The following is a 54,565-nucleotide window of genomic DNA, read 5'->3' as shown; positions in this document are numbered from 1 at the left end:
CAGCCCGTACGAGGCCGCGATCACCGGGCGCACCGCGCCCTCGCGCGCCAGGTCCATGAGAAGCGCGAAGTGCGTGCGCGTGTGCATCGACGAGCCGACGACCTGCGCGTTGTGCAGGTACAGGCGGCGTACGTCGAGCGTGACGGCCCAGCCCGCGAGGGCCCCGGCGACGACCCAGCGGCCGCCTTCGCGCAGCAGCGGCAGGCCCTCGCCGAGCAGTTCGCCCGCGACGACGTCGAGCGCCACGTCGAAGCCGTCGGGCGCCGCCTCGCGCAGCCGCGCGACCACGTCCCCCGCGCGGTCCACGACGACGTCCGCCCCCGCCTCCCGTACCGCGGCGAGCTTCGCGCCGCTGCTCAGCGCGACCACCCGCGCGCCGCGCGCCCGCGCGAGCTGCACCGCCGCGAGGCCGACACCGCCCGATGCGCCCGTGACGAAGACCGTCCCGCCCCTGCCGAGCCGCCCGCGCTCGATCATGCCGAGCGCCGTGCCGTACGCGGTCGGCAGGCTCGCGAGCTGCGCGTCGTCGAGCGGCGAGTCCGTCACGTCGTGCACCTGAGCGGCCGGAGCCGTCACGTACTCGGCGTAACCGCCGTCCCGCTCGCTCCCCATGAGCCCCACCGGATGCGCGTCGGGCCCGTCGCCGTCGTAGAGCGCCGGGTCGACGACGACGCGCCGCCCGAGGAACCCCGCGTCCACGCCCGCGCCGAGCGCGGCGACCCGGCCGGCGACATCGGCGCCCTGGACGCGCGGGAAGTCGAGCGGCCCGCGCCAGCCCGAGAGCGCCTCGGGGTCGCCGGGCGTGCCGTACGCACCCTGGCGCGTCCACAGGTCGGTGTTGTTGAGCGCCACCGCGCTCACCTCCACGAGCACCTCGCCCGCCCCCGGCTCGGGCACGGGCACCTCGGCGAGCCGCATGACCTCAGGTCCGCCGTGCCCGGTGATCCGTACCGCGCGCATGGTCCTCGCCGCAGCCATCGTGCCGCCCTCCTCATAGATATACTGTTCTGTGTACTCACCTGTACCCGCGCCACCGTACACCGATCTGTGAAGGAGCGCCCGTGCCGCAGAACCGGCAGCACCCGGACCCCTCGCACACCCCGCGCGCCGCGCGCACCCCGGGCACCCCGCGCGCCGCGCGCACCCCCGGCACTCACGCGGACCCGGAGCGACCCCTCTCCCCCGCCGGGCGCCGCGTCGTCGAGACCGCCGAGGAGCTGTTCTACGCGCACGGCATCACGGCCGTCGGCGTGGACCTCATAGCCGAGCGCTCCGGCGTCACCAAGCGCACGCTGTACAACCAGTTCGGCTCGAAGGACCGCCTCGTCGCCGCGTACCTCTCCGCCCGCGACACCCGCTGGCGCGCGCTCGTACGCGCCGAGGTCGACGCCGTACGCGATACGGACCCCGTCGCCGCCGTCACCGCGCCCTTCACCGCGCTGCGCGAGTGGTGCGAGGCCGAAGCGGCCCGAGGCTGTGCCTTCATCAACGCCCTCGCCGAACTCCCGGACCCGGCGCACCCCGCGCACCGCGTCGCCGCCGCGCAGAAGCTGTGGCTGCGCGACCTCTTCGAGGAACTCGCCACCGCGGCCGGCCGCCGCACCCCCGCCGGCCTCGCGACCCGCCTCCTCGTCCTCCACGAGGGCGCCCTCGCCACCCGCCCCCTCCCCCTCGACGCCCTCACGGAGACGGCGGAACTCGCGAGGGAGCTGGTGCGGGCGGCGGGGGACTGAGGGGGACCGGGGGCACAGGGCACCCGGCGCGGCCGGACCTGGGGCCCGAGGGCGGCGGGCCGCAGGGGGGCGGGGACCGACCGGAGCGGCGGGGACCGACCGGAGGAGACGTGCGGCGGCCGGGGGCCGAGGGCGTTCGCGACCGACGTCGTGAGCACGGTGCCCGCGCCGTCGGCGAGCAGCGGAACGAGCTTCCGCACGGTGAGGCAGGGGCCGCGCGCGCTGATGGTGAGCAGCTTGTCGAACAGCTCCTCGCTCGACGCCTCGAACGGGGCGAAACCGTTGACGCCCGCGCTCACGTACCGCGCGTCCACGGTGCCGGACTCGGCCTTCACGCGGTCGGCGAGTGCCTCGACGCCGACGCGCGGGGACGCGTCGCCGCGCACGGCGACCGCCCGCCCTCTCCAGCTCCGCGCGCGCCGCGTCCAGCGCGGCCCGCGCGCCCGCTGATGAGCACGCGCGCCCCTCCGGCGACCAGCTCCCTCACCGTCGCCCCGCCCCTCCCCCGCCCCTCGCCCGCCCGTCCCCCGCCCGACCCCGGCAAACTCCGCGCCACGTGCACGTAACCCCTCATTCAGCAAACCTTGCGACGCTCGCCGAATGCAGCCGCCCGCCCCGGAGCCCGGCTCCTCCGGCACGCCCCCCACACCGCGACCCGCGCCGTCCGCGCCCGCCCCGGCCGAGAGCAACGAGGCCCGCGCGGGCACCGACGGCGCCCCCGGCACCCCCGGCCTCACCTCCCCCTCCGGCACCCCCGGCCTCACCGCCGTCCCCGGCCCCGGCGGCGCCCCCGCCACCCCCCGTACCCCCGCCGTCAACGGCCACGACGCGCGCCCCGGCCCAGAACCGGGCCCAGAACCGGGCCGGGAACCCGGCCCCGGCCCCCGCCGCCCCGCGCCCCCGCCCGCTCCCGGCGCACCCTCTTCCCCCGGAACATCCCCGCTCAACGCGCCACAACCGCCCTTCAGGCGGAAGAATGACCCCATGACGCAGCCGAGCAGCAGCAGTCCCAGCTCCCCGGTCCCCGGCCGGCCCGGTTCCGCCCCCTCCTCCACGCCGTCCCCCGCCACCGGCCGCGCCGAAACGGGCCGCCCCGCCGTCGCCTCGCTGCCCGGCCACCGCGCCCCCGCGGGGCAGTCCCGCCCCGGCGGCGCGCACGGCACTCCGCACGGCGGCACCGCCGGGGCGGGTTCCGCGCTCGAACCCGACCTCGACGCCGATCTCGACGCCTACGAGGACCCCGAGGGCGTGGAGCTTCCGGCCGACCGCTTCCTCGACCGTGAGCGCTCCTGGCTCGCCTTCAACGAGCGCGTGCTCGAACTCGCCGAGGACCCGCGCACACCGCTGCTCGAACGTGCCAACTTCCTGGCGATCTTCGCGAGCAATCTGGACGAGTTCTTCATGGTCCGGGTCGCGGGCCTGAAGCGGCGTATCGCGACGGGGGTCGCGACACGTTCGGCGTCCGGGCTGCTTCCGCGCGAGGTCCTGGAGCTGATCTGGACGCGCTCGCGCGAGTTGATGGCACGCCACGCGGCCTGCTTCCAGCAGGACGTACTGCCCGCGCTCGCCGACGAGGGCGTGCAGCTCGTGCGCTGGGCAGAGCTGAGCGAGACCGAGCAGGCGCGGCTCTTCACGCTCTTCCGGCAGCAGATCTTCCCCGTCCTCACCCCCCTCGCGGTGGACCCCGCGCACCCCTTCCCGTACATCTCGGGGCTGAGTCTCAATCTCGCGGTGGTGGTACGGAACCCGGTGAGCGGCCACCGGCACTTCGCGCGCGTCAAGGTCCCGCCGCTCCTGAGCCGCTTCCTGGAGGCGGCGCCCGACCGGTACGTGCCCATCGAGGACGTCATCGCGGCGCACCTGGAGGAGCTGTTCCCGGGCATGGAGGTGCTCGCGCACCACTCCTTCCGGCTCACCCGCAATGAGGACCTGGAGGTCGAGGAGGACGACGCGGAGAACCTGCTCAAGGCGCTGGAGAAGGAGCTGATGCGCCGCAGGTTCGGGCCGCCCGTCCGTCTTGAGGTGGAGGAGTCGATCGACCCGTACATCCTCGACCTGCTCGTGCGCGAGCTGAAGATCTCGGATGTCGAGGTGTACCCGCTGCCGGGGCCGCTCGACCTGACGGGCCTCTTCGGGATCGCCTCGCTCGACCGCCCCGAGCTGAAGTTCCCGAAGTTCATCGCGGGCACGCACCGCGATCTCGCCGAGGTCGAGTCCGCGTCCGCGCCGGACATCTTCGCCGCCGTGCGCGAGCGGGACGTGCTCCTGCACCACCCGTACGACTCCTTCTCGACCTCCGTGCAGGCCTTCCTCGAACAGGCCGCCGCCGACCCGGACGTGCTCGCCATCAAGCAGACGCTGTACCGGACTTCGGGCGATTCGCCGATAGTCGACGCGCTCATCGACGCGGCCGAGTCGGGCAAGCAGGTGCTCGTCCTCGTCGAGATCAAGGCGCGCTTCGACGAGCAGGCCAACATCAAGTGGGCGCGGAAGCTGGAGGAGGCCGGCTGCCACGTGGTCTACGGGCTCGTCGGTCTCAAGACCCACTGCAAGCTCTCGCTCGTCGTCCGTCAGGAGGGCGAGACGCTGCGCCGCTACTCCCATGTGGGGACGGGCAATTACCACCCGAAGACGGCCCGGCTCTACGAGGATCTCGGCCTCCTCACCGCCGATCCGCAGGTCGGCGCGGACCTCTCGGACCTCTTCAACCGGCTCTCGGGCTACTCGCGGCGCGAGACGTACCGGCGTCTCCTCGTCGCCCCGCGCTCGTTGCGCGACGGCCTCATCGAGCGCATCGAGAACGAGGTGCGCCACCACCGCGCGGGCCGCCCCGCGCACGTGCATTTCAAGGTCAACTCGATGGTGGACGAGGCGATCATCGACGCGTGCTACCGCGCCTCGATGGCGGGCGTGCCCGTCGACGTGTGGGTACGGGGCATCTGCGCGATCCGCCCGGGGGTGCCCGGGCTCTCCGAGAACATCCGCGTCCGCTCGGTGCTCGGCAGGTTCCTGGAGCACTCGCGGGTCTTCGCCTTCGGCAACGGCGGCGAGCCCGAGGTGTGGTTCGGCAGCGCGGACATGATGCACCGCAACCTGGACCGCCGCATCGAGGCCCTGGTCCGGGTCTCCGACCCGGCCCACCGCGCGGCGCTCGCGCGGGTCCTGGAGACCGGCATGTCGGACTCGACGGCCTCGTGGCACCTCGGCCCCGACGGCGAGTGGACCCGGCGGTCGACCGACCAGGACGGGCAGCAACTCCCCAATGTGCAAGAACTGTTGATCGACGCGCGGAGGCGGAGGCGTGGCACCTCGACCCCCTGAGCAGGCCCGGCCCCAGGCCCCGCCTCCGGCCGTACCCGTCCCGGCCCCCGAGACCCCGGGCAGTCCTGTCACCGCCTACCTCCAGGAGCAGGCGGCCGCCTTCCTGCGCGCCCTGCGCGCCCGTCGCGAATCGGGTACGTCGGCGGCCCAGACGGAGGAGGCCGTCCGCGCGCTGCGCGGTGCCGCGCACCGCGTGGAGGCGACCCTGCACACCTTCCGCCCGCTGCTCGACGCCGAGTGGGCGGAGCATCTGCAAGCCGAACTCAATTGGCTCTCCGTGGTGTTGGGGAACGAGTACGCGTGCGCGCACCGGCTCGGACGGCTTCTCGGCGCGCTGCGGAGGCTGCGGGACGACGAGGGGGTACGGGGCTCGGCCGTGCCCTCGCAGGGGCACCCGGAGGGTCCGCTCGCCACGGGCGCGGCACGCGCGGGGGCCCTTCTCGACCGGCAGTTGACGCTCGCCCGCAACCGCGCGCACTCGGCGGCGCTCGACGCCCTCGGCTCGGCGCGGTTCCACGCGGTCGCCGACGCGGTGGCCGTCCTGGCGAGCGAGGTCCCGTACCGGCGGGGCGCGGCCCCGCACGACCCCGAAGTCCTCGGCGCTCTCGCCTCGTTGACCTCGCATCGGCTCGCCGAAGCGGTCGCCGCGCTCCCGCTCGACCGCGCGGGCGCCCCGTACAACGCGGATGCCTCGGCGCTCGGCAGCGCGGCCCCCGGCGGGGAGCCGCAGGACGCGCCGTGGCACCGGGTGCGGGGCCTGCTGCGGGTGCGGGTGTACGCGGCGGAGGCACTCGGCGTCGTGCCGGAGGCCCGTACCGCCCCCGGCGCGCGCGCTCTGGACCGGCACCGGGAGGCGGCGGACGCGGCGACGGCGGCAGCGGCGGCGGCGCGCACGCCGCGCATCGCCCCGCCGACCGCGTACGCGCTCGGCGTCCTGCACGCGGTCCAGCGCCAGGAGGTGGAAGCCGCGCGCCACACCTTCCAGCGCGTGTGGCGGGAGGCGGTACGCGTATGAGCACCCCGGTCCGCGCGGCGGGCTGCGTCCTGTGGCGCCGCTCGCCCGCGCACGGCGTCGAGTTCTGCCTCGTACACCGGCCGAAGTGGAGCGACTGGTCCTGGCCGAAGGGCAAACTCAAGCACGGCGAGACGGAGTTGGCGGCGGCCCTGCGCGAGGTCGAGGAGGAGACGGGCCGTACGTGCCGCCCCGCGACCCGCCTCCCGCGCGTCCACTACCGGACCCACGACGGACGCCGCAAGACGGTCGACTACTGGCTCGCGGAGGAGACGGGAGGCGCGTTCGCGCCGAGCACGGAGATCGACGAGATCCGCTGGCTCCCGCGGGAGGCGGCGGCGGAACAGCTGACGGAGGAGCGGGACCGGGCCCTGTTGGCACAGGCGGTACGGGAGCTGGCGCAGGGCGGGCGCTGAAGATCCGGGAGCGCGTGCGCCGGTCCGTACCGGCACGGCAGACTGGCCGTGTACCACCCGGCGCGCGCCCTCCAGGAGACCCATGCCCCCGCTGACGTACGACGAGATCAGGACGGCGCGCGACAGGATCGCCGGGCACGTGCGACGGGCCGCCGTGGCACCCTTCGCGCCCGGGGTGTGGAACGCCCTGGAGTTCACGCAGCACACGGGGAGCTTCAAGGCGCGCGGGGCGTGGAACTTCGTCGCGGCGCACCGCGAGGCGGGCACGCTCCCGGAGGCCGGGGTGACGATCGCTTCGGGCGGGAACGCGGGGCTCGCGTGCGCGTGGGCGGCGCGCGAGGCGGGCGTACCGGCGACGGTGTTCCTGCCGCAGAACGCGCCGCGGGTGAAGGTGGACAGGCTCGCGGAGTACGGGGCGCGGGTGCGGCTCGTGGGCAGGGAGTACGCGGAGGCGGCGGCGTCCTGCGCGGAGTTCGCCGCCGGCTCCGGCGCGCTGCTCTCGCACGCGTACGACGACGCGCTGATCGCGGCGGGCGCGGGCACGCTGCTGGAGGAGATCCTGGAGCAGGTCCCCGGCCTGGACACGGTCGTGGTGGCGGTCGGCGGCGGCGGCCTGTTCGCTGGGGTCGCGACGGCGGCCCACCACCACGGCATCCGCACGGTGGGCGTGGAACCGACGCACTGCGCGGCGCTGTGGGAGGCGGCGCGGGTCGGCGAAGTGATCGACGTGGTGCCGGACTCGGTGGCGGCGGACTCCCTGGGAGCGCGCCGAGCGACGGAGTTGGCGCTGACGGCCGCCCAGCACCCGCTGTCCACGCTCCTGACCGTCCCGGACGAGGCGATCGTCCGCACCCGCCGCGACCTCTGGGACCACCACCGCCTGGCAGTGGAACACGCGGCGGCAACGGCCCTGTCGGCCCTGACGACCTCCGCCTTCATCCCCGCCCCGGAGGAACGCGTGGCAGTCATCCTCTGCGGAGCCAACACCGACCCGGCCACCCTCTCGGACAACCGCTGACGCGGAACCTGCCCCCGAGGGGCCCCGGGCCCATCACCCCTCCGGCAACCGCGCGGGCACCTCGCACTCGGCGTCCCTGTGCACCTGCCGGGCGAAGTCGACGGCGAGTTCCTTGAGCACCGACGTGGACTTGGCGTCGCTCGCTTCGAGCGGCGTCTGCGCGATGACGGTCACCACCATGCGATTCATTTCCGGCTTCGTCGTCACCTTCTTCCGACAAGTCGTCCCGACAAAAGCCATTCTCGGCCCCGCCCACGCCTTGTCCCCGGCTTCGAACGGCTCCAGCCCCACCCCGTACTCCCGATGGACGACCTCACCATCCCGCGCTTCGGTCCAGCCGAGCGCCGTCCGGTGCGCATAGAAGTTCAGCAGGTATTGCCGGTCCCTCAACTTGCCACCATAGACGTCACATCCGCTCGCGAAGATATCATCACCATGTTTCATCAGCGGCGCGAAAGAGTAAGAAGTATTCTCGGGCAACACGGATCGAAAAATTTCCGCCGCACGTTCCCGATGCGGAACGTTCGAGCAAACATCCCCGGCAGCGATATGGCCCCGCCCGTCAGCAAGGGCTCCTTGCCACGCCGCTATCCCCAATCCTCCGGCGAAAAACACAGCCGCGAGGGCCATGCTCAGTATAATTTTCGTTTTGGCGGTCATTGTCAGAAACCTCGCCACTCCCGCACTCCATCCCGGTCAGGAATTCTCCTCCAGAGAGGCGTTCTCGAACCCACTCACCAGAGTCTTCGCGTCAGCGAGCCCTTCTCCCGCCCTCGTACCTGCCCTCGACGCGGCTCCCGGGTCATGTGACGCAGCTTTAGCAGCCTCCTGCACAGTCGTGAGGACGGAGAAGTGCACTTTTGAATCCTTGGAAAAATCCTCGTACACTTGCGCCTTCTCCTTTCCGTCTTTCCCGAACCCATCAACAATCCCGTTGAACACTTCGTCTGCGGCGGTGCCTGCGAGGTCTCCGGCGAGATCACTCCCCGGACCGGTGAATCGAGAGGTCACGAGGCCGGTCGCAGTGCCCACGAGCGTCCCACCCCACGTGCTCACCCCCTCCTTCCAGCCGTCGCTTCTGGCCTGCTCCTCGGCATGCCCGTGCGCGATCTCGGCGTTCTTCCCCCCGATGATGATTCCTTGGAAGTATCCGGAGTCCCAGGCCAGTTGATCGATAGTTTGCTCGCGGTTTCTCGGATAGTGCCCCAAATCGGCCCCGCCGTCAAACGCCTGCATAAGCTGTGCTGAGTAGGCATGCTCGCCTATGTTCAGCCGGTCGAACCCCTCCTTATTTTTCCCCACCGTGTACAGAAAGAGGGCGGCATCGGGTTCATCCTGCTTGAGCGGAGCCCGCACGCCCGTCACGGCATAGAGTTCCTTGGCGAACTGCCGGTCGTGACTGATCGCTTCCTTGAGGTCCGGCATGTACTCAGCCGACATGTTTGCCATGCTGTCCGACAGGAAACCGCGTTTCAGCAGACGGTCTCGGTCGTACGCGACCGAGTGCACGATGTCCCGAAACAACTCCGCCTGTGCCTTCGAGTGCTTCAAGTCGTCCGCCGTTGCGACGTCACCCAGCCGATGCCCCGTCGTCGCCGCCTCCAGCGCGTGCCCCAGGGAGTTCAGGCCCGTCACGCTTTCCTTGCCGGGGGCGCTGTCGTCGGGCCATTTTCTGGTCTCGAAGAGGTACGTGAAATGGGACTGCTTCTTGCCCTTGGCGTCCTTGCCCTCTGCCGCGAAGAATGTCGTGGCCGCGTCGGGGCTGTTGGCAAGCGCCTTCATGAAGCCCGTCATGGGGTCGTTGCCCAGGTCGTTGCCGGCGTGGTGGGAGATGCCGCCGTCCATCGCGTCGCCGTGGTAGCCGACTCCCCGGCTGAACTGGTTCTCGCGGTCCTTCGTCACGAGCGCCGTTCCGTAGTCCGTCAGAAAGGCGTCGTCGAAATCCCCGTACCGCATGAGGTTGCTCATGACGACGAAGCCGTCCGGACCGGAGCCGGCCGCCGTGTCGCCCTCGCGTATCCGCTTGCCGCCCAGCGCGATCATGTCCCTTTTCCACGCCTTCATCGCAAGCGTGTCGGAGTTCGTGGCGGCGGCGAGGGTGAGGCTCAGGTTCCGCTGGAAGTCCCCCCACTGCTCCTGTCTCGCCGCGATCCCGCCGCCCCCGCCGCGTGGGGGCGACCCCGCAAGGGACAGCCCGTCCCAGAACAGCAGCGTCCCCTTCGCCCCCAGTGCCGCCGCGAATGTCTCCGCGAAGGGGTATTCGTCGCGGTTGTCCGCCAGCAGGGTGTTCAGTTCGTCGAATTCGGACGCGCTCAGGTCCTTCGGGTCCTTCTTCGCGAGGGCGACGGCGCGCTTGGCCGCCCGTCTTGCCTCCTTCACCGCCGCCGGGTTCACCAGCGCCTCGTTGATCCGCACCATGCCCTCGTGCCCCGCGAATCCGGGGGCGCCCTCCGCCAGGGAGAGGTGGTATCTCCGTTTCAGCATGGGCAGTTCGTCCCTCGCCCATGAGGCGCTGTGCACGATCCCCTGGAGTTCGCTCTGCCCGATTCCGTAGCTCGCGAGCTGGTTCTTGAAGTACAGGGCCCGGTCGCGAAGGGTCTCGTGACCGTGCTCGACCGAAGCGATGACCTTCTTGAACCTGTCCGGGTCGATCCCGGAGAAATTCCCCGAGGTGGCGTCCGGGTCCATGCGCTTTCCCTTCCCTCTCAGCGCCTCTTCAGAGCATCCGCCGGTTGCGGCTCATCGCCGCCGCCTCTTCCGGAGTCACCTGCGCGGGCATGGAGTTGATACGGCGCCGTACGTCTTCGAGTACGGCGTCGATGCGTTCGCGCACCTTCGTGCGGTGCCCCGCCACCTCGCCGTGCCACCGCTCGGCCGTATCGCCCACCCAGGCCAGCGCGGCGGTCGCGCTCCCCTTGCCGACCTCCGTCTCGGCCGGCTCGAAGGCGAGGACGAGGTCCGTCCGCTCGTTCACCAACGCCTGGCGCAGGCCCTCAAGCCGTGCGCGATCCGGATTGTCGACCTTGGGCTTCGCTTCCTCGGCGGCCATCGTTCCCCCCGGACTCCGACGTTCCTGGCACGCACCGAAACTAGTCCGGTACACCGCGTGCCCACCAGGGCCGGGGGCCCGCAGGCCCACACAACTCCCGTGCAATCGCCGGGAATCACGTCCGGAGCGCCTCCGCCACCGCTCGCGCGAATCCCTCCGGGCTGTCCAGCATGTTGTGGTGCCCGCACTCCGGTACGGCCCTCACCCGCACGCCCGCCGCGCGCAACGCCTCCGCCCCGGGGACCGAGCCGTCCACCTCGGGGTGGAGGTACGCACGGGGGACGGCGTGCCGCTCCCGTACGCCCCGTACCTCCGTACCGGCCGCCGCCACCTCGCTCCGCTGGAGCGCCACCCGCCCCACGAGGTGCGCGTACCGCGCGGCGAGGAGGACGGCGATGGCCCCGCCCATGCTGTGCCCGATGACGTCGGCACCCGCGTACGCCCGCCGACTCCGTCGCGAGGGCGAGGAAATCGGCGGCGTCCGCACCCGCCGCCTTCGGACCTCGACGGCGCCACCGCGTGACGGGGCGCGTGACGGGCCCGCGCACCGGCCCGTAAATCGGCTGGCCCCGCCCTTCCCTTCCCCTTACGGTGCTCCGGTGCCCGCGATCCGTGAAATCCAAGTGACCGTCGACTGTGCCGATCCCGTCCGCCTCGCCGCCTTCTGGTGCGAGGTCCTCGGCTACGTCCTTCCCGAAGCGTCCGAGGAGTACGGGAGTTGGGCGGAGTACGGACGCGCCGTCCCGCGCGAGGAGCAGCCGGGCTACTTCGCCTGCTCCGACCCGACGGGCGCGGGTCCGCGCCTGCTCTTCCAGCGCGTGCCCGAGGGCAAGACGGTCAAGAACCGCGTCCACATCGACGTACGGGCGGGCAAGGGCCTCGTCGGGGACGAGCGCCTCGCGACGCTCCAAGCGGAACAGGCCCGTCTCGAAGCCCTCGGCGCGGTCCACCTGTACACCCAACTCGCAGACGAGGAGAACGAGTCGTGCGTCACGATGCAGGACATCGAGGGCAACGAGTTCTGCCTGGACTGAGTCCCGGCCCCCGACCGCTCACCACCTGTCGGCGGCAGAGCCCCGCTCCGCCTGACAATCCCGGCACCGCCCCGGCCCGTCCCGCAAGGCCCGCTCGCAGACGTCGCAGCTGTGCCACCAGCGGGAGAGCCGTACGTCGGGAAGGTTCGCGGGCTCGACGGGCGCTGAATCGGCCCTGAAGGTGGTCGGCAGCTTCGCGGGCCGCGCGGGGAGGTCGCTGACGAGGCGGTGCGCGAGGAAGGCGGCGGGCCGGTGGATGTGCTGCGGCAGTTGCGCGAGCAGCGCGGCGCGCAACACGTCCCGGTCCAGGTCCCGCTCCAGCCACGCGGCGGCGAGCGGCGTGAGCCGCGCGAGGTCCCTCTCGGGGAGGACGAGCCGGGGGTCCTCCCGGTGAAGGGTCGAGAGGACGTGGGCGGCGACGACGTGCGTACGGGGCGGCGGGGCCGGGGCGGCAGGCGCCGCGACGGCGGACGCGGTGTCGCGTACGGGCGCGGGCACCCTCTCCGGCGCAGCACGCGCCTCCTCGCGTACGGGCGCCTCCTCCCGTACGGGCGCCTCCTCCCGTACGGGCGCCGGGTGCGTCTCCCGTACGGACGCGGAACGCTCCTCCCGTACGGCCGGGCGCGCCTCCTCCCGTACGGCCCCTGCGGGCTCCGCCACGACGGGCTCGACCAAGACCGCCTCCGGTCCGTCGTCCCGGACCGGGACGGTGTGGATGAAGGTGCGCGTGATGATCCTGCCGGTGGGAAGCCGGGAGGTCTCGCGGCGCAGGAAGCCGACCGCTTCGAGCCGCCGGAGGGCGCCGGAGATGGCGTGCTCGCCGTGGTGCGGATCGCGTTCCGTCAACGCCTTGATCGAGACCTTCGTCCCTTCGGGGACGGAAAGCATGTACGTGGCGATGCCGATCGCGAGGTAGTCGAGGTTCCTGTGCTGGGCCAATGCGTTGGAGACGACGCAGAACTCGCGGTCGAGGCGAGTCCGGACGTGCGTAACGCCCCGCGAGGCACGCCGACGGCGGATAAGCTGTGAGGCATCCATAGGGAAGGTCTGTTTCCTTGTGGTCATCCACGGGGAAGGTCTTCAGGCTTCCTTCGTGGTCGGCCCCCGCCTCGGGATCGCGACTCCCGACGGGGGCCATTTACATGGCCGTTGGCCGGAGCATATGCCCGCCAAACCCCAGTTCTCCCCGATATCCCGATCTATCACCCAACAGAGTGAAGCCTCCGCGCCCGCGCGGCTCCTCGCGCACCGGCGCACACGCGCACGCGAATCCCGGAGCCACAGGACGACGGCCGGAAGGCAGGTTGGTTCTTTCTGCCAGTTCTTTGGAAGAAGGCGCGAGCCGATCGAGGTCCCGGCTTCCCCGGCCCGTACGGCCGTACCGGGTCCCGACTTTCACGGCTGGTCCCACCTGCGGAAACACGGAAGAGCCCGGCCGTGCACATCCCGCAGGGACCAGGGCTCGCCGCCGCGTTCCGGCTCGCCGAAGCTCGTGCAGCCGAGGGGGACGGCCGGAAACGTCCAGTCCGGTCTTCCCGCGCTCGATGTATCGGCTGGTCCCGAAGCCAGGCGGCGGAGCGCACTCCCCCGCAAGCGCTGAGGCGGGTCCCTCCGGGCGGCGACCGCACCGGCCCCTGAGACCGGCCCCCGGCCACCCGCCGAGTCGTTCTCTCCTCAGAAGGTACGGTCCCAAGCCACGCCCACCGCAACTCCGCCCCGCCTCCGGCCCGATCCAGCCGGCCGGTGGGGCGCTGGGGCCGAAGACAAAGCGAGGCGAGTGGACCCGCCCACGCGGGCCGGTGGCTCAGAGCACGTCGGCGGCGAGAGCGGCGCAGAAGTCGGCCCACTGCGGGGCGGGGTAGCGGAGCGGGGTGAGCGCGGTGTCTTTCGAGTCGCGGATGGCGATGGCGTCGGGCAACGGCGCCGCTTCGACGCAGTTCTCCGCCCCGGTGCTGTAGGAGGACGTGAACCAGGCCGCCTCAATGCAGTTGTTGGCGGCGTTGCTGTACGAGGACTTGAACCAGGCGAGGTGTGGAGCGGGATCGGTCATGATGCGTCCCTCCTACTGAACGGGGCAGTCGAGCGCCGGTGGTGGCGACTGAGCCGTAGCGCCATGACAGCACCCGAACCGACCACCGGCAACAGTGCCTCGCATACGTGGGGCCGGGGCATGACAGCGGGCCCTCCCCGCTTGCTCCGAGGAGGGCCCCATCGTGAGGTGGTGCGGTGATCAGAGGGCGCCGGAGACGACCCCGTCGCAGAACGCGGTCCACTGGGCGGAGGTGTAGCGGAGAGGGGTGAGGGAGGTGTCCTTCGAGTCGCGGAGGGCGATGCCGCCGGGGAGCCGTGCTGCCTCGACACAGTTGTTGGCGCCAGCGCTGTAGGAGGACTTGAACCAGCCCGCCCCCATGAGATCGCGTGTGCGCAGGCCAGACGCCAGAAGAGTTGTCACGTGTCCATTCCGTTCATGATGTTTCTGATCTTCATGCGTGAAGCATCCACAGACAGGGCTGTGGCGACCACGCGAGCGAAGGCGTCCTCGAACACCTTCACGTCCTCGGCGCCTTCAACAAAGTGGCTGCCCTGGAGATTCTCCAGGTTGACCACTGTCGGCCACGGGTCCGGGAAGTGCACGATCTCGATCGGTCCGATCATGCTGGGGTGGGCCGTCCCCCGTAGATCAAGCACCTGAATGGTGACATTCGGCAGATCGGACATGTCGAGCAGGTGCCGCAACTGCTCGCGCATCATGTGGGGCTGCTCGGCCGAGGTCATGTGAAGCACTGCTTCGTGGATCACGGCCCACAGTTTGAGCGGGGCACGACCGCCCGGACGCGTAGTGAGTATGGCTTGCCGCGCCCGACGAAGTTCCGCGAGAGCGTGCACTTCCTCTTGGGTCTGGGTAATCCCCGTGGCCGCGATGATCTCGCGGGCGTAGGCGCTGGTTTGAAGCAGGCCAGGCATTACGGGGCCGGTCACCTGTTCGGCGTCAGCGTCCGCCTCCAGGTCGAGAAAGTCCCGGTACGAGTCGACCAGCACATCCCCGTACGGCCGCCACCACCCTCGCTTACCCGCATCCTTGGCCAGGTTCGTCAGCGCTGTCACGACCTGCGGGTCCTCCGCGCCGAAGAGCTTGAGCAGCGACTCGACCTCCTGGGGAGTCACCCTCCCCTTCGCGTTCTCGACGCGCGAGTACTTGCTCTCGGCCCAGCCCATCGCCTCGGCCGCCGCGCGGCTCTCCAGGCCGGCAGCGGTGCGACGCCTTCGCAGCTCATTGCCCAGTCGCCTGCGGCGCAGGGTGGGGACGGCCCTCTGGTTCGGCATGTGGTGCTGACACCTCCGGTGGGTGAGCGGGCACAGGTGAAGTCTGGCAGCTACGGGGTGTGTTGACGAACCGATAGGTGGCTCCGCACCCCCGCTGGTGCTGAATGTACCGCGCCGGGTGCCGCAATCGAGCAACCGAATATTCCATCGATTTTGAATTTAGGTGACTCACTTGCCGGTTACGGGTGCGGCACGTCACACTCTTCTTGCGGATTCCGTGACGGAGCGATCGCGCTCAGTGAGGGGATTCCGAGCGTCTCGGCCTTCTCACCTGTAAGTCGAGGTCCTCACATGCACCTGAACCCCATCCCCAGCACTCCGGCCGCCGGAGGCGGGCCCCCCGCCCGCCCACGCCCCTTCGTCCCGCTACCTCACCCGAACGGCGTACGGCTGACCGCCGAGGAGCGGAACGACGTGAACGAGTACGACGACCTCGCCCCCTGCGCGGACCGCGCCCCCGGCGCCTTCGCCTCCGGCGTCGGCGTGCCCGCTTACAACGAAGTGCTGCCCCGTATCGGCGAGTCGGCGGCTCCGGCGCGGCGGCTGGTCCGCCTGGCGCTCGCGGTGTGGGGGCTCGACGCGCTCGCGGACGCCGCCACGCTCGTCGTGTCGGAACTCGTCGCGAACGCGGTCACGCACGCGCGGGGCGAGACGATCCGGGTCGTGGTGGCGCGACTCGACGGGCGAGGCGCGGAGATCGCGGTCTCGGACTCCTCGCGCGCCCGCCCCGTGCTGCGCCCGGCAGGGCCCGAAGCCCTCCGTGGGCGGGGGCTGTTGCTCGTGGAGACGTACGCGACGCAATGGGGGACGGAGTCGAAGCCGTGGGGGAAGCGGGTCTGGGCGGAGGTACGGGGGTGAGTGCCGCCCCGGAGGAAGTGTGTGCGCGATGCGCCGAGTTGAGGCGCCAGGAGGTGGCCGCCGAGGCGGTCGGGGACTACTCCCGTGCCACCGACTGCCGCGTCCTCATCAAGCGGCACCCGCACGAAGGGGGTGGGCGAGCGCGGCCAGCAGGCCGCAGGTGACCAGGCGCATGCCTCCGGTCTGGTTCCGCTCGGAGAAGTCCGCGGACACCACGTGCCGGGTGAGGAGCCGGTGCAGGCGACACGAGACGGATGGTCGGCCCGGCGGGGGGATCAGCATCGAGCGGGAAAGGCTTACGAGGACCTTCTGCCGGTAGCTCCACAGGGCGGACTCATTGATCGCCCTGCCCGCGAACGCCATCGCGTCCAGCACCGTCGTCTTCCCGGAAGCGTTCGCCCCGAAGAGCCCCGCCACCCGGTTGGTGACCGCCCCCCCCAGTCGCCGTCCTTCGGGCGCACCGCGGCGAAGCCGGACTTCGTCAGCACGAGTTCCGTGGTGTCCCGGAGGGACTTGTGGTTCGTCGAGCGGAATCCCAGCAGCACCGGTGCACGCTCCTGGCTGTCGTTTCGGTCCGCTATCGGGCGATACTCGCCCTCTGCCCTGATCACATCGCGCATTGTCCGCCGCTTCACCGCCGGCGTTTCCCGACGCGCAAGGGCCCCGTTCCCCGCCGTCACGCGGCAGGTACGGGGCCCCGGTGGGGGTGGGATCAGGTGCTCACTTGAGGACCGTGATGCGGTCCGCCTTCGGTGGGGGCAGGGGGCTCGATGCCGAGGAGTTGGCCGTCAGGTAGTCGTTGAAGGCCGCCAGGTCGTCGCCGCCGACCAGGGGGTCGGTGCCCTGGCCCAGGGACGTGAAGCCGTCGCCTCCGCCGGAGAGGAAGCTGTTCATCGCGACGCGGTAGGAGGCCGCGGGGTCGATCGGCTCCCCGTTCAGGCGGATCGACGCGGTGTCGACCCTGGCGGCTCCGGACTTCGTCAGGTCGAGCCGGTACGTCAGGCCCTGCGAGACCTGGAGGATCTTCGGAGAGTTCTCGTTCGGGCCGCTCACCTGCTCCTCCAGCGCGCTCACGAGCTGCGCGCCCGTCAGCGTCACGAGGTTGACCGTGTTGCTGAAGGGCTGCACCGTGAACGCCTCGCCGTAGGTCACGACGCCGTCGCCCTCGCTGCCGCTCGCCGCGTGCACGAGGTCCGCGCGGATGCCGCCCGGGTTCATGAGCGCGAGCGACGTGCTCGGGTCCAGGGTCTTCGCGTGGGCGAGCTGCGCGTCCGCGATCAGGTCGCCGAGCGGCTGCTCGGGCTCCGTACCGCGCGGGACGTCACCGGAGATGTAGCCGACCGCCTGGTTCGCGACCGGGGCCGCCAGGGTGTTCCAGCGGCTGATGAGGGCCGTCATGTCGGCGGCCTTCGGCTGCGTACGGCTCACCACGTGGTTCGCCGACTCCACCTTCGTACGGACGATGTCGTGCGTGCGGCGGTCGTACGTGAGAGTGGTGTCCGTGTACAGGCGGCCGAAGGAGGACGCCGAGGTGACCAGGCGCGGATTGCCCGCCGGGTCCGGGATCGTGCACACGTACGCGTTGTGCGTGTGGCCCGTGACGAGCGCGTCCACCTTGGGGCTGATGCCCTTCGCGATGTCCACGATCGGGCCGGAGATCCCGCCGCCCGCCGTCGGCGCGTCGCAGTCGGCGTTGTACGCGCCGCTCGCGGGCAGTCCGCCTTCGTGGATGAGCGCCACGATCGACTTCACGCCCTGCTTGTCGAGTTCCTTCGCGTACGTGTTGATCGTCTCGACCTCGTCGTGGAACGTCAGGCCCTTGACGCCCTCCGCCGTGACGATGTCGGGCGTGCCTTCGAGCGTGACGCCGATGAAGCCGATCTTGACGCCGTTCTTCTTCCACACCCAGTACGGCTTCAGGAGCGGCTTGCCCGTCTTCTCCTTCGTCACGTTCGCCGTGAGGTAGGGGAAGTCGGCGCCCCGGAACTTCTTGCCCTTCTCGTAGCAGCCGTCGTCCGGGTGGCAACCGCCGTTCTGCATCCGGGACAGCTCGGTGGCACCCTCGTCGAACTCGTGGTTGCCGACGCTCGTGACATCGAGGTCGAGCTTGTTCATCGCCTCGATCGTCGGTTCGTCGTGGAAGAGCCCCGACAGAAGCGGGCTCGCGCCGATGAGGTCCCCCGCCGCCGCCGTCACCGAGTACGGGTGGCCCTTGCGCGCCGTACGGAGCGAGGAGGCCAGGTACTCGACGCCGCCCGCCTCGACCGTCTTCGTCGTCCCGTCCGGCTGGAGTTCGGTGAGGGCTCCGGAGGAGCCCGCCGGGGGTTCGAGATTGCCGTGGAAGTCGTTGAAGGAGAGCAACTGGACATCGACGGTACGGGAGTTCGGGGCGGGCTCGGGGCCGTTCCCGTGACCCGGGTGACCGTGGCCAGGGTGACCGTGCGACGGCTTGCCGTGCGCCGGCTGTCCGTGCCCCGGCTTGCCGTGCGACGGGTGGCCGGGTGCCGGGTGGCCGTGTGCCGCCGCCGGGCTCGCGGCCGTCAGCGCGGCCACGGTGGCCAGTCCTGCGGCAACGGTCAGGAGGCGGCGGCCTCTTCGGGGCGGGCGGGGTGGCGTGGCGGGCATAGGGGTCCCCTCGTGCGCTCGGGAGATTCGCTGTGCGGAGCCTGTACGGACACGGTGCCCGTACGGGCGGCAGGATACGGTCAACGCGCGTAGCACGGCGAGGTTTTGGGTGACGCGGGGCGGTACGGCTCAGAAACCGTCGGGGCACCAGGGGCGCCGGGCGGTGCGCAGCACCCGTTCGGCGCGGGCCGCCGCCCCCGCCGCGCGCTCGGCCACCAGCCCCGCTTCCGCGAGCGCGAGCGGGGAGCCGTCCCCCAGCCAGAGCCGCGCCAGGCAGGAGACGTCGAGCACGAGTTCGGGTTCCTCCTCGGTCCGCTCGACCTGCCCCTTGCCGTCCGCTCCCGCCGTCAGCCTGTACGTGCCCGCCGCCGGGCCGCTCGCGTCGGTGACGCCGAGCACGAGGCTGCCGGGTGCCTCGTACGTACGGGCCTCGAAGGCCGCGACGACGTCGAGCACCCGCACCCACAGGAAGTCGGTGAGGCGCGTGATCCTCGCCGCGCGCGGATCGGGCAGCAGCAGCGGGAGGACGTCGTCCGGGGCCCTGTGGTACGCCTCGACGTGCGTGACGTGGTCGATCGTGCACAGGTACGTCCACAGCGCGCGCCGGGCGGTCCGCGTCGTGGCCAGGAAATCGTGGACCCTGGCGGTACGGGAGGTGTCGTCCGCCTCGTAGCAGAGCAGGCCCGCCGGGGTGCCGTCCGCCTCCCTGTGCAGGACGTACACCGGCTCCTTCCAGCCCGGGGCGCGCCAGCCGGTCCCGGTGAGGGCGCGCCACCACGCGGCGTCCCTGCTGATCGCGCCCGGCTGGGTGGCGAGGAAGCGGGCGTGCAGCGCCGGGCCGTGCGCCAAGGCCGCCTCGGCGCCGACGAGTTCGAGCCGCCCGTCGGCCGCGGGGAGCGCGCGCTGCCGGTCGATGCCGGTGGCGGCGACATCGACGCGCCAGTCGAGCGAGTGCGTCGCGGGCCCGAAACCGAAGCGCCCGTAGATCGGGTACTCGGCCGAGATGAGCGTCGCGAGCGCCTCGCCCCTCGCCTGCGCCCCCGCCAGCTCGGCGGCCATCATGCGGCGCAGGACGCCGCGCCTGCGGTGCGTCGGCGCGACGGAGACCCCGCTGATGGCGTCGGCCTCGACCTGCCCGCCGCCGACCGCCGTGACGCGCTGCGGGAAGGAACGCAGCGTGCCCGCGCAACCGCCCTCGTCGAAGGCGCCCGTGTAGCGGGACTCGCCGAAGGCGGCGGCGAGTTCGGCGAGGCGCTCGGCGGGGACGGTGAGCGGTTCGAGGAAGGCGGTGCGCACCACCCCGAGCCAGGCGGGGAGTTCGTCGGGGCCGGTCAGGGGGCGTATGTCGAGGGGCATGGCGGCAGGTTAGGCGGCGCGGCCGCAGGGGGGCCATCCGGTTTCCCGCCGGTGCGGGAGGGGCGTGCCCGTCCCGCACCGGCGGCCCCTCAGAACGTCGACCGCACCTCCCCGACCACCGCCGCGCCACCCGTCAGCGGCACGTCCCCGACGCGGTCGATCACCGGGTCGTCCACGCCGAGGAGTTCCAGGCCCCGCGCGAGGACGGTCCGCAGGGCGCGGCCGCCGCCGTCGTCGATCTTGAAGGCGAGCGCGGAGCCGTCGGGGAGCGCGACGGCCTGCACGGCCTCGGCGCCCATCTTCGAGAGGACCCCGGGAACGGCCCGCATGAGCCACGTGTCCGGGCGGCGCGTGCCCGCCACGTACTCCGGGTGCGCGCGCATCGCCGCGGCGACGCGGCCCTCGGCGCTCGTCGGGTCGGCGAGGACGAAGGAGCGGAAGGCGCGGGCGAGGCCCGTGAGGGTCAGCGCCATGAGCGGCGCGCCGCAGCCGTCGATGCCGAGCGCGGAGATCTCCTCGCCCGCGGCCTCCTCGACGCAGTCGCGCACGAGGAGCTGGAGCGGGTGCCCCGGGTCGAGGTACGAGCCGGTCGGCCAGCCCGCGGCCTTGCAGGCGGCGAGCATCGCGGTGTGCTTGCCCGAGCAGTTCATGGTGAGCCGGGTCCTGACCTCGCCGGCCGCGAGGTACGTCTCGGCCTCCTCGGGATCGAGGGGCAGGTCGGGCGGGCACTGGAGCTGCGCGGGGTCAAGTCCGTGCTCCGCGAGCATCGTCCTTACGAGCGAACGGTGGAAGGGCTCACCGGAGTGACTCGCCGCGGCGAGGGCCAGTCTGGGGCCCTCCAGGTCGAGTCCCGCGCGCAGCACGGCGGCCGCCTGCATCGGCTTGTTCGCCGAGCGCGGGAAGACGGGTGCGGCCGGGTCACCGAGGACGGTGCGGACGGAGCCGTCGGGGGCGAGCAGGACGAGGCTGCCGCGGTGCCTGCTCTCGGGGAAGCCTGACCGTACGACCTCGGCGAGGACAGGGGCGACGGTCTGCGGCGAGATGGTGCTCATGGGGGGTGGTACGGCCTTCCGGGCGGGCGTCCCGCCCCCTCGGCCCCCGGTCCCGCACGCCCCCGCGGGGCGGCACGACCGGGGGCGGCGGGATCACCGCCTCGTCACAGGAGCAGGTCGTCTACTTGCGCTTCTCCCTCACGGTACCTGCGGGCGATCTCCGCGCTGCACCCGTCGGCGGTGCGCTGGAGGGCGAGACGGCGGCGCGAGACGTCCGCCTCGTACGCGAGCAGGCGGGCCCTGCCGCGCGACAACTCCTCGTCGGTACGGGCCGCGAGGTCCGAGAGGGCGACCTCCTGGAGCATCGTTCCCGCGAGCCGGTCCGCCTCCTCGCCGTCCGGCGTCACGACGCCGAGGTGCCGTGCCGACGACCGGTGCCGGGGCGGTCCGTCCCGCAGGATGCCCGCGAGGCGCGCGACGACGTCGGCGTCGCCCGGCCCCGCGACGGCGGGGGGCGCGGAGCGGGGGACGGGGGGTGCCGGGGGCGCGGGCGGCGCGTCCCGCGTGGACCGGGTGCCCCGTCCGGGCGGCGCGGGCGGCGTGGTGCGGCCGCGGATCTCGGCGGTGAGGATGTCGATCCGGCCGTGCAGCATCCTTCGTACGTAGCTGAGTTCGGCCTCCTCGCGGCCCGAGACCCGCCGCAGCTCGCGCAGTTCGGGCAGCGTGAGCCCCGCGAGGCGGGCCGCGGTCTCCGCGCTCCCCCCCTCGCGCGACCGCGGCGCGCAGGCCGTGGCCCAGGCGTGGGCGGTGCCCTCGGTGCGCGTGGTGGGGGCCGCGAGGGCCCCGGGGTGTCTCATGGCTGAGCTGTTCATGTGGTTCCGTCCCCTCGACCGCGCCTCGCGGCGCTGGATGCATTCTGCTCCCGCCGGACGGCCGTTGTGTCCAACTGGCCGCATTCGCGGGATGTTGAACCGTTAGCTACCGCTTTATGTGTGCACGTCCGGACCGGGATGGCGGGAGGCGGGGGCCCGGCAGGATGCAGCCATGCGGCGCAGCGCATGAGGGCGTACGGGGTGGAGCGAAGGGGGCGGAGGGGGGCGCCCCGGGGTGGGGGTGTGCGCCCCGGTGGGCGCCCCCCCTTTCGGCCTTCGTCGTGGGCGGCGCGGTTGAATGGGGCCCATGCGAGCGGTCGTGCAGAGAGTGGACGGGGCCAGTGTCGTCGTGGCCGACGAGGTGGTCGGGGAGATCACGGGCGAGGGCCTGTGCGTCCTCGTCGGGGTGACGCACGAGGACACCCCGGCGAAGGCCGCTCAACTGGCCAGGAAGCTGTGGTCCCTTCGGGTGCTGCACGACGAGAAGTCGTGCTCCGACACCGGCGCCCCGCTCCTCGTCGTCAGCCAGTTCACGCTGTACGGGGACGCGCGCAAGGGCCGCCGCCCCACGTGGAACGCGGCGGCCCCCGGCGAGGTCGCCGAGCCCCTCGTGGACGAGGTCGTACGGTGCCTGCGCGCGCTCGGGGCGCAGGTCGCCACGGGTCGCTTCGGCGCCTCGATGCGGGTCTCGCTGACGAACGACGGGCCGTTCACCGTCCTGCTGGAGATGTAGTCCCGCGGGCTAGGGGGCGACCACGACTTCCTGCGCCGCCGCCGTCTCCTCCGCCAGGAGCGGGGCGTCGGCGGGCACGTTCCGCTTGATGAGGCCGAGCGCGATCGGGCCGAGTTCGTGGTGGCGGGCCGAGGTCGTGACGAAGCCGAGTACGCGGCTCTCGGGGCCCTCGGCGGCGAGGCGGAGCGGGGCGCCGTGGGGCGGGAGGTGGACCTCGCTGCCGTCCAGGTGGAGGAAGACGAGGCGGCGCGGGGGCTTCCCCAGGTTGTGGACGCGCGCGACGGTCTCCTGGCCCCGGTAGCAGCCCTTGTCGAGGTGGACGGCGCTCGCGAGCCAGCCGACCTCGTGCGGGATGGTGCGGTGGTCGGTCTCGAAGCCGAGCCTGGGGCGGTGCGCCTCGACGCGCAGCGCCTCCAGGGCGAGCAGCCCGATCGCGGGCCCGGCGGCCTCGGCGAAGGCGGCAAGCTCCGCACGGGGCAGGAAGACGTCCCTGCCCGCCGGGGTCTCCCGCACCGCCGCGCCCTGCGGCGTCGGCGTGATCGACCCCGCGGGCAGGTGCACGACCGCGTACTCCTCGGTGCGGTCCACGACCTCGACGCGGTAGAAGAACTTCATGCTCTCCAGGTAGGCGGCGAGGGCCTCGCGCGTGCCGGGCTCGACGTGGAGCCACGTCGTGGTGCCGTCGTCGACGAGCGAGAGGTGGTGCTCGACGTGGCCGTTGGCGGAGAGGACCAGGGCCTCGGTGGCCTGCCCGGCGGGCAGCTCGCTGACGTGCTGCGTGAGCAGCAGGTGCAGCCAGGCGAGCCGCTCGGGCCCGGAGACGGCGAGCACCCCGCGGTGCGAGAGGTCGACGAAGCCGCGCCCGTCGGCGAGGGCGCGTTGCTCGCGGAAGAGATCGCCGTAGTGCGCGGCGACCCCGGCGTCCACGCCTTCGGCGGCGACGGCTCCGGGAAGGGTGAGGAGCGGGCTCTGCGACTCGGTCGTCTTCATATCCACGAAGGGTACGACCCCGCGGGAGCCGGGGTTATTCCGGCGGGGTACGGGGGTGCGCGGCGTCCGCGGCCGGGCGCTCGCGGTCCTCGCGGCAGTTGCGGCAGCGGCCGAAGATCGCGAAGTGCTTGAGGTCGGTCTCGAAGCCGAACTCCTCGCGGAGCTTGCGCGCGAAGGCGTCGGCGCTCGCGGCCTCGGTCTCGATGACGTCGGCGCAGTCGCGGCACACCAGGTGCAGGTGGTCGTGGCGGTCGGCGAGGTGGTACGTGGGGGCGCCGTGGCCGAGGTGCGCGTGGCTGACGAGGTTCAGTTCCTCCAGCAGCTCCAGGGTGCGGTAGACCGTCGAGATGTTGATGCCCGAGGCCGTCTTGCGCACCTCGCAGAGGATGTCGTCGGGGGTCGCGTGTTCGAGCGCGTCGACGGCCTCCAGAACGAGCTGGCGCTGCGGCGTCAGCCGGTAGCCGCGCTGCCTGAGGTCGCTCTTCCAGTCGGTGCTCACCACACGACCAGTGTAGGCGCGGGGCCGGAAAGCGGGACCGGACCGCGAAAGGCGGCCCCGGCCCCGTACGGCGGCGCCGGAGGCGGCCTACTTGAAGAACGCGATGCCGTCGTCGGGCATGTCCGGCAGGTTGCGGGCCATCTCGGCGACCTGCTCGGGGCTCACGACCTTCTTGAGCTGCGCGGACATGTACGGGCGCAGGCTGACCTCGGGGGTCTGCTTCTCGCCGACCCACAGCAGGTCGCTGTTGACGTACCCGTACAGGCGCTTGCCGCCGCTGTAGGGCTCGGCCGCCTCGACACGGGCCACGGCGTCCGTGACGAGGTCGATCTGCGGCTTGCCCTCGGCGAGCTGCCCGTACCAGACCTCGACGACACCGCTGTCCCGCGTCATGACGGTCTCGACCTGGCGGTCCTTGCCGATCCGCCAGAACCCGGACTCGGACTCCAGCGGGCCCACCTTCTCGCCGTCCTTGTCGAGGACCCAGGTGTGCGAGGTGTATTCCAGGAAGTCCCTGCCGTCGTGGCTGAAGGTGAGTTCCTGCCCGAAGTTGCACTTCTCGGCGCCGGGGAAGTCGAAGACGCCCGCGCCCGCCCAGTCGCCCAGGAGCCAGGCGAGGGGGACGAGGTCGCGGTGGAGGTCTGAGGGGATCTCGATCATGGCGTGCGTGCTCAGCGATCTCTCGGTGTACGGCGGTGGGGGCGGCGACGGCTTGCGGCGGCCACGCGGGACGGGCTCAGCGCTGGCCCTGGTACAGCTTCTTCAGCGAGAGGCCCGCGAAGGCGAGGACGCCGACGCAGACGAGCACGAGGAGAGTCGTGTAGATGGCCTCAAGCATGGACGTGCTCCTTGGGAGGGGCGGACCGCGTGGTCGCGGGACCCGGTGGTCGGGCGGCACTCAGCTTAAACGGAGGCGGCGCGCGGGGTGGGGGCGAGGGCGGCCGGGTGGGGGTACCGGGCGCCCTCGCCGGGCGGGCGGGGCCGGGTGGCCCGCCCAGGGGGTCAGGCCAGGGGGTCAGGCCAGGAGCTGGCCCTGGAGGATCAGCGTCTGGCGGAAGGGGACAGCGGGGGCGCGGCCCGCGTGGTCGGTGATCACGAAGGCGATCGTGTCCCCCATCCGCAGGTATCCGTACCGGACCTGCCGCGCCCCGAACGGCGCCTGCTCCACGTACGCGAACCCCGAGCCCGCCCCATACGCCGAAGGGAACGGTTCCCAGCCGGGATCACGCTCGCTGAGCGAGGAACCGAGCGGTTCCACGGTGGGCCGTGCGGGGCTCCCCGCGATGTTCTCGCCGAGAAAGGAGCCCGCGTATCCGGCGCCGGGGAACCGCAGCAGGTAGACCCGCGCGTGGGTGCCGTCCGGCATCGTCCAGCCGCGCGCGGTGACCTGGCGCAGCCCGGTCACGTCGAGGCCGTCGCGCAGCTTGGCGCGGTCCTCCTTGCCGTACTCGGCGAGGTAACGGTCCACGGGCACGATGCCGCCGGGCAGCGCCTTGTCCGGCTTCGCGCCCGCGGGGGCGGGGATCAGCAGGTCGCGCGGGTCGGCGAAGTGGGTCCCCGCCCTGTTGGCGCGGTCCCCCGGCTTGGGCTCACCTGCGCGCAGCGCGGGCAGCGACAGCTCGGGATAGTCCCAGCGGCCGTCGCTCTTCGTGGACAGCCCCGGCACGTCCGCGCGGTGCAGCGAGGTGATGTACGCGGCGGAGCCCCCGGCGAGCCCCGCGCACAGGACGACGGCGAGTCCCCAGCGCACGGCCGCGCGCAGCCCGCGCCGCTCGCGCGGCGCGGTGCGGGGCGCGGCGGGCGGTGCCCCGTCGGAACCGGACACAGTCTCGACGCCGGAGACCGCGGTCCCCGGCTCCGGGGGGACGGCCGGGGGTTCGGCAGGGGCGGGCGGGAGAAGCTGGTCGGTCATACGGCGGTCCCCGTGGACTTGAGGCGGTCGAGCTGGCGGGCGAAGAAACGGGTGGCGGCGCTCTTGTCGAGCGGTGTGGAGCCCGTGACGTCCAGGGCGGCGAGGAGATCGCCGTGCGTACCGAGGCACGTCAGCCCGCCGACGCCGCTCTTCTCGCCGTTCCGGTCCCGCTTCTCGGGTACCACGAAGCACTGGGCGTCCTTGGCGTGCCCCGGCACCGCGGGCCCCTTGGCCAGCACGCCCTTCAGGACCTTCACCGTCGCCTTCAGACTGGCGGAGGCCGACCTGCCCTCCTTGCTCCGCGAGAGCGTGACGTAGTAGACGGCGTCCGCCTCGGGCGTCGCGTAGCTGCGCATCGCGAGTGCGCGCGGCGCCGCTTCGCGCAGCAACTTCTCCAGGCGCTCGCCCTCGGGGTCGCCCCCGGCGCCGGCCGTGGAGAAGAGATCGCCGACCTGGCGGGAGTTCAGTTCGACATCGTTCCCGTCCTTGTTCACGTACGGGCCGAGCGAGTAGCCGTGCGGCACGGGCAGCAGCTGGCGCTGCAACTCGCCGCGCGTGCTGCCCTTGCCGTAGTCGCTCTCCGGCCTCGCCGGGCCGTCGACCTCGCGGTCCCACAGGCGGGTGGCGACGGTACGGTCCGCGCCCCCGGCACTCGACTTCGCGTAGGCGAAGGAACCGGTACCGGAACCGAGGAGGACGAGGAGGGGGAGCGCGTAGGCGAGGGCGGTGCGGAGACGGGGACGGCGGGGGGCGGAGGCGGCGAGGGGCTCGGGCTGGACAGGTGCGGCGGGCTCGGCGGGCTCGTCCTGAGCGGCGGGCTCGGCGGGCTCGCCCTGAGCGGCGGGCTCGGCGGGCTCGGCAGAAGCCGCGTGCTCGGCGGGTTCAGGGACGGGGGCCGGTGCGGGAGCGGTCACCGGTGCGGGAGCGGTCTCCGGTGCGGCGGTGCGCGCCGCGTTCCCTTCCGCGCTCCCGGGAGCGATGCCGGTCGTGCCGGTCGCGCCGTGGGCGCCGGTCTCGCCGTTCACGCCGGTCTCGCGGTTGGCGCCGGTCTCGCCGTTCACGCCGGTCTCGCGGTTGGCGCCGGTCTCGCCGGTCTTGTTCTTCTCGTCGCTCACAGGCGCTCCCACTGCTTCTTCGCGAGCCCCAGGAGCAGCTTTTCATCGAGCGGCTTGGTGTCCCAGAACGTCATGTCCATGAGAACGGAGCCCCGGGAGCCGATCACCCTGCCGGACCAGGAGGGGGCGTACCCCGCCTCGGCGGGCTCCTTCCAGGTGAGGACCCGGGTGCCGGGCGGGCCGTCCAGGGTCTTCATGTCCCGGTACGTCTCCTCCATCGTGATGCCCTTGCCCCAGTCCAGCGCGACGTTCGCCGCCTGCGCCCGGAGGCTGGGCGCGTACTCCAGCAGCCGTACCTGGCCCACGAGTTCGCCGGGTCCGCTCCAGTCGTCACCCGCGATGCGGGCGACCCCGTCGGCGATCTGTTCCTCCAGCATCTCGGCCGGGTACAGGTAGTCGTGGACGTACAGGGCAAGGTCGCCCGCGCGCGCGAAGCCCTCGCCGAACGTCCTGTGCCCCTCCTCCGCCTGCCGCCACCCCTTCGGCCTCGGTACCACGAGCCGGTCCAGGCCGCCGCGCAGGACGAGTTGGTGGTCCTCGTTCTCCTCCAGGGGCGGGCGGGAGCCCTTGGCGTCCGCCGGGAGCGTCTTCTTCGGGTAGCTCAGCTCCGCCTGGGCGAGCGGCGGGAGCTGCTTCGGGTGCCGGTCCGCCTGGACGCGGTAGCCGTAGGCCGTACCGCCCCCGAGCCCGAGCACGGCCGCGGCGACGAGCAACAGCGTCGTCGCCCCGCGGGGGCGCCGCGGCCGGGTACGGGCCACGGGCGCCGCCGCTTCCCCCTCCTCCCCTTGTTCCTCCCGCTTCCTGCGTTCGCGCAGGTTCACGCAATCCCCCCACTCGTGTCGGAAAAGTGACTTTTTGCCAAAATTTATGAATGCCCTATGCAACCGTCTGCACAGGAGACCCACAATCCCCGCAGGGAGTTGTACCCCGCACCGTTACGATTCGGCCATGTCGAAAAAGCTGGTGATCAAGGTGACGGCGGGCGCGGACGCGCCCGAGCGCTGCTCGCAGGCCTTCACGGTCGCCTCGGTGGCGGTGGCGAGCGGCGTCGAGGTCTCGCTGTGGCTCACGGGCGAGTCCGCGTGGTTCGCCCTCCCGGGCCGCGCGGCCACGTTCGAACTCCCGCACTCCGCACCGCTTCCTGACCTCATCGAGGCGATCCAGGCGGGCGGCACGATCACGCTGTGCACGCAGTGCGCGGCGCGCAGGGACATCGAGCGGAAAGACGTCCTGGAGGGCGTACGGATCGCGGGCGCGCAGGTCTTCGTGAGCGAGATCATGAAGGACGGCGTGCAGGCGCTCGTCTACTGACCCGGGCCGCCCCGCCCGGCCGCCCCGCCTTGCGCAGCATCGCGTCGCGGACCTCCTCGTACGGGACCGCCGGGTTCGGCCAGTACACCCAGGGCGCGGCGCCGATGTAGCCGTCGACCAGGCGGAACTGCTCCAGCGCCTCCGCGTACCGCCGCTGCCTGGCCAGGAAGAAGGCCGTGTAGTGGCGCAGGCGGCGGGCGGCAGGGGCCTCGGGTGCCGCGGCGAGCGCGGCGAGGGCCGCGTCGGTCGCCGCGCGCGCCTCCCGGCTCGTGAAGGGGCGCCTCAGTTCGTCCGCGTGCTCGTAGCGGGCGATGAGCGGCAGGAGCGTGAGCATCGAGGCGGGCGGCGCCGTCGCCGCCGCGTGCTCGGCGAACGTCATCGCGAGTTCCTTCGACCCCTGCCACTTCGCGCACCAGTACTGGAGCGCCGCGCAGTGGCCGTCGAAGTGGTACGGGTCGAGCGCGACGAGCCGCGCCCACAGTTCCCGCATCGCCTCGTGCGAGTCGGCCAGGCCGTAGCTGAGCGGGATGTGGAACGCGAGCGGGGTCGGGTCCTGCGGGTTCAGCTCGATGGCGCGCGCCATGTCGGCGCGGGCCTGGTGGAGCACCTGGTGGAAGCCGCGGAACTGCTCGCGCGTGGTCTCGTGCGCGCGGCGGGTGCCCCGGATGTTCCAGGCGAGACGGATCGTGGACTCCCCTCGTACGAGGGCCGCGTCGGGATCGTCGGGCCGTTCCTTCTCCCAGGCGGCGAGCCAGGCGTCGTCGTCCGCGGCGAGCCGCGCGAGCCGCGCGGTGTGCTGGTACCTCGCCCACCAGTCGGTTCCCGCCCCGCGCAGGAGCGCGGCCGCCGGTTCCCACGCGCCGCGCACGGCGGCTTCGCAGGCGGCGTCGGCGCGCGGGTCCGACGGCTCGCCCCGCTTGGTGTCGAGCCGGGCGCGCGGCACGAACCCGGCCGCCGCCGCCCTCTCGCGTGCACGGTCGCGCACCGTGGCTCCGGCGTCGCTCGGCAGCAGGATTCCTTCGCGCCTGTCCCGGCGCTGCTTGCGCCACGACAGGAGGAACGACACGGCCATGAAGGCGAGCGCTCCGACGACTGCGGTCATACGAGTCCGTCCTTCGGTGCTTGCGGGCCGTTCCCCAGCGCGCACAGCGCGCGCAGCGGCCCGGTGTCGGGGCGATCGGCGAGGGCGGCATCGATCGCGTCTTCGAGGGCGGGCGCGCCGTCCTCACGCCCTCCTTCGCCCGCCTCCAGCGGCGCCCCGCCCTCGCCCGTGAGCACCGCGGCGTGCGGGCCCTCCCAGGAGAACTCCCAGCGCAGCCGCCCCCGTACGGCGAAATCGGCGAGCACCATGCGGTGCAGCTGCGCGCGCAGGAGCGGCCGCAGCATCGCGCGGCGCGCGCGGCCCTTCGCCGCGCGGGTCCCGGCCGAGGCGGGCAGGTGGCGGGCGAGTTCCCACAGCTCGCCCGCCTCGATCACGGAGAGGAGCGTGGGCAGTCCGGCCGTGCCCTTCTCGCGCCGGAGGGCACGGGGCAGCGGGGCGTTCTGGTCGCCGAGCAGGGCGTTCATGGAGCGGGTGAGGAGGTCGGGCCAGTCGGCGGCGCGCGACCACGTACCGGAGGACGGCACCTTGAGCGCCGCGTCCTCCAGCGCGATGAGCACCGCCTCCGGCCCGTCGAGGAGCGCGAAGGCCGCCGCCCGGCCCTCGTCGGCGCGTCCGTCGTCCGCCGCCTCCTCGACGCGGCGCACGCGCGCGGCGAGCGGCGGGTGCGCGTCGTAGGGCGAGGCCGCCACCTCGGGCAACTCGGTGCGCATCGGCACGAGTTCGAGCTGCCTGGCGTCGAGCAGCCGCCCGTACCCGCCGAAGACCTCGCCGCGCGGGGGCAGGAGTCCCTGATCGGCCGCGGCGAGGGCGTAGCGGTCGAGGTAGAAGGCGAAGGAGGTCTCCAGCCCGGGGAGTTCGCGCAGCGCCGCGGCTGTCGCCGCACGGCCGGCGAGGCGCGCGGCGAGCCGATCGGCCGCGTACTCCCGGCGGTGCGCGTCCCGGAGCGTGACGCGCAGGGCGAAGGAGCCGTAGCCGATGTACGGCTTGGCGAGCCAACGACGCCAGGAAGCACGCCACCTGGCTCCTCCCCCGGCGTCCCCTGCCCGCAAGTGCGCGACGACACGGCTGATGTGGGTGCGCAGCCGCGAGGCGAGGGGGCTCACGCGCGTGTCCGCGGGCGCGTCGTGCCCCAGCTCGTGGGCGAGCACCGCACGCAACTGCGCCTCCGTGAGGCCCTGGAGGAGCGGGAAGCCGAGGTACAGCTCGCGCCGCCCGGGGACGAGCCCGAGGAGCCGGGTGCGTTCGCCGAGCGCCGCGCCGACGTCGGCGGTGAGCAGGAGGCGCGCCGGGACGCGGGTGCCCGCCGCTTCGGCGAGCGCGCGCACCAGCTCCCACAGCCTCGGCTGCGCTTCGGGCGTCAGCACGACGCCGTGCGGTTCCTCGCGGCGCGGGGCGCGCACGCGCGCGAGGCCGCACGCGAGCGGGACGGCGAGGACGGCGGACAGCGCGTAGAGCAGGATGGCGCCGCTCCCGTGCCGCCCGGAGGCCGCGAGGGCCCAGTCCCCGAGCGCGAGCAGCGCGAGCGGCACGGGGCCGACGAGAAAGAAACCGGCGAGCGGTACGAGAGCGCGCGGCGCGCGCGTGAATGCGCCCATCGGGCGTGGTCCCCCCACGGAACACGGAAAGTGGCATCGGGCCCGGGCCGTGGGGCGGTGCGCGGCCGGCGTGAACCGGGGGGCATCGGGCGCGAACGGCCAGGTGAGGGGAGTATTTCGCGCGAGTTGTGTGCGAGGCAAGAAGGATTCGTGAAGCTGCCACGTACGTCCTGTTTGGTACGTGAAGCGGGGTCCTCGTACGGGGCGGGCGGGCGCTCAGCTCCGAGGACGGCGGCGGCGCGGGCCCTCACCCTTCCTGCCGCCCGGCTCCCCCCGGCGCTCCCGGTCCGCCCCGTCCTTCTCGTCCCACCAGCGGTCCTCGGGACCGCGGCGGTTGGCGACGATGGCGGCGACGGGCGGGATGACGAGGGCGACGACGCACATGCCGATGGCCGCGGGGACGGACCAGATGCGGACGAAGGCCCAGGCGGAGACGAAGAGGACGAGGCAGATCCCCATCATGAGGAAATAGGCCCGCCTCCGTCGTGCGTACATCCCTCCACGGTAGGACGCCCACGCCCGTCCTGCGAACGGCGCGGAGTCACCCGGCCGTCCCGCGAACGGTACGGAGCCACCCGGCCGTCCCGCGAACGGCGCGGAGGGCCGTGCCCCGTTCGTCAGGAAGCGTCCAACCCCCTGGGGCACGGCCCTCCGGCCGACTCGATGACCCGCGCGCGTCACCCGGCGAGGGCCGTACCGCCCGCGCGGGACCGCTCAGACGGCGATGGCGACCTCGGCGAGTCCGCCCTGCTGCGCCACGACGGTGCGGTCGGCGGTGGCGCCGGGGACGAGGGCGCGTACGGTCCAGGTCCCCTCGGCCGCGTAGAAGCGGAACTGCCCGGTCGCGGAGGTCGGGACCTCGGCGGTGAACTCGCCGGTCGCGTCGAGGAGCCGCACGTATCCGGCGACGGGCTCGCCGTCGCGGGTCACCTGCCCCTGGATCGTGGTCTCACCGGGCTTGATCGTCGAGGCGTCGGGGCCGCCGGCCTTCGCTCCACACATGAACTACTCCTGTAGCGGGTCGGGGTGGGTGGTACGTGAGGACTACGCGCGGATGCGCAGCCCCCGGGGCCGCGCGCGGATGCGCGGCCCCTCGGGACTACTTCGCGGCGCCCAACTCGATCGGCACGCCGACGAGGCTGCCGTACTCGGTCCACGAACCGTCGTAGTTGCGGACGTTCGGGACCTCAAGCAGCTCGTGCAGGACGAACCACGTGAGGGCCGAGCGCTCGCCGATGCGGCAGTAGGCGATCGTGTCCTTGTCGAGGTCGACCTGCTCCTCGGCGTAGAGGGCCTTCAGCTCCTCGTCGGACTTGAAGGTGCCGTCGTCGTTGGCGTTCTTCGACCAGGGGATGTTGCGGGCGCTCGGCACGTGGCCCGGACGCTGCGACTGCTCCTGCGGCAGGTGCGCGGGGGCGAGCAGCTTGCCGCTGAACTCGTCGGGCGAGCGCACGTCGACGAGGTTCTCGGCGCCGATCGCGCTGACGACGTCCTCGCGGAAGGCGCGGATGGAGGTGTCCTGGGCCTTCGCCCGGTACGTCGTCGCCGGGCGGGCGGGGACCTCGGAGCCGTCGACGAGGTCGCGGGAGTCCAGCTCCCACTTCTTGCGGCCGCCGTCGAGGAGCTTGACGTCCTGGTGGCCGTAGAGCTTGAAGTACCAGTACGCGTAGCTCGCGAACCAGTTGTTGTTGCCGCCGTAGAGGACGACGGTGTCGTCGTTCGCGATGCCGCGCGCGGAGAGCAGCTTCTCGAAGCCCTCCTGGTCGACGAAGTCGCGGCGGACCGGGTCCTGGAGGTCGGTCTGCCAGTCGATCTTGACGGCGTTCTTGATGTGGTTCTTGTCGTAGGCCGAGGTGTCCTCGTCGACCTCGACGATGACCACCTTCGGGTCGTCGATGTGGGCCTCGACCCAGTCGGCGTCGACCAGGACGTCGCTGCGGCTCATACTCTTCTCCTCCGTCGTGCGGGATGCGGGCGGACTGTGGCCCGGCAGGGGTGCGCGAAGTGCGGGATGTACGGGGCGGTGCGGCCGTACGAGCGGGAGCGCGGATCACGCGCGAGTGGCGGGGCCGAAGGCGTCGCGCACCACTGTCGCGTACGGCTTCGGGGGCCCTCGGAACGGGATCGCGGCCCGCGCGGGCGTCAGGAAAGGCGACAGAGCATGGCGGCGACGCGGCACAGGTCCACTGCCCGCCGCTTCGTGAGGTCCGCCTGGTGCGTCATGGGTCCGATCGTAGGGACCGATTCCGGGACATGTCACCGTCCGTTCACATGGTGAGACGATGGCGTCCGCGATGCGGGCATCGCAGCTCAGCGCGTGTCCTCGTCCTCGCGTAGATCGAGGTCCTTCCCCGAGAACCCCACGCGTATGCCGTCTTCCCCGACCCGTACGGAGTCCAGACGCAGCCCTTCGGGCAGGTCCCCGGCCCGCTGTTCGATGTCGAGCGCCTGCCCGGACCCGCCCGGCAGCGGAATGCCGAGGTCGGGGAGGGCGTCGGCGTGGATGACGAAGCGGTCGCCGCCCTTGAGCGAGACGGAGCACAGCACGGTGAACGTGCCCGGCAGCGCGTGCCCGAAGACGGTCCCCCGCACGCCCACGGCGAGTCGCCCCTTGCCGCCGTCCTTGAGCGAGGCGACCTTCGCCGAGACGCCGGTGGCGACGGGGATCTCCTCCCGCCCGAGTGACGTGAGGAGGTCCTGGTACGTGATCCGCGCGGTCCCCGACGCCTTCTCGGCCCGCGCCCGCTCGTAGTCGTCGTCGAACCGCACCCCGCGGAGCGCGGCGTCCACGCGCGCGACCCTGACCCGCCCCCGCTCGGTCCGCGCCCGGTAGCCGTCCATGCGCACGTCGACGCGGTCCATCCGCCCGGAGGCGAGCTGCGTGAGGAAGGGGAAGCCCCGCATGCCCACGTCGGCGTTCTCGACGCCCTCCCGCTCCTCGACCCGCCTCGCGGCCTCCCCCTCGGCCCTGTGGTGCACCCACCGGTCGGCGACGAGCCCGCCCCCGCCGAGCAGCACCACGAGAACGACGACGATGCGCAGAGCACGCATGACGAACGGTCACCCCCCAAGAATCATCCGGGCCCCGCCACCACGTTCGGGCCCTTGGCGACTGAGCGGCGGGACGGGGGCCGAGCCCCGCGGCACCCGCCCGGCACGGGGCGGGCCTCACCCCACGAGCGAGCCCAGCCACCACACCACGGGAGCCGCAGCGGCGAGCGGCAGCGCGACCCCCGCCGTCATGTGCACGAACCGCGACGGGTAGTCGTACGAGGCCACCCGGTGCCCCACCACGGCGCAGAGCGCCGCGGCGAGCCCGAGGACAGCGCCCGCCCCGGCCCCCGGGCCGCCGACGGCTCCGCCCAGGACTCCCGCCACGATCCCCACGACGACCGCGGCGAGGAAGGAGGCGGGCAACGGCAGCCGTACGCTCCGCGCCACGATCGCCCCCGCCACCGCGAGCGCCCCCGCGACCACGGCCCCCGAGTCCGCGGCGAGGAACCCCGCCCCGCACACGGCGAGCGCCGACGAGACGACGGTCGCCATGAGCCCGTAGAGCCGCTCGTCCGGCGAGGCGTGGCTGCGCAGCTGGAGCACGACGCACAGCAGCACCCACACGCCGGCCGCGCCGATGATCGCCCCCGGCCCCGCGTCCCCGTCGGCGGCGAGCACGCCGATGTCGGCGACGACCCCGCCGAGGAAGGCGAGCGCGATGCCCTGCCTGGCGGGCCACATGCCGTTGAGCCTGAACCACCCGGCGGCGGTGACGGCCTGGAGCACGAGGAGCGGCAGGAGCAGCGCGTACGAGCCGAGCGCGGCGCCGCCCGCGAGGAGCAGCGCGAGCGCGGCGGTGAGCGCGGCGGGCTGCGTGCCCGGGTAGATGATCGGCGAGCGGCCCTCGGCGCGAGCGCGCTGGGCGTCGGAGATGCGGGTGTTCCCCGCGAGCGTCGCGGGCCCGAAGCCGGGCCCGGCGGCCTGCTCCCCCGGGGCGGCGGGCGCTGGTGTCACGGGGGCGGCGGGCGGCACGGGCGGCTCCGTCACGGGAGCGGCGGGCGGCACGGGCGAGGGCCCGGGGGGCGGCGTGTAGACGCCGTGGGCGTACCCGGGCACCTGCCCCTGGCCCTGCCCCTGCTGCCCGTACGTCCCTGGCTCCCCGTACGAGGGGAAGGCGGGTCCACCCTGCGAGAGGCCGGTCCCGTCCTGCGAGACGTAGGGGTCCGCCCCGTACGGGCCGGGAGCCTGACCCCCGTACGAGACGGGCGGGACGGGCGGACCCGGCTGGGCGGGCTGGGCGGGCGGGACCGGCGGCAGGTAGGCCGTCTCCTCGGCCGCCGCGTCGGGCGGGAGCGCCGGCTGCACGGAGGTCTCCCAGGTCGGCGCCTGCCACGTCTGGGTCTGCTGCATGTCGCCCTGCTGCTGCCCCTGTCCGGGCTGCTGACCGGTGGGCCACTGCTGCGGGGCCTGCCCGTAGGGGTCGTACGGCTGATTGCTCATGGTGTGCGGTTCACCCTCCTGCGAACGGCGGGAGCACCTCGACCGTGCCGCCCTCGGCCAGACGTACCGTCTCATGCGGACGGCTCCCGACGGGATTCCCGTCGACGAGGAAGGAGGAGCGGTCCAGGACCCGGACCAGCTCTCCCGGATGGCGGACACGCACGGCCTCCAGGGCCTCCGCGAGCGTCGCCGCCTCGTACGGCTCGTCGGCGGTCCCCGCGGCGGCCTTCGCCGCCGCCCAGTACCGCACCGTGCCCACTGCCACGCCGCGCTCCTCTCCGGTCCACCCCCGCACGCGCGGGGCGTCCATCATGCCCCCGCCGCCTCGCCCGTCCGCTCCGCCCACCGCCACAGCCGCCCGAGCAGCGCCTCATCGGTCGCGTTCTCCGCGTGCCCCATCCCGCGCTCGATCCACAGCTCGCCGTGCGTCCCCGCGGCCCGCTGGAGCGCGCGCGGGTGGTCGAGCGGGAAGTAGGGATCGCTGTCGCCGTGCACGAGGAGGAGCGGCACGGGGGCGATGTACGGGGCGAGCGCGGTCGGCGAGAGCGGTACGGGGTCCCAGTCGCCCGGCCTGATACGGGTACGGAAGCCGAACCGGCCGACCGTGCGCCCGAGCCGCCGGGTCACGAGCCAGTGCAGGCGGCGCATGGGGGCCGTTCCCCGGTAGTACCAGCGGGCGGGGGAGCTGACGGCGATGACGAGATCGGTGCGGTCGGCGCGGCCTCCGGCGACGACGAGGCGGTCGGCCTCGGAGAGGGGAGCGGGCGCGGAAGCCGGTGCGGGTGCCGGTACGGGGGCGGGCGGGGACGCGGGGGCGGGGTCGGGCGGGGACGCGGGGGCGGGCGGGGACGAGGGTGCGGGTGCCGGTACGGGATCGGGCGGGGTGTCCGGCACGGGGGCGCCGGGCCGGGTTCCCGCCCCCCGTGCCCCGCCCCGCGCTTCCGTGCGCCCCCCGTTCGTACCGGCCGCCCGCGGGGCGTCCTCCGCCCGCAGCCGTGCGAGCCCGTGCAGGCCCGCGTGGCGCAGGACGACGGAACCGCCCATCGAGAAACCGAGCGTGATGACACGGCTGTGTCCGAGGGAACGCGCCCAGGTGACGGCGGCCGCGAGGTCGAGCACCTCGCTGTCCCCGACGGTCGAGCGGCCTCCGGAGCGCCCGTGCCCCCGGAAGGAGAAGGTCACCACGGCCGCGTGCCGGGCGAGGACGTGCGCGGCGCGCCGTACGTGCGGCCGGTCCAGATCGCCCGTGAAGCCGTGCGCGAGGACCACCACGGGTCCCCCGACCGGCCCAGGACCGGGCTCGTACGCCGCGTCGATCCGTACCCCGTCCGCCGCCCGCAGCCGGGCGCGCGCCCGGCGCGGGCCGCGCGCCCCCGGCCCCTCCGTGACCGGCCCTACAGGTCCGGAACCTGCCGTCGTCGCGCTCATGTGGGCTATTCTCCTCGGCAGAGGACCTGGGCAGCGAAGCCCCCGGGTCCTTTCGTGCTTTCCGGCGCGTTGTATACGACCGGCCCCCACCGGGTGTGTACCGCGGGCCGCGAGGGCACGGGGCTCCCCGGGGACGCGGGGGCCCGCGGCTTCCCCGTACGAAGAAGTGCCGCATATCCCGGCCGCACACCGGCCGGGGACCCATCGGTACCGAGGAGGAACCTGTGATGGGCGAGCGAGACGCACACCATTCCAGCCGGCCCCGCACGACCACGGAGGCAGGTGACCTCCGATGAGTTCCCTGCTCCTCCTGACCAACGCCCTCCAGCCGTCCACGGAGGTCCTGCCCGCGCTGGGCCTGCTCCTGCACAACGTCCGCGTCGCACCGGCCGAGGGGCCCGCGCTCGTGGACACCCCCGGTGCCGACGTGATCCTGGTCGACGGCCGCCGCGACCTGCCGCAGGTGCGCTCCCTGTGTCAGCTCCTGCGCTCCACCGGGCCCGGCTGTCCCCTCCTGCTCGTCGTCACCGAGGGCGGCCTCGCCGCCGTCACCGCGGACTGGGGCGTCGACGACGTCCTCCTCGACACGGCGGGCCCCGCCGAGGTCGAGGCGCGGCTGCGGCTCGCGACGGGCCGCCGGCAGAACGCCGCCGACGACAGCCCGATGGAGATCCGCAACGGCGACCTCTCCGTCGACGAGGCCACCTACAGCGCGAAGCTCAAGGGCCGGGTCCTCGACCTGACCTTCAAGGAGTTCGAACTGCTCAAGTACCTCGCGCAGCACCCCGGCCGCGTCTTCACGCGCGCCCAGCTGCTGCAAGAGGTGTGGGGCTACGACTACTTCGGCGGCACCCGCACCGTCGACGTCCACGTACGGCGCCTGCGCGCCAAACTCGGCCCCGAGCACGAATCCCTCATCGGTACTGTCCGCAATGTGGGATACCGCTTCGTGACTCCTGAGAAGCCGGAGCGCGAACGGACGGAGAAGAGCGCCCCCGAGCCTTCCGCCGCGGGGGAGGGCGCGACGGGCGAGGACGCGGCCGCCGTCCCGGAGAAGAGCGAGGTCAGGGCCTCGGCTCCGGTCAAGGGCTGAACCGTCCGGCGGGGGCGGGCGCCCGGGCCTTTCCGGGCGGCCGCCCCCGCTGCGGGGTTTACGTCCTTTTTGCGCTCCCCGGCCCCCGGCTTCGGGCCTTCTCCGGGCCCTGGGCAGCGCTTTCACCCCGCGTAGACTGCCCGGCGTGGCCAAGGTGACGCGGGACGACGTGGCGCGGCGGGCGGGGACTTCGACCGCCGTCGTGAGCTACGTCATCAACAACGGACCCCGGCCGGTCGCCCCGGCCACGCGCGAGCGCGTGCTCGCCGCCATCAAGGAGCTGGGCTACCGGCCCGACCGGGTGGCGCAGGCGATGGCCTCGCGCCGCACCGATCTCATAGGGCTCATCGTGCCCGACGCGCGTCAGCCGTTCTTCGCGGAGATGGCGCACGCGGTCGAACAGGCCGCTTCCGAGCGCGGGAAGATGGTCCTGGTCGGGAACTCGGACTACGCGGACGCCCGCGAGGTCCACTATCTGAGAGCGTTTCTCGGTATGCGGGTCGCGGGGCTCATCCTCGTCTCGCAGGGCCCGAGCGAGACCGCGGCCGCCGAGATCGACGCGTGGGACGCGCGCATCGTGCTGCTGCACCGCCGCCCCTCCCCGATCGACGACGTCGCGGTCGTCACGGACGACGTGGGCGGCGCGCAGCTCGCGACCCGGCACCTCCTCGAACACGGCGCCCCGTACGTGGCCTGCCTGGGCGGCACGGAGCAGACCCCGGCCGAGGGCGACCCGGTCTCCGACCACATCGAGGGCTGGCGCCGCGCGATGACGGAGGCGGGGCTGCCGACCGAGGGCCGCCTCTTCCAGAGCCCGTACAACCGCTACGACGCCTACAAGGTCGGCCTGGAACTCCTCGCGGGCCCCGACAGGCCCCCGGCCCTCGTCTGCGCGACGGACGACCAGGCGATCGGCATCCTGCGCGCGGCCCGCGAACTGCGCATCGACGTCCCGGGGGAACTCGCCGTCGCGGGCTTCGACGACGTCAAGGAAGCGGCGCTCACCGATCCGCCCCTGACCACCGTCGCGTCGGACCGCACCGCGATGGCCCGGGCCGCCGTCGACCTCGTGCTCGACGACGCGCTCCGCGTCACCTCCCCCCGCCGCGAACGGCTGAAGGTGTACCCGTCACGGCTGGTGATCCGGCACTCGTGCGGGTGCGGCTGAGAGCTGCCGACGTCCCACGTGTCTCCTCACCCGTACCCGTCACGGCTGGTGATCCGGCACTCGTGCGGGTACGGCTGAGAGCTGGCGACGTCCCGCATGTCTCCTCACCCGATCGAGTTGCGGGATTTTCGACTTCGGGGAAGTTATCCACAGATTCGCGGGGATGGCGGGGGGAGGGGGCCGGTTTGCGGAAGACTGATAGCAGGGGAGCCCCCCAGGGCGGGTGGGGGCTGTCCCGCCGACCCCGCCGCGCGCCCTCCGCCCCCGCCCGCCACTCCCCCGCCACTCCCCCCACCCCCCGCCACTCCCCCCACCCCCACCCGACGGCCTTTATATCGGGCAAACACCCTTCTGCCGCCCTTCTCAGCCCCGTCTCAGGGACCTCTCATGATCCGCGGACACGCTGAGACACATGACCGAGAACTCGTATGGCCCCAGCACCCCATCCGCAGCGAACCCGGGCTCGTACCCGCCGCCGCCCGCCTACGAGCCCGACCCCTACGCCTACCCGGTCGAGGCCCCCGCCACCCAGGCCCCCGCCCGCGCCCGGCGGCGACTCCGGCTGCGCGGCCCCGCCGGTCTCCTCACGGCCGTCGCGGTCGCCGCCGCGGTCGCGGGCGGCGCCACCTCGTACGGGCTCCAGCAGCTCGGCGGGAACAACGGCGGGAACACCGTCACCACGGTGAGCGGTACGACGGTCTCCGAGTCGAGCAAGGGCACCGTCGCGGGCGTCGCCGCCGCCGTGAGCCCCGCCGTCGTCGAGATCAGCGCGACGTCGAACGCGGGCCAGTCGACCGGCGCGGGCGTCGTCATCACGTCGAACGGCGAGATCGTCACCAACAATCACGTGATCTCCGGCGCCCAGCAGATCAAGGTGACGCTCAAGAGCGGCAAGACCTACACGGCCGAGGTCGTCGGCACGGACAGTTCCAAGGACCTCGCGCTCATCAAGCTGAAGGACGCCTCCGGTCTCAAGACCGCGACGCTCGGCAACTCCGACAACCTCCAGGTCGGCGACAACGTCGTGGCGATCGGCTCCCCCGAGGGCCTCAGCGGCACCGTGACCAGCGGCATCGTCTCGGCGCTCGACCGCGATGTCACGGTCGCCAAGGAGAGCGGCGGCTCGGGGAGCCAGGAGGGGCAGAGCCAGCGCGGGCAGGGCTTCGGGAGCGGCGACGACTCGTGGCCCTTCCAGTTCGGCGGCGAGCAGTTCAACGGCGACACGGGCGACACGACGACCACGTACAAGGCGATCCAGACCGACGCCTCGCTCAACCCCGGCAACTCCGGTGGCGCCCTCATCGACATGAACGGCGCGATCATCGGCATCAACTCGGCGATGTACTCGGCCGCGTCGAGCGGCAGCCAGTCCTCCTCCTCGGACGCGGGCAGCGTCGGTCTCGGCTTCGCGATCCCCGTGAACACCGTGAAGGCCGACCTCGCCAAGCTCCGCTCCGGAGCACAGGACTGAACGGCCCGCACGGCCCCTGGCGTGGCAGGCTGGGCGAGGCCGTCACCGGCGCGTACACCGTGACGGCCGACCCGCGCACCTCCCCGCGCACAGGACCCGAGCAGACCGAGGAGCAGGAAGCGATGAGCCCGCAGGAAGGCGACCGCGAGCAGCGGCAGCAGCGCATCCTCGTCGTGGACGACGAACCCGCCGTGCGGGAGGCGCTGCGCCGCTCGCTCGCCTTCGAGGGATACGGCGTCGAGGTCGCGGCCGACGGGCACGAGGCCCTCCGGAAGGCCGCGGCGACGCCGCCCGACCTCGTCGTCCTGGACATCCAGATGCCCGGCATGGACGGCCTCACCGCGGCGCGGCGCCTGCGCGCGACCGGCTCGACCGTGCCCGTCCTCATGCTGACCGCGCGCGACACGGTCGGCGACCGCGTGACGGGGCTCGACGCGGGCGCCGACGACTACCTCGTCAAGCCCTTCGAGCTGGACGAGCTGTTCGCCCGTATCCGCGCCCTGCTGCGCCGTTCCTCGTACGCGGTCGCCCAGCAGGCCGCCGACGACGAGGAGACCCTGGCCTTCGGCGACCTGCGCATGAACCTCGCGACGCGCGAGGTCACGCGCGGCGACCGCCCGGTCGAGCTGACCCGTACCGAGTTCACCCTCCTGGAGATGTTCCTCGCCCACCCGCGCCAGGTCCTCACGCGTGAGCAGATCCTGAAGACGGTGTGGGGCTTCGACTTCGAGCCGTCCTCCAACTCCCTCGACGTCTACGTCATGTACCTGCGCCGCAAGACCGAGGCGGGCGGCGAGCCGCGCCTCGTCCACACCGTGCGCGGGGTCGGCTACGTGCTGCGCGGCGGCGGCGAGTGAACCGCGTCGTCCGCCGCTTCCGCGCGCTGCCGCTGCGCTCCAGGCTCTCCCTCCTCACGGCGGCCGCCGTGGCACTCGCGGTCGCCGTCGTCTCCGTCGTGTGCTGGTTCCTCGTGCAGGGCAAGCTCTACGACGAGCTGGACTCGCAGCTCACCGAGCAGTCGAAGAAGACGGAGGTGCGCTGGGTCGACACCGTGCGCGGCGACTGCCTCGCCGCGCCCGACGGGCCCGGCTCGGGCACCAACCCGCGCCCGCCCTCGGCCAACAGCTACCAGCAGCTCGTACGCAGCGAGGGCGACCCGTGCGTGTACTCGGGGTCGAGCGGCGTCGTACGGGTCACGTCGGGCGACAGGGACGTGGCGCGCCACCCCGAGGAGTACGTCAGCAGCGGCGGCCGGTTCCGCGACGGCGTCACCGCGGACGGCACCGACGTACGGGTCCTGAGCATCCCGCTCCAGAACTCCAGCGACCAGCTCCTGAGCGGCATCGCGCTCCAGCTCGCCGTGCCGCTGAGCGACACGCGCGACACGCTCAACGAACTCGCGCTGATCCTCCTCCTCGTCTCCGGTGTCGGCGTGATCGGCGCGGGCGGCGCGGGGCTGTGGGTGGCACGGACGGGGCTGCGGCCCGTGGACGACCTGAGCCGCGCGGCCGAGCACATCGCGCGCACGGAGGACCTGACCACCCGTATCCCGGTCGACGGCGACGACGAGATCGCGCGCCTGTCCCGTTCCTTCAACAGCATGACGGCCTCGCTCGCGGCCTCGCACGAGCTGCAACGCCAGCTCATCGCGGACGCGGGCCACGAGCTGCGCACCCCGCTGACCTCGCTCCGTACCAATATCGAGCTGCTGGTCCGCAGCGAGCAGACGGGGCGCGCGATCCCCCCGGAGGACCGCCGTGAGCTGCTCGAATCCGTCAAGGCGCAGATGACGGAACTGGCGGCGCTGATCGGCGATTTGCAGGAGCTTTCCCGCCCGGACGCGCGCCAGCAGGGGCCCTTGGAGATCGTCGGCCTGCACGAAGTCGCCGAGACGGCGCTGGCGCGCGCCCGGCTGCGCGGCCCGCACCTGACGATCGACGCCGCGCTGAGCCCGTGGTTCGTGCGCGCGCACCGGGCGCCGCTGGAGCGCGCCGTGGTCAACGTCCTGGACAACGCGGTGAAGTTCAGCCCGGACGGTGGCGAGATCCGGGTCCGCCTGGAGCGCGGGACGCTGACCGTGCGCGACCACGGCCCCGGCATCCCGCCCGAGGATCTGCCGTACGTCTTCGACCGCTTCTGGCGCTCGCCCTCGGCCCGTTCCCTCCCGGGCTCCGGTCTCGGCCTGTCCATCGTCGCCCGCACGGTGCGGGACATCGGCGGCACGGTCACCCTCGCCACGGCCCCGGACGGCGAGCCCGGCACCCTCGCGACGATCACCATCCCCGGGGCCCCGGTACGGCCGCCCGGGGACGCGGGGTAGCGGCGCGGCGGCGCGTGGGTTCCGCTCCCGTTCCGCACGCGCCGCGAAGACCTCGTGACGAGTCCGCGCACAAGCGCCCGGCATATGCGGACAACGCGGGAAGCGCGCTTGCGGCCCGCACCCGCCCCTGTGGTGGACTGCGCCGATGCGTTCCCCCCACCGCATGACCGACCGCACCACCGGCCACCCGGACGGGCCCGTGCCCGAGACCCCCGCACCGGACACGCGACAGCCGAACACCGTCCCCGGCCCGTACGCGCCCCCGCCCGCCCCCGCAACGCCCGAGACCGCACCCCCCGCAGCTCCGTACGCCGCACCGCGTCCGTACGACGCCGCCACGCCCCCGAACCCGTACGAGGAGCTGGGCGAACTCGCCGGGCCGCTCGACGGCTTCCTCCGCCCCGAGGAACCGCCGCTCGCGGACGCCTACGACGAGGACGACGACGGGGCGCCCTGGTCCGCGCCCGACCACCGGCGCAGGCCGCGCCTCTTCTTCCGCCTCGCCGGCGTTCCCTTCGCGCTCAAGGCGGCGCTCACGCTCGTCACGCTGCTCGCCTTCCTCGCGCTCGGCGACCGCTGGGCCGTGCTGTACGCGGAGCACACGGCGGCGGAGAAGCTGAAGGACGCGATGCACCTGGAGGCGACGCCCGAGGTGAGCATCGGCGGGTTCCCGTTCGTCACGCAGGTGCTCGGCAAGCACCTCGGCTCGGTCACCGTGACGGTCCCCGACGTGGCCGCCGACCGCGTCTCGCTGGCGAAGGTCAGCGCCACGGCCGACGACATCCGTCTCAGCGGCGACCTGCCGACGAAGCTGAAGGGCGCGCACGCGGGCCGGGTGCACGGTGAGGTACTGCTCTCCTTCGACGACCTCAATCGCGAACTCGGCGCCAGTCAGGTCACGTTCACGGGAACGGGCCGCGACCGGGTCCTCGCGCGCGGCACGCTGCCCGTCGGGGATCACGACGTACGGGTACGGGCCGACGCGCGCCTCACGCGCGAGGGCGCCCGGGGCATCCGCACCGAGATCGGCGGCATCCGCCTGAGCCTCGGCGAGCTGGCCACCTTCCGGCCCGGCACGGGTCCCGCGGACGGCCTGCACCTCACCGAGCACGGCGCGAAGGCGCTGCGCGAGCAGACCGCCAAGGTCAAGGCGCTCTTCGGGGTACGGGAGATCACCCGCCGCCTCGGCGTCCCGCGGGCAGCGGTACGTACCGCGCTGAGCAGCGACGCCAAGCTGCACGAGCTGACCGGCACGCCCCGCTTCGTCCACGACCTCATGGGGATCAACCTCATCGACGCCGCCCTCGACCACCCCGAGCTGCCGCGCCGCCTCGGCTTCGACCCCGGCCTGCTCACCTCGCTCTCCACGCTCACCCGCCCCCAGCTCGCCGACCGGCTCACCCTCGGCTTCCAGCTCCCCAGGCTGCCCACCCAGACGGGGGACGTCTCGCTCTCCGACGTCCGCGTGACGAAGGAGGGCATCCATGTCCGGCTCGCGGGAAACGGCGTCGGCGTGAACATGAGGTGAGAGGTCCTGGACCACTCCCTCACAGACCTCCCCCTCCTCCCGGCCCGGGCGGCCCGCGCCCGTACCCCAGGCGCCGCACCCCCGCCCACCTGCGCTTCCCTCCCCCCGCGCGCCGCCCCCGCCCCCCGCGCGCGCCCCGGGCGCCCCGCCCCGCCGGGGGCAACCCGCCATACCTTCACGGTTCAACTCCCGTTCACTCTTCCCGGAACGCCTGGTCACTTCCGCTGCCTACTTTCGGCCTCACGAGGTTCGCAAAGACCCCGACCAAGCCACCGCCGAGCCCCCCTCAGGGTCCCGGCTCCCGGAAGGAACACCCCAACAGTGAAGCTTCAGCGCAAGAACCGGCTGCGGGCGCTCTCCCTCGGCGTCGTCGCCGTGTCCGGCGCCCTGGCCCTGACGGCGTGCGGCTCGGACGACACGAGCGGCGGGCCCGGCAACGGCGACAAGAGCAAGGACAGCACGGCCGCCGCCGCCCCCTCCTCGTCCTCGGACATCGACTGCTCGGACGCCAAGGGCGAGCTGCTCGCCTCGGGGTCCAGCGCGCAGCAGAACGCGATCGACGCCTGGGTGAAGAGCTACACGGCCGCGTGCAAGGACGTGCGGATCAACTACTCGCCGGACGGTTCCGGCGCCGGTGTGACCGCGTTCCTCCAGGGCCGTACCGCCTTCGCGGGCTCGGACTCCGCGCTCAAGCCGGAGGAGATCACCAAGTCGGCCGACGTCTGCAAGAACTCGCAGGCCATCGACCTGCCGATGGTGGGCGGCCCGATCGCGATCGGCTACAACGTCCCGGGCGTCGACAGCCTCGTCCTGGACGCGAAGACCCTCGCGCACATCTTCGACGGCAAGATCTCCGCCTGGAACGACAAGGAGATCAAGGCCCTCAACCCGGACGCGAAGCTGCCGTCCACGAAGATCCAGGCGTTCCACCGCTCCGACGAGTCCGGCACGACGGACAACTTCACCAAGTACCTCAAGGCCGTCGCGCCCGGCGACTGGAAGTACGAGGGCGGCAAGGCCTGGCAGGCCAAGGGCGGCCAGTCCGCGCAGGGCTCCTCGGGGCTCGCCCAGCAGGTCAAGCAGACCGCGGGCGCGATCTCGTACTTCGAGCTGTCCTACGCGAGCGACGGCATCAAGACCGTCGACATCAAGACGAAGGCCGCCGAGCCGGTCAAGGCCACGACGGACAACGCCTCGAAGGCGATCGCCGCAGCGAAGGTCACCGGCAAGGGCAAGGACCTCGCCCTTGACCTGGACTACAACCCCTCGGCCGACGGTGCCTACCCGATCACCCTCGTGACGTACGAGATCGCCTGCGAGAAGGGCAACAAGGCGGACACCCTGCCCGCCACGAAGTCCTTCCTCAACTACATCGCGAGCGAGGACGGCCAGGGCCAGCTGGCCGACGCCGGTTACGCCCCGATCCCCGACGCGATCATCGCCAAGGTCCGCGAGACCATCACCTCCCTCAGCTGACCCGCGTGCGGGCGGCCCGCACCGGGCCGCCCGCACCGTCCGGTGCACCGCCGCCAGCAAGCCCGCACCCCCGGCCCACCCCACAGGCGCAGTCCCTGAGGGGGAGCCCTTGAAGGAGAGCGGGCCCGCAGACCGGAGAAACTCATGGACATACCCACGACCCCCGCCCCCGGCGGCCCACCCGCCGCCCCACCGACTTCCGCAGCCCCGCAGCCGGGCCCCGTCCCTCCCGGGGGCGGCGCCAGGAAGGCGGACCTCCAGAAGGCGCGCGGCTCCCGCCACCTCGGCGACCGCGTCTTCCTCGGCCTCTCGCGCGGCTCCGGCATCCTCCTCCTCGTCGTGATGGCGGCCATCGCCGTCTTCCTCGCCTACCGTTCCTCGCTGATCCTCACGAAGAACCACGGCAACTTCTTCACGACCTTCGAGTGGAACCCGACCGCGATGCCGCCGGTCTTCGGCATCGCCGTGCTCGCCTTCGGCACGGTCGTCTCCTCGGTCATCGCGATGGCCCTCGCCGTACCGGTCTCGGTCGGCATCGCGCTCTTCCTCACGCACTACGCGCCCCGCGCCGCGCGCGGCCCCATCAGCTACGTCATCGACCTGCTCGCCGCCGTGCCCTCGATCGTGTACGGGCTCTGGGGCGCCCTCGTCCTCGTGCCGCACCTCGACGGGCTCTACGGCTGGCTCGACCAGTTCTTCGGCTGGACCGGGATCTTCTCCTGGCAGGGCGGCGCGCCGCGTTCGCTCCTGACCGTCGGCATCCTGCTCGCGATCATGATCCTTCCGATCGTGACCAATGTGAGCCGCGAAGTCTTCCGGCAGGTCCCGCAGGCGCACGAGGAGGCGGCGCTCGCGCTCGGTGCGACCCGTTGGGAGGTCGTCCGTACCGCGGTCCTCCCCTTCGGCCGGTCCGGTGTGATCTCCGCGTCGATGCTCGGGCTTGGCCGCGCGCTCGGCGAAACGATGGCCGTCGCGACGGTCCTCTCGCCGAGCTTCGACATCCAGTCGAGCCTGCTCGACCCGGGCGGCGGCACGTTCGCGCAGAACATCGCGAGCAAGTTCAGCGAGGCCAGCATCGAGGGCCGCGACGCCCTCATCGCCTCCGGGCTCGTCCTCTTCGTCATCACGCTGCTCGTCAACGGAGCCGCGCGGGCCATCATCGCCCGCCGCAAGGAGTACTCGGGGGCCGACGCATGAGCCACGACCACCACCCCCAGCCGTCCACGCGGCAGCCCACGGGCGAGCGGCCCGCGGGCCGGCGCGGACGGGGCGAGCGCGCCGGTTCGCTGCGGGCCGCGCGCCTGCCCCGCTGGTCCAACCTCGCCGTCGCGGCCGCCTCGGTCCTCGTCGCCTGCCTCATCGGCCTGGCCGCAGGGCTCGAATCGAAGGTCCAGTGGGGCCTGATCGCCGCGCTCCTCTTCGTCTTCGGCGGCTACGCGCTCGCCGCCCGCGTCGAGGGCCGCAGGCAGGCCAAGGACCGCGTCGTCACGAGCACCGTGTGGGTCGCCTTCCTGGCCGCCTTCATCCCGCTCGCCTCGCTCGTGTGGGAGACCGTCAAGCGCGGAGTGAAGGTCCTCGACCCGTACTTCCTGACGCACTCGATGGTCAACATCGGCGCGAACGACGCGGGCGGCGGCATCTACCACGCGATCGTCGGCTCGGTGGAGCAGGTCGGTCTCGCGACGGTCATGGCCGCGCCCGTCGGGCTGCTCACCGCCGTCTACCTCGTCGAGTACGGGCGCGGGAAGCTGGCCAAGACCGTCACCTTCTTCGTCGACGTCATGACGGGCATCCCCTCGATCGTCGCCGGCCTGTTCATCCTGAGCCTGATGCTCCTCATCAAGGCGGAGCCCTTCGGCTTCGCCGGCTCCCTCGCGCTGGCGATCCTGATGATCCCGGTCGTCGTCCGCTCGACGGAGGAGATGCTCAAGCTCGTGCCCAACGAGCTGCGCGAGGCGTCCCTCGCGCTCGGCGTGCCGAAGTGGCGCACGATCCTGAAGGTCGTCCTGCCCACGTCGATCGGCGGCATCACGACCGGTGTCATGCTCGCGATCGCCCGCATCGCGGGCGAGACGGCACCCGTCCTGCTCCTGGTCTGGGGTTCCGCGTACATCAACACGGACCCCTTCCACGGCGGCCAGTCCTCGCTGCCGCTGTACATCTACCAGCAGTACGCGACGAGCGCCGGTTCCGGAGCGGCCTACGACCGCGCCTGGGCGGCGGCCCTGACGCTGATCGCCTTCGTGATGATCCTCAACCTGGCGGCCCGCGCGCTCGCCCGGTGGAAGGCCCCCAAGACCTCCGGTCGCTGAGGCGGCCTTTCGTACGAAAGAAGCAGTGATCTCATGGCCAAGCGCATCGATGTCAGCGGACTGACCGCGTACTACGGGGCACACAAGGCGATCGAGGACATCTCGATGACCGTCGAGCCCCGCTCGGTCACGGCCTTCATCGGCCCCTCGGGCTGCGGCAAGTCCACCTTCCTGCGGACCCTCAACCGCATGCACGAGGTGACGCCCGGCGGTCGCGTCGAGGGCAAGGTCCTCCTGGACGACGAGGACCTGTACGGCAACCAGGTCGACCCGGTCGCGGTACGCCGCACGATCGGCATGGTCTTCCAGCGCCCGAACCCCTTCCCGACGATGTCGATCTTCGACAACGTCGCCGCGGGCCTCAAGCTCAACGGTTCCTTCAAGAAGTCCGAGCTGAACGACGTCGTCGAGAAGTCGCTCCAGGGCGCCAACCTCTGGAACGAGGTCAAGGACCGCCTCAACAAGCCGGGCGCCGGCCTCTCCGGCGGCCAGCAGCAGCGCCTGTGCATCGCGCGGGCGATCGCGGTCGAGCCGCAGGTCCTCCTCATGGACGAGCCCTGCTCGGCGCTCGACCCGATCTCGACGCTCGCGATCGAGGACCTGATCGGTGAGCTGAAGGAACGCTTCACCATCGTGATCGTCACGCACAACATGCAGCAGGCGGCGCGCGTCTCGGACCGCACGGCCTTCTTCAACCTCTCCGCGGTGGGCCAGCCGGGCCGCCTCATCGAGATCGACGACACCCAGCGGATCTTCTCCAACCCCTCGGTCCAGGCGACGGAGGACTACATCTCGGGCCGCTTCGGCTGAGCCGCCGCCACCCCGACCCCTTCGCGGTGCTGCATGGCGGTGCCACCACGGAGGACACGAGGAGCCCGCCCCGACGACAGGCCGGGGCGGGCTCTTCCTTGCGTGCGGGGCGCGCGGGATGGGGCGCGCGGGATGGGGCGCGCGGGGGGGCTTGCGCGCTGGGCCTGCGTGCCGACCTGCGTACGGAGCCTGCGCGCTGGGCCTGCGTGCCGACCTGCGTACGGGGTCTGCGCGCTGGGCCTGCGTACGGGGTTTGCGTGCCGGGCCTGCGTACGGGGTTTGCGTGCCGGGCCTGCGTGCCGGGCCTGCGTGCCGACTGGACTGCCGGCACGAGCGCCCCGCGCGGGCTCAGAGGCCGAGCGTCTTCTCCGTCAGCTCCCACAGCCGCCGCGCCGCTTCCGGGTCGACCGAGTCGGGGTGGGCGTCGGCGGGGATGCTGTCGGCGGTGAGCGGCCGGTCCTCGCCGTCCACGACCGACACCTCGCTGTCCTTCAGGTAGACGCCGCCGATGCCGTCGAGCAGCGGGCTCGCGGCGGCGAAGACGACGGTGGCCGCACCCTGCGCGGGCGTCTTCTTGCCCGCCCCGGGGTCGATGACGGGCCTGCCCTCCTCGTCGAGCAGGCCCTGCTCCCGGTACGCCTCCCGGTCCTCGGGACGATTGTTGAGATTCGTCCCGATGACGACTCCCGGGTGCGGGGCGTAGCCCCGGATGCCCTCGTCGGCCCACCGCCGGTCGAGTTCGACGGCGAAGAGCACATTGGCGCGCTTGGCCTGCGCGTAGGCGGCACCGGGGCTGTAGCCCTCGGTGAAGTCCGGGTCGTCCCAGCGGATGGTTCCCATCCGCTGCGCGCCGGAGGACACGTTGACGACGCGCGCCCCGTGCGCCGCGCGCAGCAGGGGGCGCAGCCCGAGGGTGAGCCGGAAGGGCCCGAGGTGGCTCGTCGCGAACTGGATCTCGTGCCCGTACGCGTCGATGGTCCGCTCGGCGGGCGCGGCGACGGCGGCGCAGTTGACGAGCACGTCCACGGGCCGCCCCGCGGCGAGCCGCCGCCCGACGAACGCGTCCACGGACGCCGGATCGACAAGATCGAGCTGATCGGCCTCCACCCCCGCGATCCCCGCGACCTTCCCGGCGGCCCGCTCCGGACTCCGCGCCCCGACCAGGACCTCCGCCCCGGCCCCCGCGAGCGCCCGCGTCGCCTCGAACCCGATCCCCTGATGCCCCCCGGTGACGATCACGAACCTCCCCCGCAGATCCACCCCCGCCAGCACCTCATCCGCGGTGGCACCGGGACCGAAGGGGGAACCAAGGGGCTGCTGCGAGGACGACCACGCCATGAGAACACGCCTCCATCAAATCGGAACAACGTTCCGCCCACTGTACGGAACATCGCTCCGTTTCGCGACCGGAGACGGCACCCGGCGCCCCGCAAGCCACGAAACGGCACGGACACGGCGCCACGGGGCAGTACGGATACGGGGGCCACGGGGGCGGTACGGATACGGGACCACGGGACGGTACGCACACGGTGCCCCGCCCCCGACGAGCCCCGCCATCCGCCCCCTACCGCACGCCAAAAAGGCGCCCCCCCCCGAAGGGGAGACGCCTTGCCCAAGCCGGAGCAGAGGAGGAAACGTACGCCAGGCGGCGAGGCCGACCCACCACGCCCCTCGCCCAGGGCCACCCCACACGGAGCCACCCCCGCGCGAGCCCGCCCCCTCGCAGGAAGTCGCCCCCGCAAGGAGTCATCCCCCGCGCGACGGACGGACGACTCCCCCTTGCGTACCGTCTTCGCCCGCTCACGTACCGCCTTCACGCACCGCGGGAACTCCGCCGCCCCGCCGCTCGTCATGGCCTACTACAGGGGGCCCATCGAACCCTTAGGTGATCCGTTCGACCACCCCCTAAGGGTCCCCACCCCCGCCCGGCCACTCACCCGGTCGCCCACTCACCCAGCCACCCGGTCCCGAGCCACCCAACCACCCGGTCCTGAGCCGCCCGGTCACCCGGTCACCCGGCCCCGAGCCATCCAGCCACCCGGCCCCGAGCCACCCAGCCACCCGGTCACCCGGTCACCCGGTCACCTGGTCACCCGGTCACCCGGTCACCCGGTCACAAGAACAGGAAGTTCACGACCCAGAACACCACCGCCGCCACGATCGCCGCCGCGGGCATCGTGATGAACCAGCCGAGCACGATGTTCTTCGCGACGCCCCAGCGCACCGCGTTGACCCGCTTCGTCGCGCCGACGCCCATGATCGCCGAGGTGATCACGTGTGTCGTCGAGATGGGCGCGTGGAAGAGGAAGGCGGTCGTGAACATGATCGAGGCGCCGGTGGTCTCGGCGGCGAAGCCCTGCGGCGGGTCCAGCTCGATGATCTTGCGGCCGAGCGTGCGCATGATGCGCCAGCCACCCGCGTACGTACCGAGCGAGAGCATGAGCGCGCAGGCGATCTTCACCCACACGGGGATCGCGTCGCCCTGGTCCTCGACGTCCGCGATGACGAGCGCGAGCACGACGACGCCCATCGTCTTCTGCGCGTCCTGGAGCCCGTGCCCGAGCGCCATCGCGGCGGCCGAGACGGTCTGCGCGATACGGAAACCGCGTTTGGCCCGGTGCGGGTTCGACTTGCGGAAGAGCCACAGGATCGCGCACATGACGAGGTAGCCGACGACGAGACCGACGACCGGCGAGAGGAACATCGGGATGACGATCTTGTCGACCACCCCGGACCAGATGACCCCGATCCCGCCCGCGAGCGCCGCCCCGACCATCCCGCCGAACAACGCGTGCGAGGACGAGGAGGGAAGCCCGAAGTACCAGGTCACAAGGTTCCACACGACCGCCCCGACGAGCGCGGCGAAGAGAATCCACATCCCCTTGTCGCCGTGCGGCGTGTCGATGATGCCCTCGCTGACCGTCTTGGCGACGCCGTTGCCCAGAAAGGCACCGGCGAGGTTCATGACGGCGGCCATCGCGAGCGCCGCGCGCGGCGTGAGCGCCCGGGTCGAGACGGAGGTGGCGATCGCGTTCGCGGAGTCGTGGAAGCCGTTGGTGTACGTGAAGGCGAACGCGACCAGAACGGTCACGACCAAAGCAAAGGTGTCCACCGGGTCAGGACTCCTTGACCGCGATGGTCTCCACCGTGTTCGCGACGTGCTCGAACGCGTCGGCGGCCTCTTCGAGGACGTCGACGATCTGCTTGAGCTTCAGCACCTCGATGGCGTCGTACTTGCCGTTGAAGAGGTGTGCGAGGAGCTTGCGGTGGATCTGGTCCGCCTGGTTCTCCAGACGGTTCACCTCGATCCAGTACTCGGTGAGGTTGTCCATCGTCCGCAGATTGGGCATCGCCTCGGCGGTCAGCTCCGCCGCACGGTGAAGGACCTCGATCTGCTGCTCGACACCCTTGGGAAGCTGGTCGATCTGGTAGAGAACGACGAGATCGACCGCCTCCTCCATGAAATCCATGATGTCGTCGAGCGAACCGGCGAGGGTGTAGATGTCCTCACGGTCGAACGGCGTGATGAAGGAGGAGTTCAGCTGGTGGAAGATGGCATGCGTCGCGTCGTCCCCGGCGTGTTCCGCGGCCCGCATGCGTTCGGCGATCTCGGCCCGGGCGGAGGGGTCCGCCCCGAGCAGTTCCATGAGGAGCTTGGAGCCCGTGACGATGTTGTCCGCGGACGCGGCGAACATGTCGTAGAAACTCGTCTCCCGGGGGGTCAGACGAAAACGCACGTGGGGTCCTCGGTGTCCTCTGGGTTCGGTCAGGCTGATGCTAGGCGCATCATCCGGCCACGGCGAACCGGCTTTCACAGTGTCGCCCATGAAAGCGAGCGATCATCACAGGGCCCCAAGCGGCCTGAGAGGAACAGAACCGATCCCATCAGATCGGAAATATCGGTACGATATACCCATCCGGGGTATAGAGGGGCCGTTCAGCGCCCGTCTCGACGCTTCTGCGCAGCCTGCCCCACACTGGCCGTAACCCCGCGAGGCCCCGCGCTCCGCGAGGGGTGTCGGACAGCTCACATCTGCGCCGTGGTCCCCCACGGCCCCCGTACCGGGAGGACGCGATGACGACCACCGAGGCCGAAGGCACCGGAACGGCGACTCCCACCGGGGCGCCCGACCCGTCCGCCGCCGAGACTCCCGCGGCCGGACACGCCGTGCACGGCTACCACGACCACAAGCAGGAGCACCTCAAACGCCTGCGCCGCATCGAGGGCCAGATCCGCGGCCTCCAGCGGATGGTCGAGGAGGACCAGTACTGCATCGACATACTCACGCAGGTCTCCGCCTCCACGAAGGCTCTCCAGTCCTTCGCCCTCCAGCTCCTTGAGGAGCACCTGCGGCACTGCGTCGCCGACGCGGCGGTACGGGGCGGGGACGAGGTCGAAGAGAAGGTCGCCGAGGCCACGCGGGCCATCGCGCGGATGCTCCGTACGTGAGGACGCGGAGACGCCCCGTACGGGAACGGGCGCGCGCACCGCACCCCTAGGGGCGCCCTCCGTACGGGAACGGGCACGCGCTCCGTAGGGGAAGGAGTGCGTGCTCCGCACCTGAAGACGCGTGCTCCGTACGTGGTGGGCTGAGCGCGCGACCGGGGCGGGGCCGACGCCGGGGCCCGGCACCGGTACCCGGTCCGGCCTCGCCCGGATACCGGGCGGGCCGAGGACGACCACCCGCCCGGGCCCGCCGCCCCCGGCCCCCGGCCGCGCCCCCGGCCCCCGGCCTCATCCGCCGTAAGCGCTCACGTCACCGCGGCCCACCCCTCTCACCTGCAAGACCTCGTCGATCCGCTCCACGCTCAGCCGCTCCTCGCACGAGCAGACGGCCGCGATCATCAGCTCCCCGCAGAGCTCGATCTCCGCGAGGGCCACCGGGTCCTCGACCGCGAAAGCTGTCGTCACCGTGGCTCACCCCCTTCTCCCGGACCCTTCCCGGACCCCTTCTCGGGCACTGTCCCGGACGGCGCGCGGCCCAGCGTAAGGAGCCGCGTGCGCCCGGCGCATGACACGGACGGACCATTTACGGGTCATCCGCCCCGGCGCACGACGGGGCGCCCCACCGGGCGGCGTGTCCACCCGTCGCACCCAGTCGTCCACCCGGGCACTCATCGGGTCAACGAACAATACGTACGGCCGTCACGCTGCCCGCCCGGGAATCCACGAAATCCGCCCCAAGGACTACGGCTGGTCCCCCAGGACTACCGTGAAGACGTGACCTCCGAGGAGACCCCGGCCGACGCCCACCGCACCACGACCCAGGAACGCGGCCCCTTCTGCACCGCGACCTGCCTGTGCGGCTGGCGCGGCCCCGCCCGCCGGGCCCGTTCCAAGGCCCGCTCGGACGCGGCGGAACACCTGCGGGACACGGAGGCGGAACCCCGTACCCGCTCGTGACGCTCACGGAAGCGGACCCTCGTACGTGCTCGTGACGCTCACGTACGGACTCGCGTCCCCTCCGCGTACGGGTTCATGACGCCCCCGTACCCCCACCCCCGTGCCCCCGTACGCCCCCGCCGGCCGCCTCCGCTACGCCGCCAGGTCCCTGTCCCCGTCCGCCCGCGCCGGGCGCACCGCCCCGTCGGCCCCCT

The 54,565-nt window shown here is 72.5% G+C and carries 56 protein-coding genes and 1 pseudogene (2 of these 57 running past the window's edge); 21 read left to right on the top strand and 36 right to left on the bottom strand.

Going from position 1 to position 54,565, the window contains the following annotated elements; translation table 11 throughout:
* Positions 1-978, bottom strand: the 5' portion of a protein-coding gene (locus ACQYWQ_RS16585) for a zinc-binding dehydrogenase (protein WP_431035508.1). The gene continues 72 nt to the left of window position 1, outside the view; the window shows 978 of its 1,050 coding nt (coding positions 1-978); its start codon is at positions 976-978; its stop codon lies beyond the left edge, outside the window.
* A gap of 83 nt (positions 979-1,061) precedes the next feature.
* Here ACQYWQ_RS16585 and ACQYWQ_RS16580 point away from each other — a divergent pair, with 83 nt between their 5' ends.
* Positions 1,062-1,733, top strand: a complete 672-nt coding sequence (locus ACQYWQ_RS16580; protein ID WP_431035506.1) for a TetR/AcrR family transcriptional regulator — start codon at positions 1,062-1,064, stop codon at positions 1,731-1,733.
* A 182-nt stretch (positions 1,734-1,915) separates the two neighbouring features.
* On the opposite strand, the pseudogene ACQYWQ_RS16575 reads toward ACQYWQ_RS16580, so the two are convergent.
* A pseudogene (locus ACQYWQ_RS16575) lies at positions 1,916-2,719 on the bottom strand (hypothetical protein); the annotation flags it as partial.
* On the opposite strand from ACQYWQ_RS16575, the gene ACQYWQ_RS16570 reads away from it, so the two are divergent.
* The 4 genes from ACQYWQ_RS16570 to ACQYWQ_RS16555 all read left to right on the top strand — a co-directional run bounded on the left by ACQYWQ_RS16570 (position 2,718) and on the right by ACQYWQ_RS16555 (position 7,500).
* A complete protein-coding gene (locus tag ACQYWQ_RS16570) occupies positions 2,718-5,054 on the top strand; it encodes an RNA degradosome polyphosphate kinase (protein ID WP_431035505.1) in 2,337 nt (778 codons plus the stop codon). The pseudogene ACQYWQ_RS16575 and the gene ACQYWQ_RS16570 sit on opposite strands and share 2 nt — an antisense overlap.
* Positions 5,035-6,069 (top strand): CHAD domain-containing protein, encoded by a 1,035-nt coding sequence (locus ACQYWQ_RS16565; protein ID WP_431035503.1) that lies wholly within the window; start codon positions 5,035-5,037, stop codon positions 6,067-6,069. Before ACQYWQ_RS16570 ends, ACQYWQ_RS16565 begins: the two co-directional genes overlap by 20 nt.
* Positions 6,066-6,482: an NUDIX hydrolase gene (locus tag ACQYWQ_RS16560; RefSeq protein WP_431035501.1), complete on the top strand. Its 417-nt coding sequence runs from the start codon at positions 6,066-6,068 to the stop codon at positions 6,480-6,482. The genes ACQYWQ_RS16565 and ACQYWQ_RS16560 overlap by 4 nt, the downstream gene beginning before the upstream one ends.
* A gap of 82 nt (positions 6,483-6,564) precedes the next feature.
* On the top strand, positions 6,565-7,500 hold the full coding sequence (locus tag ACQYWQ_RS16555) for a serine/threonine dehydratase (protein WP_431035500.1): 936 nt from the start codon (positions 6,565-6,567) through the stop codon (positions 7,498-7,500).
* Positions 7,501-7,533: 33 nt separating this feature from the next.
* On the opposite strand, the gene ACQYWQ_RS16550 is transcribed toward ACQYWQ_RS16555, so the two are convergent.
* The 4 genes from ACQYWQ_RS16550 to ACQYWQ_RS16535 all read right to left on the bottom strand — a co-directional run bounded on the left by ACQYWQ_RS16550 (position 7,534) and on the right by ACQYWQ_RS16535 (position 10,958).
* On the bottom strand, positions 7,534-8,160 hold the full coding sequence (locus ACQYWQ_RS16550) for a hypothetical protein (RefSeq protein WP_431035498.1): 627 nt from the start codon (positions 8,158-8,160) through the stop codon (positions 7,534-7,536).
* Positions 8,161-8,196: 36 nt separating this feature from the next.
* Positions 8,197-10,188: a hypothetical protein gene (locus ACQYWQ_RS16545; protein WP_431035496.1), complete on the bottom strand. Its 1,992-nt coding sequence runs from the start codon at positions 10,186-10,188 to the stop codon at positions 8,197-8,199.
* Positions 10,189-10,216: 28 nt separating this feature from the next.
* Positions 10,217-10,549 (bottom strand): hypothetical protein, encoded by a 333-nt coding sequence (locus ACQYWQ_RS16540; protein WP_431035495.1) that lies wholly within the window; start codon positions 10,547-10,549, stop codon positions 10,217-10,219.
* Positions 10,550-10,664: 115 nt separating this feature from the next.
* Positions 10,665-10,958: an alpha/beta fold hydrolase gene (locus ACQYWQ_RS16535; RefSeq protein WP_431035494.1), complete on the bottom strand. Its 294-nt coding sequence runs from the start codon at positions 10,956-10,958 to the stop codon at positions 10,665-10,667.
* A 190-nt stretch (positions 10,959-11,148) separates the two neighbouring features.
* Here ACQYWQ_RS16535 and ACQYWQ_RS16530 point away from each other — a divergent pair, with 190 nt between their 5' ends.
* Complete coding sequence (locus ACQYWQ_RS16530; protein ID WP_431035492.1) at positions 11,149-11,583, top strand: VOC family protein; 435 nt, start codon at positions 11,149-11,151, stop codon at positions 11,581-11,583.
* 18 nt (positions 11,584-11,601) lie between these two features.
* Here the strand turns inward: ACQYWQ_RS16530 and ACQYWQ_RS16525 are convergent, their stop codons facing one another.
* The 4 genes from ACQYWQ_RS16525 to ACQYWQ_RS16510 all read right to left on the bottom strand — a co-directional run bounded on the left by ACQYWQ_RS16525 (position 11,602) and on the right by ACQYWQ_RS16510 (position 14,907).
* Entirely contained in the window at positions 11,602-12,522 is a 921-nt protein-coding gene (locus ACQYWQ_RS16525; protein ID WP_431035490.1) for a hypothetical protein, read from the bottom strand.
* 865 nt (positions 12,523-13,387) lie between these two features.
* Complete coding sequence (locus tag ACQYWQ_RS16520; protein ID WP_431035489.1) at positions 13,388-13,633, bottom strand: DUF397 domain-containing protein; 246 nt, start codon at positions 13,631-13,633, stop codon at positions 13,388-13,390.
* A gap of 180 nt (positions 13,634-13,813) precedes the next feature.
* On the bottom strand, positions 13,814-14,035 hold the full coding sequence (locus tag ACQYWQ_RS16515) for a DUF397 domain-containing protein (protein ID WP_431035487.1): 222 nt from the start codon (positions 14,033-14,035) through the stop codon (positions 13,814-13,816).
* Positions 14,032-14,907, bottom strand: a complete 876-nt coding sequence (locus ACQYWQ_RS16510; RefSeq protein ID WP_431035485.1) for a helix-turn-helix domain-containing protein — start codon at positions 14,905-14,907, stop codon at positions 14,032-14,034. Before ACQYWQ_RS16510 ends, ACQYWQ_RS16515 begins: the two co-directional genes overlap by 4 nt.
* Before the next feature lie 414 nt (positions 14,908-15,321).
* Between ACQYWQ_RS16510 and ACQYWQ_RS16505 the strand changes: the two genes are divergently transcribed.
* Positions 15,322-15,765, top strand: a complete 444-nt coding sequence (locus ACQYWQ_RS16505) for an ATP-binding protein (RefSeq protein WP_431035483.1) — start codon at positions 15,322-15,324, stop codon at positions 15,763-15,765.
* Positions 15,766-15,873: 108 nt separating this feature from the next.
* Here ACQYWQ_RS16505 and ACQYWQ_RS16500 read toward each other — a convergent pair whose 3' ends face one another.
* The 5 genes from ACQYWQ_RS16500 to ACQYWQ_RS16480 form a co-directional block, all read right to left on the bottom strand.
* Positions 15,874-16,140 (bottom strand): hypothetical protein, encoded by a 267-nt coding sequence (locus ACQYWQ_RS16500; RefSeq protein WP_431035481.1) that lies wholly within the window; start codon positions 16,138-16,140, stop codon positions 15,874-15,876.
* A 345-nt stretch (positions 16,141-16,485) separates the two neighbouring features.
* On the bottom strand, positions 16,486-18,390 hold the full coding sequence (locus tag ACQYWQ_RS16495) for a bifunctional metallophosphatase/5'-nucleotidase (RefSeq protein ID WP_431035479.1): 1,905 nt from the start codon (positions 18,388-18,390) through the stop codon (positions 16,486-16,488).
* A 129-nt stretch (positions 18,391-18,519) separates the two neighbouring features.
* A complete protein-coding gene (locus tag ACQYWQ_RS16490; RefSeq protein ID WP_431035477.1) occupies positions 18,520-19,746 on the bottom strand; it encodes a GNAT family N-acetyltransferase in 1,227 nt (408 codons plus the stop codon).
* 89 nt (positions 19,747-19,835) lie between these two features.
* A complete protein-coding gene (locus ACQYWQ_RS16485; RefSeq protein ID WP_431035476.1) occupies positions 19,836-20,798 on the bottom strand; it encodes an asparaginase in 963 nt (320 codons plus the stop codon).
* A 104-nt stretch (positions 20,799-20,902) separates the two neighbouring features.
* A complete protein-coding gene (locus ACQYWQ_RS16480) occupies positions 20,903-21,595 on the bottom strand; it encodes an ABC transporter substrate-binding protein (protein ID WP_431035474.1) in 693 nt (230 codons plus the stop codon).
* A 322-nt stretch (positions 21,596-21,917) separates the two neighbouring features.
* Between ACQYWQ_RS16480 and dtd the strand changes: the two genes are divergently transcribed.
* Positions 21,918-22,343, top strand: a complete 426-nt coding sequence (dtd, locus tag ACQYWQ_RS16475) for a D-aminoacyl-tRNA deacylase (RefSeq protein ID WP_431035472.1) — start codon at positions 21,918-21,920, stop codon at positions 22,341-22,343.
* 9 nt (positions 22,344-22,352) lie between these two features.
* Here dtd and ACQYWQ_RS16470 read toward each other — a convergent pair whose 3' ends face one another.
* The 6 genes from ACQYWQ_RS16470 to ACQYWQ_RS16445 form a co-directional block, all read right to left on the bottom strand.
* The gene (locus tag ACQYWQ_RS16470) at positions 22,353-23,333 is read right to left on the bottom strand and encodes a YgfZ/GcvT domain-containing protein (protein ID WP_431035470.1); all 981 of its coding nucleotides are present in this window, start codon (positions 23,331-23,333) and stop codon (positions 22,353-22,355) included.
* Positions 23,334-23,367: 34 nt separating this feature from the next.
* Complete coding sequence (locus ACQYWQ_RS16465) at positions 23,368-23,835, bottom strand: Fur family transcriptional regulator (protein WP_431035468.1); 468 nt, start codon at positions 23,833-23,835, stop codon at positions 23,368-23,370.
* Positions 23,836-23,919: 84 nt separating this feature from the next.
* On the bottom strand, positions 23,920-24,492 hold the full coding sequence (locus ACQYWQ_RS16460; RefSeq protein WP_431035466.1) for an FABP family protein: 573 nt from the start codon (positions 24,490-24,492) through the stop codon (positions 23,920-23,922).
* A gap of 355 nt (positions 24,493-24,847) precedes the next feature.
* Entirely contained in the window at positions 24,848-25,744 is an 897-nt protein-coding gene (locus ACQYWQ_RS16455) for a hypothetical protein (protein WP_431035464.1), read from the bottom strand.
* On the bottom strand, positions 25,741-26,859 hold the full coding sequence (locus ACQYWQ_RS16450; RefSeq protein ID WP_431035462.1) for a hypothetical protein: 1,119 nt from the start codon (positions 26,857-26,859) through the stop codon (positions 25,741-25,743). The genes ACQYWQ_RS16455 and ACQYWQ_RS16450 overlap by 4 nt, the downstream gene beginning before the upstream one ends.
* The gene (locus ACQYWQ_RS16445) at positions 26,856-27,680 is read right to left on the bottom strand and encodes a hypothetical protein (RefSeq protein WP_431035460.1); all 825 of its coding nucleotides are present in this window, start codon (positions 27,678-27,680) and stop codon (positions 26,856-26,858) included. Before ACQYWQ_RS16445 ends, ACQYWQ_RS16450 begins: the two co-directional genes overlap by 4 nt.
* Positions 27,681-27,807: 127 nt before the next feature.
* Here ACQYWQ_RS16445 and ACQYWQ_RS16440 point away from each other — a divergent pair, with 127 nt between their 5' ends.
* Positions 27,808-28,170 (top strand): DsrE family protein, encoded by a 363-nt coding sequence (locus ACQYWQ_RS16440; RefSeq protein ID WP_431035458.1) that lies wholly within the window; start codon positions 27,808-27,810, stop codon positions 28,168-28,170.
* Here ACQYWQ_RS16440 and ACQYWQ_RS16435 read toward each other — a convergent pair.
* The 10 genes from ACQYWQ_RS16435 to ACQYWQ_RS16390 form a co-directional block, all read right to left on the bottom strand.
* Positions 28,136-29,272 carry a hypothetical protein gene (locus tag ACQYWQ_RS16435; protein ID WP_431035456.1) on the bottom strand — a complete coding sequence of 379 codons (1,137 nt, stop codon included), beginning with the start codon at positions 29,270-29,272 and terminating at the stop codon, positions 28,136-28,138. The genes ACQYWQ_RS16440 and ACQYWQ_RS16435 overlap by 35 nt on opposite strands.
* Positions 29,269-30,867, bottom strand: a complete 1,599-nt coding sequence (locus ACQYWQ_RS16430; protein WP_431035454.1) for a M48 family metallopeptidase — start codon at positions 30,865-30,867, stop codon at positions 29,269-29,271. The genes ACQYWQ_RS16435 and ACQYWQ_RS16430 overlap by 4 nt, the downstream gene beginning before the upstream one ends.
* 216 nt (positions 30,868-31,083) lie before the next feature.
* Positions 31,084-31,362 (bottom strand): DUF3099 domain-containing protein, encoded by a 279-nt coding sequence (locus tag ACQYWQ_RS16425; protein ID WP_431035452.1) that lies wholly within the window; start codon positions 31,360-31,362, stop codon positions 31,084-31,086.
* 219 nt (positions 31,363-31,581) lie between these two features.
* On the bottom strand, positions 31,582-31,869 hold the full coding sequence (locus ACQYWQ_RS16420; RefSeq protein ID WP_030998424.1) for a DUF1416 domain-containing protein: 288 nt from the start codon (positions 31,867-31,869) through the stop codon (positions 31,582-31,584).
* Between the two features lie 97 nt (positions 31,870-31,966).
* On the bottom strand, positions 31,967-32,812 hold the full coding sequence (locus tag ACQYWQ_RS16415) for a sulfurtransferase (RefSeq protein WP_431035449.1): 846 nt from the start codon (positions 32,810-32,812) through the stop codon (positions 31,967-31,969).
* A gap of 197 nt (positions 32,813-33,009) precedes the next feature.
* Positions 33,010-33,090, bottom strand: coding sequence for an Ms5788A family Cys-rich leader peptide (locus ACQYWQ_RS16410; RefSeq protein WP_356236317.1), 81 nt, complete (start codon positions 33,088-33,090; stop codon positions 33,010-33,012).
* 87 nt (positions 33,091-33,177) lie between these two features.
* Positions 33,178-33,918 (bottom strand): LmeA family phospholipid-binding protein, encoded by a 741-nt coding sequence (locus tag ACQYWQ_RS16405; protein WP_431035447.1) that lies wholly within the window; start codon positions 33,916-33,918, stop codon positions 33,178-33,180.
* Between the two features lie 117 nt (positions 33,919-34,035).
* Positions 34,036-35,361: a hypothetical protein gene (locus tag ACQYWQ_RS16400; protein ID WP_431035445.1), complete on the bottom strand. Its 1,326-nt coding sequence runs from the start codon at positions 35,359-35,361 to the stop codon at positions 34,036-34,038.
* A 10-nt stretch (positions 35,362-35,371) separates the two neighbouring features.
* The gene (locus tag ACQYWQ_RS16395; RefSeq protein ID WP_431035443.1) at positions 35,372-35,626 is read right to left on the bottom strand and encodes a MoaD/ThiS family protein; all 255 of its coding nucleotides are present in this window, start codon (positions 35,624-35,626) and stop codon (positions 35,372-35,374) included.
* Positions 35,627-35,670: 44 nt separating this feature from the next.
* Positions 35,671-36,789 carry an alpha/beta fold hydrolase gene (locus ACQYWQ_RS16390; protein WP_431035441.1) on the bottom strand — a complete coding sequence of 373 codons (1,119 nt, stop codon included), beginning with the start codon at positions 36,787-36,789 and terminating at the stop codon, positions 35,671-35,673.
* A 292-nt stretch (positions 36,790-37,081) separates the two neighbouring features.
* On the opposite strand from ACQYWQ_RS16390, the gene ACQYWQ_RS16385 reads away from it, so the two are divergent.
* The 10 genes from ACQYWQ_RS16385 (at position 37,082) to pstB (ending at position 48,967) form a co-directional block, all read left to right on the top strand.
* Positions 37,082-37,882 (top strand): response regulator transcription factor, encoded by an 801-nt coding sequence (locus tag ACQYWQ_RS16385; RefSeq protein WP_431035439.1) that lies wholly within the window; start codon positions 37,082-37,084, stop codon positions 37,880-37,882.
* Positions 37,883-38,027: 145 nt separating this feature from the next.
* Entirely contained in the window at positions 38,028-39,050 is a 1,023-nt protein-coding gene (locus tag ACQYWQ_RS16380; protein ID WP_431035437.1) for a LacI family DNA-binding transcriptional regulator, read from the top strand.
* A gap of 412 nt (positions 39,051-39,462) precedes the next feature.
* On the top strand, positions 39,463-40,521 hold the full coding sequence (locus tag ACQYWQ_RS16375; protein ID WP_431035435.1) for a S1C family serine protease: 1,059 nt from the start codon (positions 39,463-39,465) through the stop codon (positions 40,519-40,521).
* Between the two features lie 122 nt (positions 40,522-40,643).
* Positions 40,644-41,378 carry a response regulator transcription factor gene (locus ACQYWQ_RS16370; RefSeq protein ID WP_431035433.1) on the top strand — a complete coding sequence of 245 codons (735 nt, stop codon included), beginning with the start codon at positions 40,644-40,646 and terminating at the stop codon, positions 41,376-41,378.
* Positions 41,375-42,841 carry a HAMP domain-containing sensor histidine kinase gene (locus ACQYWQ_RS16365; RefSeq protein WP_431035431.1) on the top strand — a complete coding sequence of 489 codons (1,467 nt, stop codon included), beginning with the start codon at positions 41,375-41,377 and terminating at the stop codon, positions 42,839-42,841. The genes ACQYWQ_RS16370 and ACQYWQ_RS16365 overlap by 4 nt, the downstream gene beginning before the upstream one ends.
* Before the next feature lie 145 nt (positions 42,842-42,986).
* On the top strand, positions 42,987-44,369 hold the full coding sequence (locus ACQYWQ_RS16360) for an LmeA family phospholipid-binding protein (RefSeq protein WP_431035429.1): 1,383 nt from the start codon (positions 42,987-42,989) through the stop codon (positions 44,367-44,369).
* Positions 44,370-44,690: 321 nt separating this feature from the next.
* Positions 44,691-45,845, top strand: coding sequence for a phosphate ABC transporter substrate-binding protein PstS (gene pstS / locus ACQYWQ_RS16355; RefSeq protein ID WP_431035427.1), 1,155 nt, complete (start codon positions 44,691-44,693; stop codon positions 45,843-45,845).
* Between the two features lie 144 nt (positions 45,846-45,989).
* A complete protein-coding gene (gene pstC / locus ACQYWQ_RS16350) occupies positions 45,990-47,042 on the top strand; it encodes a phosphate ABC transporter permease subunit PstC (RefSeq protein ID WP_431035425.1) in 1,053 nt (350 codons plus the stop codon).
* A complete protein-coding gene (pstA, locus tag ACQYWQ_RS16345) occupies positions 47,039-48,157 on the top strand; it encodes a phosphate ABC transporter permease PstA (RefSeq protein ID WP_431035423.1) in 1,119 nt (372 codons plus the stop codon). The genes pstC and pstA overlap by 4 nt, the downstream gene beginning before the upstream one ends.
* 33 nt (positions 48,158-48,190) lie before the next feature.
* Positions 48,191-48,967 carry a phosphate ABC transporter ATP-binding protein PstB gene (gene pstB, locus ACQYWQ_RS16340; RefSeq protein WP_431035421.1) on the top strand — a complete coding sequence of 259 codons (777 nt, stop codon included), beginning with the start codon at positions 48,191-48,193 and terminating at the stop codon, positions 48,965-48,967.
* Between the two features lie 348 nt (positions 48,968-49,315).
* Here the strand turns inward: pstB and ACQYWQ_RS16335 are convergent, their stop codons facing one another.
* The 3 genes from ACQYWQ_RS16335 to ACQYWQ_RS16325 form a co-directional block, all read right to left on the bottom strand.
* A complete protein-coding gene (locus ACQYWQ_RS16335; RefSeq protein ID WP_431035419.1) occupies positions 49,316-50,305 on the bottom strand; it encodes an SDR family NAD(P)-dependent oxidoreductase in 990 nt (329 codons plus the stop codon).
* Between the two features lie 775 nt (positions 50,306-51,080).
* Entirely contained in the window at positions 51,081-52,079 is a 999-nt protein-coding gene (locus ACQYWQ_RS16330) for an inorganic phosphate transporter (protein WP_431035417.1), read from the bottom strand.
* Between the two features lie 4 nt (positions 52,080-52,083).
* On the bottom strand, positions 52,084-52,704 hold the full coding sequence (locus ACQYWQ_RS16325; RefSeq protein ID WP_007824141.1) for a DUF47 domain-containing protein: 621 nt from the start codon (positions 52,702-52,704) through the stop codon (positions 52,084-52,086).
* A 338-nt stretch (positions 52,705-53,042) separates the two neighbouring features.
* On the opposite strand from ACQYWQ_RS16325, the gene ACQYWQ_RS16320 reads away from it, so the two are divergent.
* On the top strand, positions 53,043-53,417 hold the full coding sequence (locus tag ACQYWQ_RS16320) for a metal-sensitive transcriptional regulator (RefSeq protein ID WP_431035415.1): 375 nt from the start codon (positions 53,043-53,045) through the stop codon (positions 53,415-53,417).
* A gap of 285 nt (positions 53,418-53,702) precedes the next feature.
* Here ACQYWQ_RS16320 and ACQYWQ_RS16315 read toward each other — a convergent pair whose 3' ends face one another.
* Positions 53,703-53,879: a hypothetical protein gene (locus tag ACQYWQ_RS16315; protein ID WP_431035413.1), complete on the bottom strand. Its 177-nt coding sequence runs from the start codon at positions 53,877-53,879 to the stop codon at positions 53,703-53,705.
* Between the two features lie 309 nt (positions 53,880-54,188).
* On the opposite strand from ACQYWQ_RS16315, the gene ACQYWQ_RS16310 reads away from it, so the two are divergent.
* Positions 54,189-54,371: a hypothetical protein gene (locus tag ACQYWQ_RS16310; RefSeq protein ID WP_431035411.1), complete on the top strand. Its 183-nt coding sequence runs from the start codon at positions 54,189-54,191 to the stop codon at positions 54,369-54,371.
* 132 nt (positions 54,372-54,503) lie between these two features.
* Here ACQYWQ_RS16310 and ACQYWQ_RS16305 read toward each other — a convergent pair whose 3' ends face one another.
* Positions 54,504-54,565 carry the end of a phosphatase PAP2 family protein gene (locus tag ACQYWQ_RS16305; protein WP_431035409.1) on the bottom strand. 667 nt of this gene lie beyond the right edge of the window, so 62 of the gene's 729 nt are visible here — the last part of the coding sequence; its start codon lies off the right edge, out of view — the gene reads right to left on this strand; its stop codon occupies positions 54,504-54,506.

Source organism: Streptomyces sp. P6-2-1, from assembly GCF_050613165.1.
Classification (GTDB): Bacteria; Actinomycetota; Actinomycetes; order Streptomycetales; family Streptomycetaceae; genus Streptomyces.
This window is presented reverse-complemented; position numbering and strand designations above follow the sequence as displayed.

Bases quoted from the DNA above. Each gene is read 5' to 3' on its own strand.
- ACQYWQ_RS16570 (WP_431035505.1), top strand. From the start codon at position 2,718: ATGACGCAGCCGAGCAGCAGCAGTCCCAGCTCCCCGGTCCCCGGCCGG.
- ACQYWQ_RS16560 (WP_431035501.1), top strand. From the start codon at position 6,066: ATGAGCACCCCGGTCCGCGCGGCGGGCTGCGTCCTGTGGCGCCGCTCG.
- ACQYWQ_RS16555 (WP_431035500.1), top strand. From the start codon at position 6,565: ATGCCCCCGCTGACGTACGACGAGATCAGGACGGCGCGCGACAGGATC.
- ACQYWQ_RS16550 (WP_431035498.1), bottom strand. From the start codon at position 8,160: ATGACCGCCAAAACGAAAATTATACTGAGCATGGCCCTCGCGGCTGTG.
- ACQYWQ_RS16545 (WP_431035496.1), bottom strand. From the start codon at position 10,188: ATGGACCCGGACGCCACCTCGGGGAATTTCTCCGGGATCGACCCGGAC.
- ACQYWQ_RS16540 (WP_431035495.1), bottom strand. From the start codon at position 10,549: ATGGCCGCCGAGGAAGCGAAGCCCAAGGTCGACAATCCGGATCGCGCA.
- ACQYWQ_RS16535 (WP_431035494.1), bottom strand. From the start codon at position 10,958: ATGGGCGGGGCCATCGCCGTCCTCCTCGCCGCGCGGTACGCGCACCTC.
- ACQYWQ_RS16520 (WP_431035489.1), bottom strand. From the start codon at position 13,633: ATGACCGATCCCGCTCCACACCTCGCCTGGTTCAAGTCCTCGTACAGC.
- ACQYWQ_RS16510 (WP_431035485.1), bottom strand. From the start codon at position 14,907: ATGCCGAACCAGAGGGCCGTCCCCACCCTGCGCCGCAGGCGACTGGGC.
- ACQYWQ_RS16495 (WP_431035479.1), bottom strand. From the start codon at position 18,390: ATGCCCGCCACGCCACCCCGCCCGCCCCGAAGAGGCCGCCGCCTCCTG.
- ACQYWQ_RS16490 (WP_431035477.1), bottom strand. From the start codon at position 19,746: ATGCCCCTCGACATACGCCCCCTGACCGGCCCCGACGAACTCCCCGCC.
- ACQYWQ_RS16485 (WP_431035476.1), bottom strand. From the start codon at position 20,798: ATGAGCACCATCTCGCCGCAGACCGTCGCCCCTGTCCTCGCCGAGGTC.
- ACQYWQ_RS16480 (WP_431035474.1), bottom strand. From the start codon at position 21,595: ATGAGACACCCCGGGGCCCTCGCGGCCCCCACCACGCGCACCGAGGGC.
- dtd (WP_431035472.1), top strand. From the start codon at position 21,918: ATGCGAGCGGTCGTGCAGAGAGTGGACGGGGCCAGTGTCGTCGTGGCC.
- ACQYWQ_RS16470 (WP_431035470.1), bottom strand. From the start codon at position 23,333: ATGAAGACGACCGAGTCGCAGAGCCCGCTCCTCACCCTTCCCGGAGCC.
- ACQYWQ_RS16460 (WP_431035466.1), bottom strand. From the start codon at position 24,492: ATGATCGAGATCCCCTCAGACCTCCACCGCGACCTCGTCCCCCTCGCC.
- ACQYWQ_RS16455 (WP_431035464.1), bottom strand. From the start codon at position 25,744: ATGACCGACCAGCTTCTCCCGCCCGCCCCTGCCGAACCCCCGGCCGTC.
- ACQYWQ_RS16440 (WP_431035458.1), top strand. From the start codon at position 27,808: ATGTCGAAAAAGCTGGTGATCAAGGTGACGGCGGGCGCGGACGCGCCC.
- ACQYWQ_RS16435 (WP_431035456.1), bottom strand. From the start codon at position 29,272: ATGACCGCAGTCGTCGGAGCGCTCGCCTTCATGGCCGTGTCGTTCCTC.
- ACQYWQ_RS16430 (WP_431035454.1), bottom strand. From the start codon at position 30,867: ATGGGCGCATTCACGCGCGCGCCGCGCGCTCTCGTACCGCTCGCCGGT.
- ACQYWQ_RS16425 (WP_431035452.1), bottom strand. From the start codon at position 31,362: ATGTACGCACGACGGAGGCGGGCCTATTTCCTCATGATGGGGATCTGC.
- ACQYWQ_RS16420 (WP_030998424.1), bottom strand. From the start codon at position 31,869: ATGTGTGGAGCGAAGGCCGGCGGCCCCGACGCCTCGACGATCAAGCCC.
- ACQYWQ_RS16415 (WP_431035449.1), bottom strand. From the start codon at position 32,812: ATGAGCCGCAGCGACGTCCTGGTCGACGCCGACTGGGTCGAGGCCCAC.
- ACQYWQ_RS16410 (WP_356236317.1), bottom strand. From the start codon at position 33,090: ATGACGCACCAGGCGGACCTCACGAAGCGGCGGGCAGTGGACCTGTGC.
- ACQYWQ_RS16405 (WP_431035447.1), bottom strand. From the start codon at position 33,918: ATGCGTGCTCTGCGCATCGTCGTCGTTCTCGTGGTGCTGCTCGGCGGG.
- ACQYWQ_RS16400 (WP_431035445.1), bottom strand. From the start codon at position 35,361: ATGAGCAATCAGCCGTACGACCCCTACGGGCAGGCCCCGCAGCAGTGG.
- ACQYWQ_RS16390 (WP_431035441.1), bottom strand. From the start codon at position 36,789: ATGAGCGCGACGACGGCAGGTTCCGGACCTGTAGGGCCGGTCACGGAG.
- ACQYWQ_RS16385 (WP_431035439.1), top strand. From the start codon at position 37,082: ATGAGTTCCCTGCTCCTCCTGACCAACGCCCTCCAGCCGTCCACGGAG.
- ACQYWQ_RS16375 (WP_431035435.1), top strand. From the start codon at position 39,463: ATGACCGAGAACTCGTATGGCCCCAGCACCCCATCCGCAGCGAACCCG.
- ACQYWQ_RS16370 (WP_431035433.1), top strand. From the start codon at position 40,644: ATGAGCCCGCAGGAAGGCGACCGCGAGCAGCGGCAGCAGCGCATCCTC.
- ACQYWQ_RS16360 (WP_431035429.1), top strand. From the start codon at position 42,987: ATGCGTTCCCCCCACCGCATGACCGACCGCACCACCGGCCACCCGGAC.
- pstC (WP_431035425.1), top strand. From the start codon at position 45,990: ATGGACATACCCACGACCCCCGCCCCCGGCGGCCCACCCGCCGCCCCA.
- pstA (WP_431035423.1), top strand. From the start codon at position 47,039: ATGAGCCACGACCACCACCCCCAGCCGTCCACGCGGCAGCCCACGGGC.
- pstB (WP_431035421.1), top strand. From the start codon at position 48,191: ATGGCCAAGCGCATCGATGTCAGCGGACTGACCGCGTACTACGGGGCA.
- ACQYWQ_RS16335 (WP_431035419.1), bottom strand. From the start codon at position 50,305: ATGGCGTGGTCGTCCTCGCAGCAGCCCCTTGGTTCCCCCTTCGGTCCC.
- ACQYWQ_RS16320 (WP_431035415.1), top strand. From the start codon at position 53,043: ATGACGACCACCGAGGCCGAAGGCACCGGAACGGCGACTCCCACCGGG.